We start from the raw sequence: 57,671 nt of genomic DNA, 5'->3' as shown, positions 1-57,671 counted from the left end.
AGGCGAAGCGCCCGGCCGGCCGCACCATCGCATCCCATATCGACGGCGCCCATCTGGGCACTATCGCCGAACCGGTCGGCGTAGCCGCGCTGATCACGCCGTGGAATTTCCCGATGGCGATGATCACGCGCAAGGCGGCGGCCGCGATCGCGATCGGTTGCACGACGGTCGTGAAGCCTGCTCACGAAACGCCGTTTTCCGCGCTCGCGCTGGCGCATTTCGCCGAGCAGGCCGGCTTTCCGCCCGGCGTGTTCAACGTGGTGATCGGCGAGCCGCAGATGGCGATGGAAACGCTGGTGTCGGATACCCGCGTGCGCGCGGTCAGCTTCACCGGATCGACGCGCGTGGGCGGGCTGGTGATGCAGGTCGCCGCCGCCGCCGGCATCAAGAAGGTGGCGCTCGAACTGGGCGGCAACGCGCCGTTCATCGTCACCGCCTGCGCCGAACTCGAACAGGCGGTGGCCGTGGCGGTGGCGGCCAAGTTCCAGACCTCCGGGCAGGATTGCTGCGCGGCGAATCGCATCTATGTCGCGCGGCCGCTCTATGAAGCCTTTCTCAACCGTTATGCCGCAGCCGTGCGGGGCCTGAAAGCGGGGCCGGCGTTCGAACCGGGCGCGCAGATCGGGCCGCTGATGCACCAGGCCGCGTTCGATGCCACCGTCGCGCGCGTGGCCGACGCGCGCGAGAAAGGCGCGCGCATCCTGGCGGGCGGCGGCCCGCATGCGCTGGGCGGCTGGTTCTTCGCGCCCACCGTGATCGCCGATGCGCGGCCCGGCATGCGCGTGGTCGACGAGGAAAACTTCGCGCCGATCTCGGCCGTCAGCGCCTTCGACACGCTCGACGAGGTGATCGCGGCAGCCAACGACACCGAATACGGCCTGGCCGCCTATGTGTGCGCGACCCGCGCCGACCTGATCTTCCAACTGGTGCGCCGGCTCGATTTCGCGATGATCTCGGTCAACGGCTCGAGCTTCACCGGCGCGCCGGTGCCGTTCGGCGGCATGAAGGCGTCGGGGCTCGGCCGCGAAGGCGGCAGCGAGGGCTTCGAACCGTTCACCGAAACCAAATATTTCTGCCTCGGCGATCTCGGCCTGCCCGTGACGCCGATGGCTTGACGCAAGCACGCCAGGAGACGCCATGACTCAACCGCTCGATACGCTGTTCGATCAGGACCGCGAACATTTCATGCACCCGTCCACCCACGCCTACGATCATGCGTCCGGCGCCCTGCCGGGCAAGATCATTCGCGGCGGCAAGGGCATCCGCATCCAGGACCACCAGGGCCGCGAATACATCGACGCGTTCGCGGGGCTCTACTGCGTGAACATCGGCTACGGACGCACCGAGGTGGCCGACGCGATGCATGCCCAGGCCAGGGAGCTGGCCTATTACCACACCTACGTCGGCCATTCCTCGGACGCGATTATCGCGCTGTCGGCGCGCATCATCGATTGGTCGCCGCCGGGCATGAAGAAGGTTTATTACGGCATGTCCGGCTCCGATGCGAACGAAACCCAGGTCAAGCTCGTCTGGTACTACAACAACGTGCTGGGACGGCCGAACAAGAAGAAAATCATCTCGCGCGAACGCGGGTATCACGGCTCGGGCATCGTGACGGGCAGCCTCACGGGCCTGCCGAGTTTTCACCAGCATTTCGATCTGCCGATCGATCGCGTCAAACACACCGTCTGCCCGCACTGGTATCGCAAGGCGCCGGCCGGCATGGACGAGGCCCGGTTCGTCGCATATTGCGTCGAGGAACTGGAGCAACTGATCGCCCGCGAGGGCGCGGACACCATCGCCGCGTTCATCGCCGAGCCGGTGATGGGCACCGGCGGCATCATCGCGCCGCCGGCGGGCTACTGGGCCGCGATTCAGCAGGTGCTGCGCCGCCACGACATCCTGCTGATCTCCGACGAGGTCGTGTGCGGCTTTGGCCGCCTCGGCTCGAAGATGGGCGCCCAGCATTACGGCATCGAGCCCGACCTGATCACCGTCGCGAAGGGCCTGACGAGCGCCTATGCGCCGCTGTCCGGCGTGATCGTGGGCGAACGCGTGTGGGACGTGATCGCGCGCGGCTCGCGCGAGCATGGCCCGATGGGGCACGGCTGGACCTATTCGGGACATCCCGTCTGCGCCGCCGCCGCGCTGGCCAACCTCGACATCCTCGAACGCGAGAATCTCGCCGGCAACGCGGCGCAGGTCGGCCGCTATTTCGGCGAGCGCCTGCGCGAAAGCTTCGACACGCATCCGATGGTCGGCGAGGTGCGCAGCGTGGGCATGCTGGCGGCGCTCGAATTCATGGCGGACAAGGAGGCGCGCCTGCCCTTCGATCCGGCGTTGAAGATCGGCGCGCAAGTCTCGGCGGCGGCGCTCGAACGCGGCGTGATCGCGCGCGCCATGCCGCACGGCGACATCCTGGGCTTCGCACCGCCGCTGGTGATGACGCGTGCCGAGGCCGACGAGATCGTCGCGACGGTGAAGCAGGCGGTGGACCAGGTTGCCGATCGTGTCGCGGCCGGCGCCAGGTAAACCCGCACGACGCGCAGGACTGCTCGCGAATGACGGAGCGCCGCGCCCGGTTTTCCTCGTTTCGGAGGAAGCACGCTTTTTTGGCATCCCCTAACGTGGTTCATCCAATCGACGACGGGGGACAGCATGAAGAGCGAGCAGGCAAGACCGGGCGGCGCGCGCATCAAACTCGATCGCTACGACATCGCGATCCTGCGCATCCTCTCGACCGAAGGGCGCATCACGAAATCGCGGCTCGCGCAGGAGGTGAACCTGTCGATTTCGCCGGCCTGGGAGCGCGTCAGGCGGCTGGAGGCGCAGGGCCTGATCCGCGGCTATCGGGCGGAAGTGGATTGGGCCGGCGCGTTCACCGGCAGCCGCGTGGTGGTCGAGGTGACGCTTGCGCGGCATACCGCCCAGGACATGCGCCGCTTCGAGGAGCGGGTCGCGGCGGCGCCCGAGGTGGTCGAATGCCTGGCCACCGGCGGCGGCGTCGATTATGTGATGCAGGTGCTGTCGCGCGACATCGCGCATTACCAGCAGTTCATCGATGACCTGCTCGGTGCGCAACTCGGCATCGAGCGTTACTTCACTTACGTGGTGACCAAGGTGATCAAGACCAAGGCGGACGGATTGCCGTCGTGGGCGTCCGACGCGAGCGTGCCGGCCCGATGAGGGCGCGGCGCATTCCGGCATCAGGCACGACAACGAACCGGCGCCCACACGGCGAGCCGGCGAGCCCTACACCCTAACCAGAAAGACAAGGAGATCGATCATGAAGATGCTGAAGCCGGCACTGGCCGCCCTGGCGTGCGTCGCGCTGTGGACCAACGCATGCACCGTGTCGGCCGCCGGCCTGCCGGGCGCCGGCAAGACCGTCCATTACGCGCAAACCGACGGCCTGGGGGCCAACTATGTCTCGGTGCAGATCGCCATCCGGGCGCTCAAGGCGATGGGCTACGAGGTCGGACTGAAGACGATGGGCACGGTGCTGTTCTTCCAGGCGGTGGCGCAGGGCGATGTCGACCTGGAAACGGACGTCAACTTTCCGCAAAGCGACCCGAGCTTTCGCGCGGTCCAGGATCGCGCCGCGCGGGTCGGCAACGGACAGATCGACGGCGGCGGCATCAACGGCTACCTGATCGACCGCAAGACGGCGCTCGCGCACGACATCACCAGCCTGGAGCAGATGAAGGACCCGAAGATCGCCGCGCTGTTCGGCAACGGCGGCAAGGCGCAACTGGTCAGTTGCGACCCCGGCTGGAGCTGCGGCGACGTGGTGAACTACCAGTTGGACAAATTCGGCCTGCGGCAGACCGTCAAGCCGGTGACCGGCAAGTACGAGGCGCTGATGGCCGACGTGGTGTCGAGGATCAAGGCCGGCGAACCCGCGTTCTTCTATGCCTGGAGCCCGTCGTGGACCACCAGCGAGCTGGTGCCCGGCAAGGACGTGGTCTGGCTGCCGACGCCGGCCGACGCGCTGCCGCCGAACGTTCCGAACGCGGGATCGGCGCTCGTGAAGGACGTGCCGGGCTGCGCAGGCGGGGCGAATCCGTGCCGGATGGCGATGGCGTCCTGGAACTACGCCGCAGTGGCCAACAAGGCGTTCATCGCCGCGAATCCCCCGGTGCGCGCGCTCGTCGAGCAGATCCACTTCCCCTCGTCGACCTGGTCGAACTGGGAGCTCGCGATCAGCCAGTCGCATGGCGCGTCGTCGATCGTCGACACGCTGGCCGACCAATGGATCGCCGCGAACAAGGCGACGTTCGACCGCTGGGTGGCGACGGCCAGCGAGGCGCGTTGAGGGGCGCCTGCGTCCGTTCGTTCGTTAGTCACACTATCGAAGCGCGCGCCCGCGACCGGCGCGCGCGCCACGCCCTCCGGCATCCCCCCGATGCCGACCCCGGCGGCCATCGTCGCCGCCATGCTGTCGACACGGCCGACGCGGATTCACATGCGCGGCGTCTGATTCCTCGTGTTCGACAGACGCCCGGACGCCCGGGCGAGGCTTCGCAGCCCCCCCACCTCCACCACGCCGCGCGCGAGCATCTGCATCGCGCCATGGATGTCGAGTTCCCGTCATTTCGCCCGCCTGTTCGTTCATCGCACGCGATGTTCGTACGAACCAAGTTTTCGCTTGACCTTGCTCGTTTGCGAACATACGATGCCATCCATACGCGAAGTCAGTCATCCGACAACGAATGTCGACAGGCTCTGAATCACGGTTTCATCGCACGAATCCGCCGAATTCCAGCCGCTTGTTCTGGCGCTAAGTTGTCCGATCACAGATACCGCGACCTGCCGTTTCAGAAACGGCACCGATATGGACGGAGACAAGGTAGTGAAAACGATCAAGGGTCTGCGCTGGTGGATCATCGTGCTGGTCAGTCTCGGCACGATCATGAATTACCTGGCGCGCAATTCGCTCTCGGTGCTCGCGCCGCAGCTCAAGCACATCTTCGAGCTGACCACGCAGCAGTACTCGTATATCGTCGCGGCGTTCCAGATCGGTTACACGATCATGCAGCCGATCTGCGGGCTGGTGGTCGACATCCTCGGCTTGCGGCTCGGCTTCGCGCTGTTCGCCGGGCTGTGGTCGCTGGTCGGCATGGCGCACGGCTTCGCCTCGGGCTGGCTGTCGCTCGGCCTGCTGCGCGGCCTGCTCGGCCTGACCGAAGCAGCGGCGATTCCCGCCGGCATGAAAGCCGTGGCCGAGTGGTTCCCCGACCGCGAGAAATCGGTGGCGGTGGGCTACTTCAATGCCGGCACCTCGCTCGGCGCCGCGCTCGCGCCGCCCGTGGTGATCTTCCTGTCGATGCGCTTCGGCTGGCAATCGGCGTTCGTCGCCACCGGCGCGCTCGGGCTGGTGTGGGCCACGCTCTGGTATGCGTTCTACCGCTCGCCGTCGCAGCACGCGCTGATCGGCGCCGCCGAACTCGACCTGATCCGCGGCGGCCAGACACGCTTCCCGCCACGCGAGCGCCGCCGCATCGGCGACGTGATCGCCTCGCGCCGCTTCTGGGCGATCGCGCTGCCGCGCTTCTTCGCGGAGCCGGCCTGGCAAACCTTTTCGTTCTGGATTCCTCTGTATCTCGCCACCGAGCGCAAGATGGATCTCGCGCAGATCGCCGTGTTCGCGTGGATGCCGTTTCTCGCCGCCGACCTGGGCGGCATCGCCGGCGGCTACCTCTCGCCGTTCCTGATGCGCCGCTTCCGCCTGCCGCTGATCTGGTCGCGCGTGGCCGGCGTCGCGCTCGGCGCGCTGATGATGATCGGCCCGGCCGCGATCGGCCTGGTGGCGTCGCCGTATCAGGCCATCGCGCTGTTCTGCCTCGGCGGCTTCGCGCACCAGATGATTTCCGGGCTGGTCAACACGCTGGCGGCCGACGTGTTCGACCCCGAGGAAGTGGGCACCGCGAGCGGCTTCGCCGGCATGGCGGCCTGGATCGGCGGGCTCGGCTTCTCGCTGGTGGTCGGCGCGCTGGCCGACCGCGTGGGCTACGGGCCGCTGTTCGCGTGCCTCGGCGTGTTCGACATCGTCGGCGCGACGCTGCTCGCCGTGCTGATCCGCGGCCAGTCGCGCGAGCAACGCGCGACAGCCTCGCCCTGAAGCGCCCGGCACCCTATTCGATTACTGCACCCGTTCGAGGACAGGACCCATGGTTTCGATGCTTCACCCTCCCCGCTTCTCGGTGGCCGCGCACGGCGGCAACCGGCTCACGCTCGCCGGCGACGGCGGCGCGACGATCGACGTGTTCGTGCTGGAAGACGATATCGTCCGCGTGCGCGTGCTGCCCGACGGCGCCGCGCAGGACGCCGCCACCTGGTCGATCGCGCCCGGCGCGGATGACGTGCCGCTGGCCGGCCGCGACCGCCTCGACCTGTCCGGCTACACGCTGCCGGCCTACGCGTTCTCGTCCGACGACGCGCAGGTGCGGATCGAAACCGCCCAGGTGCGCGTGGAGATCGCGCTGGCCGGCGGCCGTTTCGTCTGGCATCTGCGCGACGCGGAAGGCGCGTGGCGGCAGGTGCTGGCCGACCGCGCCACGCAGGCCGTCAACTTTGGCTGGTGGGACGCGCGCACCTATCACTACACGGCGCGCGAGCGCGGCGAGATGGTGCTCGGCCTCGGCGAGCGCGCCGGCGAGCTGGACCGCTCGGGCCAGCGCTTCGAGATGGTCAACATCGACGCGATGGGCTACAGCGCGCGCCATACGGACCCGCTCTACAAGCACATCCCGTTCGCGATCACCTGGAAGCCCGAGGCCGCGCTCGGCTACGGCCTGTTCTACGACACGCTGGCCGATTGCGCGTTCGACGTGGGCCGCGAGCTCGACAACTACCACGGCCACTACCGCTATTTCGTGGCCGCGCGCGGCGATCTGGACTACTACTTCATCGCCTCGCCGGGCACGCCGCTGGCCGCCACGCGCCGCTTCACCTGGCTGACCGGCCGCCCGGCGCTGATGCCCAAATGGGGCCTCGGCTACTCCGGCTCGACGATGACCTACACCGATGCGCCCGACGCCCAGCAGCGCATGAACGAATTCATCGATGGTTGCGCGCGCCACGATATTCTCTGCGACTCGTTCCATCTGTCGTCGGGCTATACGTCGATCGACGGCAAGCGCTACGTGTTCAACTGGAACCGCGAGAAATTCCCCGACGTCGAGGGCTTCGTGCGGCACTACCTCGATCACGGCATCCGCCTGTGCCCGAACATCAAGCCGTGCCTGCTGCGCGATCACCCCGAATTCGCGGACGCGCAGCAACGCGGCCTGCTGATCGTCGACGCGAACGGCGAGCCGGCCTGGGTGCAGTTCTGGGACGAAGTGGGCGCGTATCTCGACTTCACGAACCCGGCGACGATCGACTGGTGGCGCGAGCACGTGACCGACGCGCTGCTGCGCTACGGCATCCCGGCCACCTGGAACGACAACAACGAGTTCGAGATCTGGACCGCCGACGCCTACGCGCACGGCTTCGGCCAGCGCTTCCCGGCGCGCGACGCCAAGGTGCTGCAGACCATGCTGATGATGCGCGCCTCGCGCGACGCGCAGCGCGCCTACGCGCCGGACCAGCGGCCGTTCCTGGTGTCGCGCTCGGGCGGCGCGGGCATGCAGCGCTACGTGCAAACCTGGTCGGGCGACAACTACACGTCGTGGGACACCCTGCGCTACAACCTGCGCATGGGCCTCGGCCTCGCGCTGTCGGGCGTGTCGAACACCGGCCACGACATCGGCGGCTTCTCCGGCCCCGCGCCCGAGCCCGAATTGCTGACGCGCTGGGTGCAGTTCGGCGTGTTCATGCCGCGCTTCAGCATCCATTCGTGGAACGACGACGGCAGCGTCAACGAACCGTGGATGTACCCCGAAGCAACGCCCGCGATCGCCGATGCGCTGAAGCTGCGCTACCGGCTGATTCCGTACCTGTATCACCTGCTGTGGCTGTCGACCACCCAATACGAACCGGTGCTCGCGCCAACGCTGGCGCGCTTCCCGCACGACCGCCGCTGCCACGAGGCGAACGACGAGATGATGATCGGCGAGGCGCTGCTGGCCGCGCCGGTGGTGGACGCCGGGCAAACCGAACGGCGCGTATACCTGCCGGCCGGCGAGCGCTGGGTGTGCGTCGAGAGCGGCCGTGCGTTCGACGGCGGCCAGGCCGTCACGCTGCCCGCGCCGCTCGACGGGCCGCCGCCGATGTTGCTGCGCGAAGGCCACGTGCTGCCGCTGAACACCGCCGAACAGCACTTCGCCGCGCGCGCCGACGCACGCGGCTTCGTGCTCGCGCCGCGCGCGGCCGACGGCACCGCGTTCGGCGAATGCGTGGAAGACGACGGCGAGAGCGAAGCCTGGCGACGCGGCGAAACCGGCACCTGGCGCATCGCCAGCCGCGCGCACGGCAGCGCGCTGCATCTCGAGGCGAGCTGGAGCGGCGCCTACCGCCGCCCGTTCGACGTCGTCACGCTGCGCCTGCCGGCCGGCGAAACGCGCGCGGTCGTCACGCCCGGCGCGCAGGTCACGGCCGATGCGAACGATGGCCGCTGGCGCACGCTGACGCTGGCGCTGCCCGCGTAAGCCGCGCCGCCGCGCCTGGCACCTGCCCGCGCGCGTACCGATTCGCGTCACGCGCCGCCTGCCGCCCGACAGGCGGCGTCGCACGATCCACGGCCTGCCGACAGACCCGACAGGCCCGACGGGCGCTTCATCACAACAGCGGATAGCCATCTTCCGCGATCCTTTTCAGGAGACACCCATGTCCACCCGCCTCGCGCTCGGCCGCTCGCTGTTCGCTACCGCCGCCGCGCTGGCCGCCGGCCCCGTGCTCGCGCAGAGCAGCGTCACGTTGTACGGCGTCGCCGACAACGCGCTCACCTACGTCAACAACCAGAACGGCCATTCGAACGTGTACCTGCGCGACGGCAACCTGTACGCGTCGAAGTTCGGGCTGCGCGGCAACGAGGATCTCGGCGGCGGCACCCATGCGATCTTCGATCTGCAGGCGGGCTTCAACCTGAACACCGGCGCGCAGGCCTCGGCCGGCACGCTGTTCAACCGGCAGGCATTCGTCGGACTCCAGAACGATCGCTACGGCACGCTGACGGCGGGCCGCCAGTACACGCCGTACTACCTGTTCGTGGGGGCCTACGATTCGAGCAACTGGCTGACCGGCGCAACCGGCGCGCACCCGGGCGACATCGACGGCCTCGATACGACGATCCGCATCAACAACGCGGTGACCTACACGTCGCCGACCCTCGGCGGCTTCAGCGCGAGCGCGATGGTGGGCGTGAGCGGCATTCCCGGCAGCGCCGGCAAGGGCAACACGCTCAGCGCGGCGCTGCGCTATGCGAACGGGCCGCTCGGCATGGCGGTGGGCTACCTGCGCATGAACAGCTCCGGGCAGCCGGCCGGCTTTTCGAACCCGAGCATCGCGCCGAGCGCGAGCTTCGCCACCTCGGTGCTGAACCAGGGCTATCTGACGGCGCGCGCGGTGCAGCACATCGCGGCGTCGGGCAACTACAAGTTCGGCAACCTGCTGCTCGGCCTGAACTACTCGAACGTCGAGTACCTGCCCGGCGCGCAGTCGGCGTTCTCCGATACGGCGATCTTCAATACCTACGGCGCGATCGCGATTTACCGCTTCACGCCGGTGTTCTCGGTGGGCGGCGGCTATTCGTACACGACGGCGGCCAAGGCCAACGGCATCTCGAACGCCGCGCGCTATCACCAGGTGTCGCTCAAGGAGTCGTACAACCTGTCGCCGCGCACCATCCTCTACGCCGTGCAGGCCTACCAGCACGCCGGCGGCAACACGCTCGGCGCGAAGGGCGCGGGCGATATCGTCGCGGCCGCGCCGGCCGTGGGCGATTCGCAGCAGTTCACCGCCTCGTCGACGAAATCGCAGTTCGTCGGCATGGTCGGCATCGCCGTGATGTTCTGAACGGGCCACCCGGCCCAAGCGCCGAAACGACGAAGGGCGAGCCCGCGCCCGCCCTTCGTCGCTTGCGTCGCCGCGGAAGCCTCAACCCGCGATGCGCCCGTCGCGCTCGCGCAGCGAGGCCGGCAGCGCGAACCACACCAGCCCCGCGCAAATCAGACTGAGCAAGCCGATCACGTAGAGCGCCGGCGTGGTCGAGCCGGTCAGGTCGCGCACGCGGCCCACCATCACCGGGCTGACGATCCCGCCCAACTGCCCGAGCGTATTGATCAGCGCGATGCCGCCCGCCGCGCCCGCGCCCGTCACGAGCTTCGGCGGCAGCGCCCAGAACGCCGGAATCGACGCCACCACGCCCGCGCCCATCACCGCCAGCGCGATCACCAGCAAGGTGGTCTGCCGGTCGAAGAAGCCGGCCGCGAAGAAGCCGAGCGCGGCCATCATCAGCAGTGCGAACACATACTTGCGGCGCTCGCCGCTCGCATCGGACAGCCGCCCCACCACCACCATCGCGATCGCGCCGGTGATGTACGGCACCGAGGTCAGCAGCCCGATCAGCGTCGGGTTGTGCGTGCCGGCCGTGCGGATCAGGTGCGGCGCCCAGAAATTCAGGCCGTACGACGCGATCTGGATCAGGAAGTAGACCAAACCGAGCATCAGGAAACCCGGCGTCTTCAGCGCGCCGGCCAGCGAGTGGCCGCCCTGCGGGTGCCGACTCTGCTGCGCGATCTGCCCCGACAGCCAGGCCTTCTCGTCGCCCGACAGCCAGTGCGCGTCGTCGATGCGGTCCTTCAGTTGCGTGAGCACCAGCAGCCCCAGCCCGATGCACGGCACCCCGCCGAGCAGGAACAGCCAGTGCCAGCCCGGCATGCCGAGCGCGCCGTTCAGGTGGCCGAGCACGAGGCCCGCGGCCGGTGCGCCCACCAGCCCCGAGAACGCCGAGGCGAGGAACAGCATCGACGTGATGCGGCCGCGATGGCTCGGCGGAAACCACAGCGTCAGGTAATAGAGCACGCCCGGCGCGAAGCCGGCCTCCATCGCGCCGATCACGAAGCGCAGCCCGTAGAACTGCCATTCGGTGTGGACGAACACCATCGCGGTGGTGGCGATGCCCCACGAAATCATGATCCGCGCGATCCAGCGCCGCGCGCCGACCCGATAGAGGAACAGGTTGCTCGGCACCTCGAACAGCACGTAGCCGATCACGAACAGGCTCGCGCCGAGCCCGTAGGCGGTATCGGACAAGCCGAGGTCGCCCTGCAACTGGAACTTGGCGAAGCTGATGTTGATCCGGTCGAAGAACGCGAACAGATAGCAGATCATGATCAGCGGCATGATCCGCCACGCGACCTTGCGGATCACCTGGATGCCGGATTCGCCGCTGGCGGCGCGGCCCTCCGTTGCGATTGCGCTGCTGGTTGTCATGCTTGTCTCCAGGCCGGGCTGGCGTGTGCCGCCCGGTCGATTTGGTGAATGAGGACTGCGATGTTTTCGTTGCGTAGCGGTGAAGCCGTGATGCGATGCGTGCTCAGGCAATCCCGGCCACGTAATCGGGCGCGGGATGCAGGTCGGCGTTGCGGCCGGCCTTCGCGACCTGCCCCGGCACCGCGTGGCCGACCAGCGCCGGCAGCGTGCGCGACAGCGCGATCAGCGCCGGCAGGTGGATGCCGGTGGGCACGCCGATCTCGTCGCACAGGTTGACGAGATCCTCGGTGCAGATGTTGCCGGACGCGCCCGGCGCGAACGGGCAGCCGCCGAGGCCGCCGAGCGCGGCGTCGAAGCGGCGCGCGCCGGCTTCATAGGCGGCCAGCACGTTGGCCAGGCCCAGCCCGCGCGTGTTGTGGAAATGCAGCGTCAGCGCCGAGGCCGGCACGCGTTCGAGCACGCGCGCGACGATCCGCGCGACCTGGCGCGGGTTCGCCATGCCGGTGGTGTCGGCCAGCGTGATGCCCGCGATGCCCAGCTCGCGATAGGTGTCGACGATATGCAGCACGCGATCCTCGTCGATGCGGCCTTCGAACGGGCAGCCGAACGCGGTGGCCACCGTCGCATTGAGCGAGACGGCCGCGCCGCGCACCTGCGCGACGATGTCGCCGAAACCGGCCAGCGAGGCCTCGCAGCTCATGCGCATGTTGGCGCGGTTGTGGGTCTGGCTGGCCGACATCACGAGGTTCAATTCGTCGGCCTGGGCGGCCAGCGCGCGTTCGGCGCCCTTCGCGTTCGGCACCAGCGCCACGTAGGTCACGCCCGGCGCGCGGCGCATGCCGCGAAACACGGCGTCGCCGTCGCGCAGCGCGGGAATCGCCTTCGGCGAGACGAACGAGCCGGCCTCGATGCGCGTGAAGCCGAGCGACGACAAGCCGTCGATCAACGCGATCTTGTCGGCCGTCTCGACCCATTGCGGTTCGATCTGCAAGCCGTCGCGCGGCGCGACTTCCTGGACGATCAGCATCTCGGTCGTGCTCATTGCACCGCTCCCTGTGCACGCAACCGTGCGATCTCGTCCTCGTCGTAACCGAGCCCCGCCAGCACGCTCGAGGTGTGCGCGCCGAGCGCCGGGCCGGGCCAGTTCATGCCGCCCGGCGTGTCCGACAGCTTCGGCACGATGCCCGGCATGGCGACCGACGCGCCGCCCGGCAGCGTGGCCGGCAGCAGCATGTCGCGCGCCTGATAATGAGGATCGCTGACGATATCGGCCACCGAATAGATGCGGCCCGACGGCACCTCGGCGCGCTCCAGCGCGGCCAGCACGTCGTCGATCGAATGATGGGACGTCCAGGTGGCGATCGCGGCGTCGAGCATCACCGTCTGCTTGACGCGGCCGTCGTTGTGCGCGAGCGCGGGATCGTCGGCCAGATCGGGGCGGCCGATCGTGTGCATCAGGCGGCGGAAGATCGGATCGCTGTTGCCGGCGATCACCACGAACGCGCCGTCTTCCGTGCGGTAGGTGTTCGACGGCGCGATGCCCGGCAGCGCGCCGCCGCTGCGCTCGCGCACATGGCCGAGCAGGTCGTACTCGGGCACCAGGCTTTCCATCAGGTTGAATACGCTCTCGACCAGCGACACGTCCACCACCTGCCCTTCGCCCTGCCCGGTCTTCACGCGCAGCAGCGACATCAGCGCACCGATCACGCCGTGCAGTGAGGCCAGCGAATCGCCGAGGCTCACGCCGACACGCGCCGGCGCGCCGTCGATCTCGCCGGTGGTGTAGCGAATCCCGCCCATCGCCTCGCCGATCGCGCCGAAGCCGGGGCGGTCGCGGTACGGGCCGGTCTGGCCGTAACCCGAGATGCGCACCATGGTCAGCTTCGGGTTCAGCGCATGCAGCGTGTCCCAACCGAGGCCGAGCTTTTCGAGCGCGCCGGGGCGCAGGTTCTCGATCAGCACGTCGGCTTCGGCCACCAGTTGCTTGACGATCTCGACGCCCTCGGGCGATTTCAGGTTGACGCAGACCGATTGCTTGTTGCGCGACTGCAGATACCACCAGAGCGAGGTGCCCTCGTGCAGCTTGCGCCATTTGCGCAGCGGGTCGCCGGTCTCGGGCGCTTCGATCTTGATGACCTCGGCACCGAATTCCGCCATCAGGCGGGCGGCGAACGGGGCGGCGATCAGCGTGCCGATTTCGATCACGCGAATCCCTTGGAGGGGGCCACTCATGTTGCTGTCTCCGGTTCGAATCTTGATGGAGCACAGCGTAGGGTTGCCGGGCGGCGAACGTCCAACCGCATTTCGCCAAGCAGCGTTCGCGAACCGCGAACGCTGCCCGATGCGTCAGTCGTGGCGCGGCGCCTCGGTTTCGCGGGCCTCGATGGTGCGCAGGTGCTCGAACAGCAGCCGGCTGACGGGCGACAGCGCCGCCACCTCGCGCACCACCAGCACCAGCCGCCGACACGACCAGTCGTCGTCCAGGCCGATCGCGGCGAGCCCGAGCGGCCGCCCCATCAGTTCGTACACCTTGCGAGGCAGCACGCCCACCCCCATCCCGGCCTGCACCATCCGGCACACGGCGTCGAAGCCCGGCACGTGGATTCGCAGCCGCAGCGGGCGGCCGGCCTGGCGCGCCGCGAGATGGGTGCGCATGTTGATCGAACTGGAGACGTGCAGGCCCACGTGGTCGCTGTCGAGCGTGGCCGCGAACGGCAGGCTGTCGTGCGCGGCGAGCGGATCGTCGGGGCGCGCCACGATCACCAGCGTGTCGTGGCGGTAGTGCTCGACGTGCAGCGCGCGCGTGTCGGCATCCTCCGAGCAGATGCCGATGTCGACCAGGCTGTCGTCCACCGCCTCCACCACGCCGCCGCTCGGCCGCTCCTCCAGGTCGAGCTTGACGCGTTCGTGCTCGGCCTGGAACGCGCGCAGATCCTCCGGCAGGAATTCGACGATGCCCGACAGGTTCGACGACATCCGCACGTAGCCGCGCACGCCGCTCGCATAGCCGGCCAGCTCGGCGCCGATGTTCTCGATGTCGCGCATCACGCGCCGCGCATGGTGCAGCAGCGTCTCGCCGGCCGGCGTCAGCGTCATGCCGCGCGCGTTGCGCTGGAACAGTGCGGCGCCCACCACCTGCTCCAGTTCGAGCAGGCGCTTGCTGGCGGCCGAGACGGCGATCGCCTCGCGCTCGGCCGCGCGCGTGAGCGTGCCTTCCTCGTGCACGGCGAGGAACAGTTGCAGCGTGGTGAGGTCGAGGCGTCGCAGCAGGGTTTTGAGCAGCATGGCCGGATCGGGCGGTGGCGGGTGCCTCATTGTGCCCAATGTGCGGCGCGTCGCGCGAGTCGTGCCTGCCCGCACATGCCCGCAGATCGGCCTGCCCGGCGCGCCGCCTCGCCTGCTAGAATCGCGCCGATCCGTTCTCCAAAGGAATCTCCGTGGACAGTTGCCGCGAACCCGCCGCGCAACGCCGCGCCACCTGAACGCCCCCAGCCTGCCTGGCTGACGCCGCGTCCGGTCGCGCGGCGAGCGTCATCCTTGTTTCATATTCGGCCGCCTGCCGCGCGGTATCGTTACGGGTTGCGCCACGCGCGGCCGATTCGATGCCGGCCCGCTCGCGGCGCCCCCAGCCAGGCCTTGCACACCATGACCGTCGAATTCATCCTCCGCCTGCTCACCGCGTTCGCCTGCGGCGTCGCGATCGGCATCGAACGCCAGATGCGCCAGCGCACCGCCGGCCTGCGCACCATCACGCTCGTCACGTGCGGCGCGTGTCTGTTCGTCACGCTCGGCGTGATGACCGGCAACGGCGTGGCCGGCGTCACGCAGATCGCCGCCTACGTCGTGTCGGGCGTGGGCTTCCTCGGCGGCGGCGTGATCATGCGCGAGAAAGGCGCGATCCAGGGCATCAATACCGCCGCCACGCTGTGGTGCTCGGCCGCGGTCGGCGTGCTTGCGGGCAGCGGCCTGTACGTGCCGGCGCTGGCCGGCACCGTGGTCGTGCTGGCCGTCAACACGGTGCTGCGCTCGGTCAGCCACGCGATCAACGCCACGCCGGTGTCGAACGCCGACCTGATCCGCGAATACCAGATCACCGTGATCTGCCTGGCCGCCGACGAGATCCACGTGCGCACCCAGCTGTCGAATTCGATGTACGCGAAGCCGCTGTCGTTCCAGAGTCTGACGAGCGAGGACGTGCTCGACGAAGGCGCGCCCGATCGGATCAAGGTGACGGCCACGCTGAAGCTGCATCCGAAGGATCAGCCGAAGCTCGAACAGATCGCGAGCCGCATGAGCATGGAGAAGAGCATTTCCAGCGTCAGCTGGACGGCCAAGGAAGCCGAACCGCTGATGGAATGAACGACGCGCCGGCCGGAGCGGGTCCGGGCGGCGCGTCGTGGGATCTGCGCTGGCAATGCGGCGCGCTGGCCGCTCTGGCTCAGGGCGTTTCGATCAAGCCCAGGCCGATTGCCTTGACCACCGCCTGCACCTTGTTGGCGGCGCCGAGCTTGGCCAGGATGTTGTTGATGTGAAACGTGACGGTGCGCTCGGAAATGTTGAGCTGATCGCCGATCTCGCTCGCGGTGCGGCCCTCGCTGGTCCACGCCAGCACTTCGCGCTCCCGCCGCGTCAGCGTCACGGACGACGACGGCGACAGCTTCGGCACCAGGAACTTGCCCATCAGCGAATGCGAAAGGTTGGCGAGCCAGTTGGCCTGCAGCGTCAGGCTGTTGATCTCGGCCGGCGTGAGGCGGTCGGAGCGGCGCGCGATGGTCAGCAGTCCGAACACCCCACGCGCGGCCCAGGCCGATTGCGCCGCGCCCACCGACATGCCGAAATCGCGCGCGTCACGCCACAACGCCGGCGCTTCCCCGGTATCCACGTCGGGCCAGATGATCAAATTGGGGCTTTGCGCGCCGTCGCGCACGGTCGGATCGATCTCGATGTAGTTGCGCGCCTGATAGTGGGCCATCCAGCCCGCCGGATAGGTATCGAAGATCTCGACGACCGGCTGCGCGCCGGCCTGCGGCACGCGAATCCCGTAGCAGCAGTATTCGAAGCCGATCCGGCGCGAATACGCAGAGATCTGCTGAAACAGCTGCTGCTCGTTTTCGGCCGCATTGAACTGGTGGTAGGCATCCTGCCAGCGTAGTTCCATCATCTCTCCCACAGCTTCCACGCTGTCATTCTTGCTAGGTTACATCGGCGTCTCAGGCTTGATACATTGCCGCGCATGACACCCCCGCTGCTTCATCCGTACTGCGCACCTTCGGCGGATGGCTACGTCCGCCTGCCCTTGCATGCCTTCGCGACGCTCGCGTTCGAACACGTCGCATCGGGGCTCGACCCCGAACTGTCCGGCGAACTGCGCGCCGAAGGCCTGCCGGCCGACCACGCCGGCTTCACCGAATGGCGCCGCGCCGCGTCGCCAGGCTTTGCGCACCTGACGATCGGCTGGGACTGGTATCGCGATCCCGCCACCGGCCGCTGCCTGATTGCCTGGGACGACGTGCGCAGCAACCTGATGGGCGTCGACCGCTTCGGCACCGACATCGGCATGCACGCCACCGCCGCCGCCCTCGTGGCTTGCCTGAGCACATTCGACTGGGCCGCGACCGTCAACGGCGCACTCGCCGCCGGGTCTGCGCCCCCCACTTCGGGCATCCACCTTTCAATCTGACGACATATGCATCCGGTGGGATCTTATCGCCTGATCTGTTGCAAAACACGCAACGTTTGCATTTTCGGTTCAAGTCGGCCCGCAACGCAATCTCGTTATTGAAACACATCCGGCGCGCAAACCTTTGCGTGCCGATTCGGCCTGTCAGGAATAGCAGTTACCGGTCCTCGGAGCGCGCGCTGTAATGCGCCAATTCCAATCGGAATACACCACGAGGACACCATGCAGACATACGTACACGAGGCAGGCCGACTTTCCCCCAACTCGCGGCCGAATTGGGGTCGTACCGTTATCGCGTCTTTGTCGAACAGCTCGGCTGGCAACTGCCGACCGAAGACGCGCAATTCGAACGCGATCAATACGATCGCGACGATACGGTCTATGTGTTCGCGCGCGACGCACGCGAGGAAATTTGCGGATGTGCGCGCTTGCTGCCGACCACCCGGCCCTATCTGCTGCAGGAAATTTTCCCGCACCTGTTGGCCGAGGACATGCCGGCGCCGCGCTCATCGGACATCTGGGAGCTGTCGCGTTTCGCGGCCAGCGCCGAGGACGGCGCCGAGGGCAACAGCCTGGCCTGGTCGGTGCGGCCGATGCTGGCGGCGGCCGTGGAATGCGCGGCGCGGCGCGGCGCGCGGCAATTGATTGGCGTGACGTTCTGCAGCATCGAGCGGCTGTTCCGGCGCATCGGCGTGCATGCCCACCGGGCCGGGGCGCCCGAATCGATCGATGGCCGCATGGTGGTGGCCTGCTGGATCGACATCGATGCGCAGACGCTCGCCGCGCTCGATCTCGATCCGGCGCTCTGCGCGACGCAGCCCGAAGCGGCCTGACGCCGCGGTGCATGGCGTAGACGAAGGCGCGAGCGGGGGGCCGCTCGCGCCTTCGTGCTTTCAGCGCCTTCCCGGCCTTCAGCCGAGCGCGGCCAGCATCAGGTCGAGGTTCTGCACGGCCGCGCCCGATGCGCCCTTGCCGAGGTTGTCGAACACGGCCGTCAGCAGCACGTGGCCGTGTTCGTCGTTCGAGAACACGCCGAACTCGATGTCGTTGGTGCCGTTCAGCGCCTGCGGATCGAGCTGGGCGACGTCTCGGCTCGCCGTGGCCGGGAGCACGCGTACGTGGCGCGCACCCGCGTAGTGACGGGCGAGGCCGGCATGCAGGCGTGCGCCGTCCACGCCCGCCGGCAACAGCCGTGTTTCGAGCGGGATCGTCAGCACGATGCCCTGCCGGTACCCGCCGTACGACGGCACGAACAGCGGCCGGTGCGCGAGGCCCGCATGGCGCACGATTTCCGGCGGATGCTTGTGCGCGAGGCCGAGCCCGTACACGCGCAGCGCCGGTGCGCCGCCCTCGCCGCTTTCATGCGCATCCACCGCCGCGCGGCCGCCCCCCGAATAGCCCGACACCGCGTGAATCGACACGGGGTAATCGGCCGGCACGAGGCCCTGCGCGATCAGCGGGCGCAGCAGCCCGACCGCGCCGGTCGGGTAGCAGCCGGGGTTGGTCACGCGCCGCGCCGCGGCGATCCGTTCGGGCTGCCCGTCGGCCATCTCCGGGAAGCCGTAAACCCACGCCGGATCGGTGCGATGCGCCGAGCTGGCGTCGATCACGCGCACCGACGGGTTGCGCACGAAGCTCGCCGATTCGCGCGCGGCCGCGTCGGGCAGGCACAGGATCGCGATGTCGCATTCGTTGATGGCCGCCGCGCGCCGCGCCGGGTCCTTGCGGTCGGCGGCCGGCAGCGTGGCCAGCCGCAGATCGGTGCGCCCGCGCAGCCGTTCGTGGATCTGCAGGCCGGTGGTGCCCTGGTCGCCGTCGATGAAAACGATGGGTCCGCTCATGTCGTGATGCTCCTGGTTACGCGTAGGACCGCGAACGAATCGCGGGTCGAATCGTGGTTCAAAAACGCCGTCGCCGATCGACGACATGACCGATCATCGCGCTCGCGCTACACTTGGAAAAGTTGAATTTCGCGACGACGAGATTCATATTTTCTGAACGTGAGTATTTCCGTCATGCGCGAAATCAGTCTTGATCGCCTCCGCACGCTAATCGCCATCGCCGACCTCGGATCGTTCGCGGCCGCCGCACAATCGCTGCACCTCGCGCCGCCCACCGTCAGCCTCCATATTTCCGAGCTGGAAGCGCGGGTCGGCGCACCGTTGCTGTCGCGCACGCGCGGCAACGTGCGGCCGTCGGCGATCGGCGAATTGCTGATCGAGCGCGCGCGGCGCCTGCTGGCCGACGTCGAGGCCACGCTCGACGACGTCGAACGGCAGGTGCAGGGGCTGGCCGGCCGCGTGCGGCTCGGCGCCTCCACCGGCGCATTCGCGCATCTGCTGCCGCAGGTGCTGGCTCGGCTGCGGCGCGACCATCCCGACATCGACGTGCAGATCGCCGTGCTGACCTCGCACGACACGCTCGCGCAGTTGTCCCAGGGCTCGCTCGATGTCGGGCTGGTGGCGCTGCCGCAGGCCGCCGTCGCCGGCCTGACGATCTCGCCGTGGCGGCGCGACCCGGTGCTCGCGTTCGTGCCGGCCGACTGGCAGGCACCGGCGCGCGTCACGCCGGCCTGGCTGGCCAAGCGCCCGCTGATCCTCAACGACGCGAACACGCGGCTGTCGCGGCAGACCGTCGATTGGTTCGCCGCCGACGGGCATCGCCCCGCCCCGCGCATCGAGCTGAACTTCAACGACGCGATCAAGAGCCTGGTGGCGGCCGGCTACGGCGCCACGCTGCTGCCGCACGAAGCCGGCGCGCCGGCGCCCGACGCGCGCATCGCGATGCGGCCGCTGCGCCCGGCGCTGTCGCGCGAGCTCGGCATCGCGCATCGCAGCGGGCCGGTCGAAAGCGCCACGCAGCATGTGCTTGATGCGCTGTGGGCGCTGCAAGCGGATTGAAGGTTGCTGGGGTCGGGGTGGGCGGCGCGGTCGGCGGTTGGCGGTTGGCGGTTGGCGGTCGGCGGTCGGCGGTCGGCGGTCGGCGGTCGGCGGTCGGCGGTCGGCGGTTGGCCCGATCAACCCGAATCCGATTTATCCCGCCGCATCCGCCGCGAATCTTGTCTTTCCCCCACCCGGACGGTAAGGTGAGCGGCCGGCGCGGACCGGCCGTCGAACGCGCCGCCTACGAACTCGAATAAACGCTCTCAGGGAAGCGCGCGGCAGCGCCGCGTGGCCCGACCGACCGGGATATAACAAGATGGATGTATTGCGCCTTTTGCTGGTGTGGCCGCTGCATGCGATCCGCTGGACCTTCCGCCTGCTCGGGCGGTTGCTGCGGCCGGTGTTCGGCAACCTGTCGTGGACCGCACCGGCCTGGGCCGGCGTCACCGGGCGCGCAGTGCGCCGCCGCCCCTGGCATGCGCTCGGCATCGCGGCCGGCGTGCTTGCGCTGGCCGGCGGCGGCTACTGGTATCAGCACCGCCCCAAGACCCTCGCGCCCGACGAGGTCACGTTCAAGGTCACCGCGCCCGCCGTCACGAGCTACGACACCGACGAATCGGGCAAGCCGCTGACCACCGTGCATCCGCTCGACGTCGCGTTCTCGCGCTCGGCCGCGCCGATCGAGCAGGTCGGCAAAAGCGTGCCGGACGGCATCGAGATGTCCCCCGCGCTGAAGGGCGAATGGCACTGGAACGACGATCACACGCTGCGCTTCACGCCGGCCGCCGATTGGCCGGTGGGCGCGCACGTCGCGGTGCGCTTCGCCGTGCGCCGCGTGTTCGCGCCGCAAGTGAAGATGGCCGACGACCATTTCGCGTTCGACATCGCCGCCTTCAAGGCCAGCATCGGCAGCACCGAGTTCTATCAGGACCCGAAGAACCCGGCCGCGAAGAAAACCATCATGCAGGTCGGCTTCAACTACCCGGTCGATCCGGCCGCGTTCGAGAAGCGCATCGCGCTGTCGCTGGTCGCGCGCGACGGCAAGACGGTGTCGCCGCTGCGCTATACGGTCAACTACGACGCGCGCCGCATCAACGCGTGGGTCCATTCCCAGCCGCTCGATATCCCTCGCGATCCGCTCACGGCGCGCGTCGACATCGACAAGGGCGTGCGCAGCGCGCGCGGCGGCGACGGCACCCAGGACGTGCTGCACGCCCAGGTGGACGTGCCGGGCCTGTACAGCCTGAAGATCGGCGACGTCACCCCTACCCTGGTCGACAACGATCGCTACGAACCCGAACAAGTGCTCGTCTCGCAACTGAGCGACGGCGTGCGCGCCGACGATCTGGCCTCGCGCGCCCACGCTTGGGTGCTGCCCAAGCGCAAGCCCGGCGTGCAGCAGGACGCCGACGACGGCCCCTACGACTGGCAGCCGTCCGAGATCGACGACGCGCTGCTCAAGCGCGCCACGCCGCTGCCGCTGGCCACGGTGCCGACCGAGGACGACACCGCGCCGATGCAGAGCTTCAAGTTCCATGCAACGCCGGGCCAGAAGCTCTACGTGCGCTTCGACGCGGGCCTCAAATCGGCCGGCGGCTACCTGCTAGGCGAGCCGGTGCAGCGTGTGCTGACCGTGCCCGACTATCCGAAGCTGCTGCGCTTCATGGCCGACGGCTCGCTGCTGTCGCTGTCGGGCAGCAAGCGGCTGTCGATCGTCGCGCGCAACCTGCCCGGCATGAAGCTCGAAATCGGCCGCGTGCTGCCCGATCAGTTGCAGCATCTGGTCAGCTTCAATCAGGGCAGTTATTCGCAGCCCGAACTGTCGTACAGCTTCAGCGAGGATCACATCGTCGAGCGCTTCATCGACAAGCGCGCGTTCCCGGCCGGCGACCCCGGCAAGGCGCACTACGAAGGCCTCGATCTCGGCCAGTACCTGAAGGACGGCAAGCGCGGCGTGTTCCTGCTGCACCTCGCCGGCTACGATCCGGCCAAGGACAAGAAGGCGAACAAGGACGACGGCAGCGGCGCGACCGACAGCGACGGCGGTCAGGACAACGACGATTCGGCCGACAACAACAATGGCGACGGCAGCGGCGACGACGCCATGCCGAGCGACACGCGCCTGATCGTGGTGACCGACCTCGGCATGCTCGTCAAGCAGGCGCTCGACGGCAGCCAGGACGTGTTCGTGCAATCGATCCGCACCGGCAAACCGGTTGCAGGCGCAACGGTCTCGCTGCTTGCCGTCAACGGCCAGCCGCTCGCGACGCAAACCACCGACGCCGACGGCCAGGTGCATATCCCCACGCTCAAGGGCCTCGAACGCGAGAAGCGCCCCGAGCTGTACGTCGTCAGGAAGGACAACGACCTCTCGTTCCTGCCGTTCGCGGGCCGCGACCGCCAGCTCGATTTCTCGCGCTTCGACGTGGGCGGCGAGCGCAACGCCGCGAACCAGGGGCAACTGTCGGCCTATCTGTTCTCCGACCGCGGACTGTACCGGCCGGGCGACCTGTTCCATATCGGCCTCATCGTGCGCGCCGCGAGCTGGGCGCGCAGCCCGGCCGGCGTGCCCCTGCAGGCCGAGATCGTCGATCCGCGCGGCATCACGGTGGCGCGCCCGCCCGTTTCGATCGACGCCGGCGGCTTCACCTCGCTCGACTACACGCCGGCCGAGACGGCGCCCACCGGCGCGTGGACGATCAACCTCTACATCGTCAAGGACGGCAAGCCCGGCGACGAGCCGATCGGCAGCACCACCGTGCAGGTCAAGGAGTTCGAGCCGGACCGCATGAAGGTGGACGCGCGGCTGTCCGCGCAAACCGCCGACGGCTGGGTCAAGCCGGATGCGCTGAAGGGCGTCGTCGATGCGCGCAACCTGTTCGGCACGCCGGCCGCAAGCCGCCGCGTCGCCGCCACGCTGACGCTGCGGCCCGTGTGGCCCGCGTTCCGCGCCTGGAAGGATTACCACTTCTTCGACGCGCGGCGCGCCAAGGAGGGCTACACCACCACGCTGGAAGACGGCAAGACCGACGACAACGGCCACGCCGAATTCGATCTCGACCTCAAGAAATACGCCGACGCCACCTATCAGCTCTACTTCCAGGCCAAGGCCTACGAGGCAGAGGGCGGCCGCAGCGTCGCCGCCAACGCGCAGGCGCTGGTCTCGAACAACGACTGGCTGGTCGGCTATCGCGCGGTGGACGATCTCGGCTACGTGAAGCGCGGCAGCCCGCGCTCGGTCAAGCTGATCGCGATCGATCCGCATGCGCAGGCGATCGCGCTGAAGGACCTGCGCGCGCAACTGGTCGAGCTGCGCTACGTGTCGGTGCTGACACGCCAGGATTCCGGCGCCTACAAGTACGATTCGCGCCTCAAGGAAGTGCCCGTGCAGGAAGCCCCGCTGACGATTCCGGCCGCCGGCCTCGACCTCGCGCTGCGCACCGATCAGCCCGGCAGCTATGCGCTGCGCATCAAGCGCGCCGACGGCACCGAGGTCAATCGCATCGACTACTCGGTGGCCGGCGACGCCAACGTGTCGCGCTCGCTCGATCGCAACGCCGAGTTGCAGATCAACCTCGGCAAGCCGGATTACCAGCCCGGCGAGACGATCGACGTGGCGATCCGCGCGCCCTACGCGGGCAGCGGCCTGATCACGATCGAACGCGACAAGGTCTACGCGCACGCGTGGTTCCATGCCGACACCACCAGCTCGGTGCAGCACATCACGGTGCCGGCCGGCTTCGAAGGCAACGGCTACATCAACGTGCAGTTCGTCCGCGATCCGTCGTCGGACGAAATCTTCATGAGCCCGCTCAGTTATGGCGTGGTGCCGTTCTCGGTGAACCTCGACGCGCGCCGCAACAAGCTGGCCGTCGACGCGCCCACGCTCGTCAAGCCGGGCGACACGGCCACCTTCACGGTGCATACGCCGGTGCCGTCGAAGGTGGTGGTGTTCGCCGTCGATGAAGGCATCCTGCAGGTCGCGCGCTACAAGCTCGGCGATCCGCTCAAGATGTTCTTCCGCAAACGGATGCTCGAAGTGGGCACCTCGCAGATCCTCGACCTGATCCTGCCGGATTTCGACAAGCTGATGGCGATGGCCGCGCCGGGCGGGGACGCCGACGAGGCGATCGGCCGCCAGCTCAACCCGTTCCGTCGCAAGCACGACAAGCCGGTGGTGTTCTGGTCCGGCATCGTCGACGTGAACGGCGACGCGAAATTCAGCTACCGCGTGCCCGACTACTTCAACGGGCGGCTGCGCGTGATGGCCGTCTCGGTCGCGCCGGACAAGATCGGCACGGCGGAGAGCGCCACCACCGTGCGCGGCGATTTCGTGCTGAGCCCGAACGTGCCGACCACACTCGCACCCGGCGACGAAGCCGAGATCAGCGTGGGCGTGGCGAACAACCTCGATGGCGGCGGCAATAAACCGGTGCCGGTCGACGTTGCGCTGAAGCCCGGCGCGCAGTTCCAGGTGGTCGGCGCGGCCACCCAGGCGCTGCCGCTCGCACCGATGCACGAGGGCGTGGCGCGCTTCCGGATTCGCGCCACCAGCACGCTCGGCAGCGGCCCGCTGGCGTTCACCGCGAGCTACGGCGGCAAGAGCGCGCGGCAAAGCGTGGAGGTGTCGGTGCGCCCCGCCGCGCCGTTCCGCTCGCAGGTGGAATTCTCGCGCGTCGCCCCGGGCAAGCGCGCCAGCGTGCCGAACCTGCGCGCCATGTACGACGCCTATGCATCGCGCGACGCGGCCGTTTCCACCGCGCCGCTGGTGCTCGGCGAAGGGCTGGCCGCGTACCTGAGCAACTACGACAACTACTGCAGCGAGCAGCTCGTGAGCGCCACGGTGCCGCGCCTGTTCGCCGCGAAATGGCTGTCGGTGCAGGCGCTGACCAATGTGCAGCACGCGCCGTCGGCCGGCGCGGATGCCGCCAACGCCGACGCGCTGAAGACGTTTTTCCAGACCTTGCGCACGCGCCAGAACGCGCAGGGCGGCTTCGGCGTCTGGACCGCCACGCCCGACGCCGATCCGTTCGTGTCGGCCTACGCGATGCATGTGCTGATCGATGCGCGCGAGCGCGGCGCCGCCGTGCCGGGCGACATGTTCGACGCCGGCAACGCCTATCTGCAGCAGTTGTCGACCAACGACGCGCTCGGCTCGCTCGACCAGTTGCGGCAGCGCGCGTACGCCGTCTATCTGCTGACGCGCGAGGGCAACGTCACCACCAACGCGCTCGCGGCGGTGCAGAAACGTCTTCAGGATGCCTATCCGAACGACTGGAAGCAGGATCTCGCCGCGGCCTGGCTGGCCGCGTCGTACCAGTTGCTGAAGCAGGACAAGGCCGCCGCCGCGCTGATCGCCGGGCCGCAGGCACTGCTCGAACGCAAACCGTCGCAGAACGAAGCGTTCCCGAGCGGCTACTACATCGACCCGCTGACGCGCGATGCGTCGGTGCTGTATCTGCTGTCGAAGCACTTCCCCGAGCGGGCCCGCGCACTGTCGCCGCGCGTGCTCGACAACCTGGTGCTGCCGTTGCAGCAGGACCGCTTCAACACGCTGTCGTCGGCCATGACGATCCTCGCGCTCGACGCCTACGCCGGCGCCAATGCGGGCGGCATCGACAAGCTGGCGATCGAGGAGCAACGCGCCGGCGTCGCGCCGAAGGACATCTCCACCGTGCGCGCGAACCTGTTGCGCACGGCGTCCTGGAACGCGGCGGCCACGCGTGTGGACATCGTCAACGGCGGCACGCAGCCGGCGTGGTGGATCGCGAGCCAGTCCGGCTACGATCGCGCCGCGTCGACCCAGGCGATCAAGGACGGCCTCGAAATCGTGCGCGAGTACACCGACAAGGACGGCAAGCCGCTCGGCAAGATCGCGCTCGGCGACGAGATCGACGTGCACCTGAAGATCCGCGCGACCGGCTCGGCCAGCGTCGGCAACATCGCGATCGTCGATCTGCTGCCGGGCGGCTTCGACCCGGTGCTGACGCCGCCCCCGGCGCCCGCCGCCGATACGCAGGACGGCAGCGGCGACAGCAACGGCAATGGCGACGGCGATGGCAGCGCGCCCGCTGCCGACGCCGCCTGGCGCTCGCCGATCGGCGTCGCGGGTTCGACCTGGCAGCCGCAGTACGCCGATATCCGCGACGATCGCGTGGTGATCTACGGCAGCGCGAACACCGACGTGCAGGAGTTCGTCTACCGCATCAAGGCCACCAACGCCGGCAGCTTCGGCGTGCCGCCGGCCTACGGCGAATCGATGTACGACCGCCGCATCCAGGCGCAATCGCCGGGCGGTGCAACGCTGACGGTGCAGCGCGCGCCGTGATGCGGCGTGCGATGCAACGCGTGGCGCGTGCCGCGCGCGAGGTGCTGGCATGAGCGGCCGCCCTGCCTGGCGCGAGCGCGGCCGCGCGGCGCTCGGGGCGGTTGCCCGCGGCCTGCGCCGCCGGCACAACGCCGTGGCCGTGGTGCTGCTCGTGGCCGTCGTGCTGGTTGGCTTTCGTCTGTGGCCGCACCCGCTGCTGCGCGACTGGAAGCCTACCTCCACGGCCGTCGTCGATGCGAACGGCAAGCTGCTGCGCCTGACGCTCGCCAAGGACGATCGCTATCGGCTCTGGGTGCCGCTCGACCGGATGTCGCCGCAACTCGTCGCGGCCGTGCTGATGCACGAGGATCGCTGGTTCCGCTGGCACCCCGGCTTCAATCCGTACGGACTCCTGCGCGGCGCGTGGATCACCTACGTGCGCGGCGGCAACCCGCAGGGCGGCTCGACGCTGACCATGCAACTGGCGCGCTCGATGTGGCAACTGAACACGCGCTCGCCGCTCGGCAAGCTCGTGCAGGTCGGTCGCGCGCTGCAACTCGAACTGAGCTATTCGAAGCGGCAGATCCTGGAGGCCTACCTCAATCTCGCGCCGTACGGCCGCAACGTCGAGGGCGTGGGCACCGCGAGCCTCGCCTATTTCGACAAACCGGCCGCCGCGCTGACGTTGCCCGAAGCGCTCGCGCTCGCCGTGATTCCTCAGGACCCCGCACGACGCGTGCGCGGCGGCGCCGATCAGACCGAGATCAACCGCGCGCTCGCCGCCTCGCGCAACCGGCTCTTCACCGCCTGGTTGCACACGCATCCCTCCGATGCCGGCCTGAAGCCGCTGTTCGCGTTGCCGTTCGCGCTGCGGCCGCTCGATGCGATGCCATTCCTCGCGCCGCATGCGGTCAATCAGGCGCTGGCCGCGCGCGATGCCGCGCTGCCGGCCGATACCGCTGAAGCCGCCGCAAGCGGCGAGCACCTCGTCACCACGCTCGATCTCGGCCTGCAACAACTGCTCGAACGGCAGATCCACCGTTACGTCGCGCGCAATGCCGTGCAAGGCGTGCGCAACGCGTCCGCCCTGCTGGTCGACACGCGCGACATGAGCATCAAGGCGATGGTCGGCTCGGCCGACTTCTTCGACCGGTCGATCCACGGCCAGGTCAACGGCACCCAGGCCAAGCGCTCGCCCGGCTCCACGCTGAAGCCGTTCATCTACGGGCTCGGCTTCGACCAGGGCGTGCTGCATCCGCAAACCGTGCTGCGCGACGTGCCGACCTCGTTCGGCCCCTACGCACCCGAGAATTTCGACGGCCATTTCCTCGGCCCGATCACCGCCACCGACGCGCTGAACCGCAGCCGCAACGTGCCGGCCGTGTGGGTGGCATCGCAATTGAAGAAGCCCGACCTCTACGCATTCCTGCAGAGCGCCGACGTGCGGCTCGCGCGCAGCCCGCAGCATTACGGCCTCGCGCTCGTGCTCGGCGGCGGCGAAGTGACCATGCAGGAACTGGCCGCGCTGTACGCCACGCTCGCCAACGGCGGCGTGTACCGCCCGCTGCGGCTGCGTGCCGACGAGCCGCGCGCGGCGGGCCGCCGGCTGTTCAGCGCCGACGCCAGCTACATGGTGATGGACATGCTGCGCCAGCACCTGCGGCCCGACGAAACCAGCGGCGCGCAGCCGTCGGCGCTGCCCGTCTACTGGAAGACCGGCACCTCGTGGTCGTTCCGCGATGCGTGGACGGCCGGCATCGTCGGGCCTTACGTGCTGATCGTGTGGGTCGGCAATTTCGACAATTCGAGCAACACCGCATTTATCGGCGTGGACGCGGCCGCCCCGCTGTTCTTCCAGACCATCGATGCATTGCGCGCCGAACGGCCGATCACCGAGCCGCCGCGGCCGGTGCCGGCCGGGCTCAAGCGCGTGCGCATCTGCCTGGCGAGCGGCGATCTGCCGAACGAATGGTGTCCGCAGCAGGGCTGGACCTGGTTCATCCCGGGCGTGTCGCCGATTCGCGTCAGCACCGTGCACCGGCCCGTCGTGATCGACGACGCCACCGGCCAGGCCGCCTGCCCGCCCTACGACGACAAGCGCACGCACGTGGAAATCTACGAGTACTGGCCGTCCGATCTGCAACAGGTGTTCGCCCAGGCCGGCGTTCCGCGCCGCCGGCCGCCGCAGAATCCGGCCTGCCGCGATGCCGGCCAGATGTCGGGCGGGCCGCCGCGCATCACGTCGCCGCTGCGCGGCAGCACCTATGCGATGCGGATGAGCACGCCCGACGGCACGCGCATCGCCTTCAACGCCACCGCCGACGCGAGCGCGCATGCGCTGTACTGGTTCGTCGACGACGCCTACGTCGGCCGCAGCCGGCCCGGCGAGCCGCTGTTCTGGCAGCCGGCCACGGTGGGCAGCTACACGGTGCGGGTGGTGGACGACCACGGACGCGGCGATCAGCGGGCGCTCGGGGTGGGAATGGTGCGCTGACGGGCTGGGCCGATGCGTTCGGCGGCGCCGTTTGCGCAATGCAGCAGACATGAAAAACGGGCCTCGACGAGGCCCGTTTTCGGGGGGATGCGAGGTTCGGCGAGGCGCTTATTCGTTCTCGTCGAAGTAGTGAGGAGTCGCAGCAAATGGAGGGCCGAGCGTAAATAGTGGGGCGATAGGTCGAGGCCGTTGAGCGATGACATCATGAATGCAAAAGGGCCCCACTTGGAGGGCCCTTCGTCCTGCTCACGTCTTTGGCTCAACGTTCTGTCGGTTGGTATTTAGAACGGAATCGAAATCGGCTCGGCCGTGCAAGCGAAACAATAGCCCCCGCCGCTGTGGTCCAGGTAATCCGGATGATCGAAGTGCGCCAGACGATCCCAGCTGACAGTCGGCGTGTAAATCACCAGATTTCCGTCGGGCTGGAACGCAAAATAAGCATTCGCATTACCGCCTGTATTCGACTGCCAGAGTGCGGCTCCTGCGTCATTCGTCATAGTGAGATTGCCGTCGTTCTGCATCCAGGCCGCCGTCACACCTTTTCCCGCAGTAGCGGTGTACCAAATCGGCACACCATTTTTATACAGAGCGAAATTCCCGTCTGCTTGCAAAATCAGGAAATACTGACCAACCGTGTAGCTTGCGCCAACGGGAATCCTGGAATCGGTATGCAAAATACGGCCCTGATTCGTTTGAACCGAATTCGGATCACTCGTATTGCTTTGCCAAATTGCACGATCCCAATACAGCGCCAAGTTACCGTCGTTCTGCACATTCAGGTACGCACCGGCATGCTCCGTGTTCAATACGAGCAAGGCTACATTCGCTGACGTGTACACAACGAAATTGCCATCCGGCTGCATGACGGCCCGCGTTGCACCCTTGTTTGCCGTGCCCGATGCCCACAATGCGCCGGTGGGACCATAAAGTACGAGATTACCATCGGACGCCTGCATATCGAGGCAGTATTGCCCATTCTCCGAGCAAACCTGGGCTCCGAGATAGAGCGTCGTGCCCGTAGGAATAACGGTGGCAAATGCCGATGACAGGTGCACCAAAAGCAAACCTAAAAATAAAAAAATCCCCTTTTTCACTGCTTTCCTCTCATAAATTTATGATTCGTTTTATCTGCATCGAGCCGGACGCGGAGCGAGGTTACCATATTTTTCAAATTATTACCTCGTGAAATCACTTTGCATTTATCAAAAAATCAAATTTCTTACAAAAAGAAAGAAATTACTTAAAATATCGCCATTCTTATTATTTTATTGTAATTTTTGTATTTATTTCGTTGGATATCAAAAAGCGGAAAGACGTAAATTACATACCAACATACAAGCATCGTCGTAAAGTCGCTGCCGCGGCGCGGTCATCATATTCAGATCGAACAAACCTGCGTGGACGGTGGGCACGTCGATAATCATGGTGCCCCGCACCGGTCAGCTACCACTCGAGCCGATTAATACGAGGCGCAGGCGTATGCAGGCCGTAGCGGCTTGGTGACAGATCCGTCGATCGACCGAGGGAACACCAGACAGATCGATTCCCTCGCACGCGATCTGCACATCGGACAGGCATTCGCGTGAAAACTGGAATTCAACTCGACGCCGAGTGACGCGAACGTGTGGCAGCCGGATGTGCCCACGGTCTCGATCACAAAATTTGGCGTCCGCGATCGCCCGTAGCGCGCCGACAGGCGTGGCGAGGTAACAATTGGGCGGCGTAGGTTTTAGCGTGGGGGCCACCCGATGAGCGTAGTTTTTCGGCGCCGCACTGAAAAATCCAACGCCAGGTTGCCAAGCTTCCTTAGCTTTCCTGCAAAACGCAACTTTCTGTTCCGAGCCTTATGGACAAGGGACTGTAGGCTCATCACCCAGATGCAACAAGGGCCTCCGAAGAGGCCCTGCATCAATCACTCGTTCTCGTCGAAGTAATGCCCGAATTTCGACTGCTTGGTGCGGATATACCGTTCGTTTTCGTCTCGAATCGGCACGGCCAGCGCCACACGCTCGCTCACGGGAATCCCGTGCGCGACCAACGTGTCGAACTTCTTCGGGTTGTTGCTCATCAGCCGCACCGAGCTCACCTTCAAAATCCGCAGGATCGCGGCGGCAGAATCGTATTCGCGGGAATCGTCGGGCAGGCCCAGGTCGCGGTTCGCCTCGACCGTGTCGCGCCCCTGTTCCTGCAGGGCATACGCGCGAATCTTGTTGCTGAGGCCGATGCCGCGCCCTTCATGGCCGCGCAGGTACAGCAGCACGCCGCGACCTTCTGCGGCGATATAACGCAGCGCCAGATCGAGCTGCTCGCCGCAGTCGCAGCGGTAAGATCCGAACACGTCACCCGTCAGACATTCCGAGTGCAGGCGCGTCAGCACCGATTGCTGCTCCGCAACGTCGCCAGCCACGAGCGCCAGATGTTCGGCCTCGCTGCCGGTGACGCGAAACGCATAAGACATGAACGTGCCGTAGCGGGTCGGAAGCGTTGCCGAGGCCACGAGCGTGACGCATTCGTCGGCATGGCGCTCGTCCGCGGACGGCAAGGAAGATTGCGAAGGCATGGAAAGCATCGAAAAATCGGAGTTAAGGAATGTTCTGGGTGGCGCGCTGCCGGAGTTTACCGCTAATCTACGTTAAGCGTTCTACCCCACGTCCGCCCCGCGCGGGCGCTTTTCAATGGGTTCCCCCGGGCATGTCTCCCACCCGGTTTCCGGAGATCGTATGAGCACTACCGTCGCGAATATTCTCAAATCAAAGCCCGATGCCGGCCAAACGGTGCACACGATCGGCAAGGACGAGTCGGTTTACGATGCGTTGAAGTTGATGGCGATCAAGAGCGTCGGTGCGCTCGTCGTGAAGGAAGGCAACGATATCGTCGGCATCGTGACCGAGCGCGATTACGCGCGCAAGGTCGTGCTGCTCGAACGCTCGTCGAAGGCCACGCGCATCGAGGAAATCATGACCGTGAAGGTGCGCTATGTCGAACCGTCTGCCACCAGCGACGAATGCATGGCGCTGATGACCGAACACCGCATGCGCCACCTGCCGGTGCTCGACAACGGCAAGCTGGCCGGCGTGATTTCGATCGGTGACTTGGTCAAGAGCGTGATTGCCGACCAGCAATTCATGATCAGCCAGCTCGAGCATTACATCCACGGCACGCCGATCGGCTCCGACGCCGAATAAGCCCCAGGCCGAACAGGTTGCAAAAAATGCCCAAACGCCTTTCACGTCTGGGCAAAGCCGCCGTGTTGCGGCGACGGAGGTCCTGTCCGGTACACACCCGCCGGCGGTTCACGCGCGGGCATCAGACCTGATCTGTGGAATCGGTGACGAGGCGCGGTCTCGTCATGTCATTGCGCAAGGCCGCGACTTCGCGGCCTGCCGTCACGCCCTGCCTTAATGACCGAAGTAGACGCTGTCCACCGGGTTCGGTGCGTCCACCGCACGGCGGCTGCCCGATTGGGTGCTGGCGACCGGCTGCACCCCATAGCCGCTGGTGTCGGCATGGGTCAGCGTTTGTTGCGATTGCTGGACGCGCGCCTCGGCGGTCTGGATGTCACGCGGATATTGCGCGTCGCTGGCGACCGGGTTGTAGCCGGCTTGTTCGAGTTGAATCAGTTGCGCACGAACTTCGGCGCGCGTCACCGGCTGGTTCGACTGAGCGAACGAAGCGACAGGAGCGATGAGAGCCGAAGCGACAACAGCGGTAAGGACGAGCGATTTCATGGTGTTACCTCCGAGATATTGTGTTTTATGTCGCTTCCGGCAGTGCTGTTTGTCTGAAGCGAACAACTGCAGTGTAGACCTCGTTCAACCAAGGGAAAACACTTAGTCTGGACATACACCGTTGCACAAATAGCAAAAATTCCCCAATATTCTCGCCTGACATTGCCGTCAGTTTGTACATTTGGACAACAATTGCTGACAACTGGATGGCGACTTTCTGACCGCGCCGCCATTTGGCAACGCTATAATGGCTGGGATTTCATCAAAATTCCCCGCCCTTCGTGATGCGCTCGTTCCCCGCCCACCGCCCTGCCTTACGCCGCCGCATTGCCGGCGCGGGCGGGTGTGCGGCCGGTTCGCAACGCGCTCACGCCAAGGTTCCGCAGGCTGCCGCCCGGCGCCCCAGCTGATCCGCCCTGACCCGGGCGCCAGCCAGGCGCCGGGCTCACGTCATTGCCATTTCTGCCGCCGGCCGCGGCATATCACGCTCAAAAAAGGACAAGCTCCATGAAACCCCGTCGCCTGTTGCAACTGACCGAACTCGACGTGGCGCGCCTCGAAAAGCACGCCGAACGCGATTCGCGCCTGCAAGCCACCCTCGATACCCTGCTCGAACGCGCCGAAATCGTCGGCCCCGAGGCCATGAAATCGGACGTGATCACGATGAACTCACAGTTCTCGTTGACCGACGACACCACCCAAGAAGCCATCACCTGGACGCTCGTGTACCCCGACCAGGCCAACCTCGCCAGCGGCAAGCTGAATGTTTTTTCGCCGGTCGGGCTGGCGCTGCTCGGCGCGCGCAAGGGCGAGCGCGTTGCCGTGACCTTGCCGAATACGGCGGCCGGCACCGTGACCGTGTCCGCCATCGTCTATCAGCCCGAGGCGAGCGGCGATTACACGCGTTGAAGCCGTGTCGCTGCGATCGAGCCATGCACGATCGCAGGCCGCATCCGGCTGACGATGCGGCAGCCCGTTAACGAAAAAAGCGCCCGAAGGCGCTTTTTTCATTTGCCAGCCCGGCGGAACTGCCCGGGCAAACGTCATGCTTAGAAGCGGTGACGCAGGCCAACCGTCGCTGCCGTCTGGTTGATGCCCGACGACTGGTTCGACGTGCTCGAGATGAACGAGCCGTTGTAGATCGACGCTTGCGCGCCGCTTGCACGTTGGTACACAGCTTGTGCGTACACGTCGGTGCGCTTCGACAGTGCGTAATCGGCTTGCAGGCCCACTTGGTTGAAGTGGAAGTTGTGCTGGCCGGTTTCGCCGTTCGAGTACGTGTAAGCCACGCCCAGACCCAGAGCCGGCGTCAGGTTGTACTTGCCGTTGACTTCGTAGTTGTCGATGCGCAGGTTGCCGCCCGAAACCGTGTCGTCCAGACGCGCTTGCGTCCATGCTGCGCCGACTTGCGCCGGGCCGAATGCGTAGCCGGCAGCTGCGCCGTACGTACGGACGCGACCTTGCGTGCCGAACGGGTTGTTGGCGTCAACTGCACCGCCTGCCACCGAGTTCGGGTTGTTCAGTTGCGAGTAGGCACCCGCCAGCTTCAGGCCTTGGAACTGGTACGACACGCCGCCGCTGTATGCACGGTTGTTGCCGAAGTTCGTGTTGTTCGAGAATGCGTACGTGCCGCCGAATTGCAGGCCGGCGTAGTTCGCGCTCGTGAACTTGATCGAGTTGTTCGTTGCGTAGCCGCCGTCGGTGCTCAGGTTGTCGAGGTTGCCGACGTGAGCGAAGTACGTGCCGCCCCACGAGCCGGTTGCCGTCAGCGGTGCCAGGTAGTCCTGGACTGCGTCGTATTGGCGACCCAGCGTGACCGTGCCGTATTGGCTCGACAGACCGACGAACGCTTGACGGTTGAACATGCCGTTGTTGTTGTCGAAGCGGCCGTTACCCAGGTTGAAGCCGCTTTCCAACGTGAAGATTGCCTTCAGGCCGCCGCCGAGGTCTTCCGAACCACGCAGACCGAACAGGCTTTGGTTGACGCCCGTGCCTTCCGAAACGCGCGACTTGCCGGCGACGTTGCTTTGGTACGTGATGCCTGCGTCGAGCACGCCGTACAGCGTGACGCTGCTTTGTGCGTGGGCAACGGTTGCGAACGATGCTGCAGCGGCTGCAACGATCAGAGTCTTCTTCATTCGTGGAGCTCCCTTCATCTAAAAAGAGGCAGGTCTTGCGACCTTGTTTCATGAACGGTCTGCAACCGCCCGGAAGCGCCACGAGGACTTCTACGTGGCGGCGCCCGGATGGTTGGCCGCTCTGGGAAACGTGAGTTTAGGGGTGGACCCTAGGGCCGCCGCACGCGAATAAAGAAATAACTTTTTCTCTAACCAGAAATAATAGAAATGGTAGTCTGCCCTAACCCTTTGTTTTGGCTTGTTTTTTTGATCTCTTGACGCCACCTTTTTGGCGTATCCGCAACACGCATTCGTTTGTGTCAGCATCTTGACGGTTGCAAAGAAACAACAAGGCAATGGCGGGAAAACCTTCCGAATCAGTAAAAAATGCTCAATTTGCACTTATTTGGTGCAATTGACGCCCCGAATTCTTGCCGGAAACGTTTTCGTCTCGCTTCGTCAACCCGCTCTCCCGCCCGACACGCCGCGCGTAACAGTCGTTACGACGTCTGTAATGTAACCAGGCTAGTCGTAAGCTAATTTGGCGCTGCGTGCACCGCCCGCCGGGCGGCACCCTTCCTCGAGACGGGAGACTTTCGATGCAACGTCGCAATTTCCTCCGAGCGGCAGCCCTGATCGGCGCCGCACTGGCCGGCGGCACGGCCGTCACCGCGAATGCGCAACCTGCGCCGCCGCTCGGGCGTCCTCCGTCGCCCGGTGGCCGTCCGCCTCCACCACCGGTCGGCGGGCGTCCGAACCGGCCGCCGCCCCCGCTGCGACGCGACCGCCGCCCACCACCGCCGCGCCCGCGCGGCTATATCTGGGCCGACGGCTACTGGGATTGGCGCAGGGGGAATTACGTGTGGGTGCCGGGGCACTGGGTCGTGGCGCGCCGCGGGCGCCGCTGGGCCGGCGGGCACTGGCAACAGCAGGGGCCGGCGTGGGTGTTCGTGCCCGGCGGCTGGCGCTGAGATCGGACGCGGCGCCTCGGCGAAACCGGTGCGCCGCGCGCAACACACTATATATATAGTCAGTGCGGAACCGGCGTCACTTTGGCTTGTCGAAGCGGCGCCTCGCCGCCGCCCCTTTCAGCTCGCATGCGGCCACCCCGCTTCGATCGATTTCCGCTAACGATATGCGCGCACGCCGGCACGGCCGACGTTGCAGCCCGCACCATCCACGCCGGAACCGCCTTCACCGGCGTCATCGCATCCACTTCGCCGCTGCCGCGCGCGCCGTCGCCGCCATGCCTGCCGGCGTCATTTGCTAATCGGGATTCGTCCGTTCATCGCCACGCGGCCTTTGCCTAGCATCGGCCTTTGCGACCGTGCCCGCGCCTCACGCGCCGCAGCGATCGCCAACCGTGGAGAATTCCTTGAGCACCCTCGACTTCGATCCGTCGCTCTCGACGCCGATCCGTTCCGCGAGCGACGTTTCGCGCCTGATCAACACCAGCGCCAGCCGCGCGAGCCATGCGCGCGTGATCGTGCTGCTCGCGCTCGGCGGCGTGTTCCTCGACGCCTACGACCTGACCACGCTGTCCTACGGCATTCAGGACGTGGTGCGTGAATTCGGCCTCACGCCCGCGCTGACGGGCCTCGTCACCTCGTCGATCATGATCGGCACGATCCTCGGCAGCCTCGTCGGCGGCTGGTTCACCGACCGGATCGGCCGCTACCGCGTGTTCATGGCCGACATGCTGTTCTTCGTGGTGGCCGCGATCGCGGCCGGCCTCGCGCCGAACGTGTGGGTGCTGATCGCGGCGCGCTTCGTGATGGGCCTCGGCGTGGGCATCGACCTGCCGGTGGCGATGGCCTTCCTGTCCGAGTTCTCGAAGTTCCAGGGGCGTGGCAACAAGGCGTCGCGGCTCGCGGCCTGGTGCCCGATGTGGTACGCGGCGTCATCCGTGTGCTTCCTGATCGTGTTCGGGCTGTATTTCGCGCTGCCGGCCGAGCATATCGGCTGGCTCTGGCGCGCCTCGCTGATTTTCGGCGCGGTGCCGGCGCTCGTGATCATCGCGGTGCGGCACCGCTTCATGAACGAATCGCCGCTGTGGGCCGCGAACCAGGGCAAGCTCGACGATGCGGCGCGCATCCTGCGCAAGTCCTACGGCATCCATGCGCACAAGGCCGCCGACGCCACCGCGCCGCCCGAACCGCCGCGCGTCAGTTTCCTCGTGCTGTTCCGGCGCCCGTACCTGGCCCGCACGCTGGTGGCCAGCGCGATGAATCTCTGCATTCCGTTCGAATACACGGCGATCGCGTTCTTCCTGCCGTCGATCCTGTCGCAATTCCTCGGCGCGGGCGTGTTCGAGACGATTTCGGCCTCGCTCGCGCTGAACCTGCTGTTCGCGCTGACGGGCGGCTTGCTCGGCATGCGCCTCGCCTACCGCCGGCCATCGCGGCAGGTGGCGATCGCCGGCTTCGCGATCCAGTTCGTGTCGCTGGTCGCGCTTGCGCTGCTCGGCCATCCGCAGACGGCGCTCGGCATCGGCTTCGCGCTGGCGATGCTCGGCGCCTGGCTGTTCGCGGAAGGCTTCGGGCCGGGCGCGCAGATGATGATCTATCCGGCGCTGTCGTATCCCACCGCGATCCGCGGCACCGGCATCGGTTTCGGCCGTGCGCTGGCCGGCGCGGGCAGCGCGCTCGCGCTGTTCGTGCTGCCGATCCTGAAGGCGCACTACGACACCGGGATGTTCTGGATCGTGTCGCTGTCGGCGCTGATTCCGATCGGATTCCTGATCATCGTGCGCTTCGAGCCGACCCGGCACGACATCGACGACGACACCGCGCACGCGCAGCCGCTGCGTTGAGGTGATGACGCGCTTTTTGGTGCTCTGATTGCGGAAGTGCCGGCGTGGCTTGCGGCGCACGCGAAGAGGCCTGTGGTACGGGCGCCGCCAGCCGCGAACCCGGTTTCACCAACACGTCGGCATGGCACGAGCGCACGCGTCGGGCGTCGGGACATCAGCGATGGCGGGAACCGTGAGCGCGGAAACGAAGACAGCGCATCGAGCCAGCGCGCCGACATCACTGCGCTTTCATGCTCGCCGAAGCGTCGCCTCGTTTTTCTCCCCGGGCCTTCTCGACGCCACCGCCCGGAGGATCCGACGGAACGTCGAGCACGCCATGTGATCGGGCGCGGGGCACGCCGCGGCATGCCTGAGCCCGTCGCGCATGACGCTCAGCTTGCGAATCGTCGCGTCCAGTTCGTCGGCCTTGGCCGACAGCAGGTCGCGATCGATACGCGCTTGCCCGCCTGGTGCGAACATCGATGCGATCTCGTCCAGAGAAAAACCGGCGGCGCGCCCCAACGCGATCAAGGTCAATTGATCGATGACGGCGGGATCGAACAACCGCCGCAAGCCACGGCGCCCCGTCGAGGCAATCAGCCCCTTCTCCTCGTAGAACCGCAACGTCGATGCCGGCACGCCCGACTGCCGCACAACCTCGCCGATATTCAGATTGATCATCGCTTGACCTCAAGCCGACTTGAACTTGCATAGTGTAGCTCCCGCCCCTGCCGGGGCATGCCACCGAGAATGATCATGGACGACACCCCCGCAGCCGACAACACGCAGGCGGCGCTCTGGAACGGCAGCGCCGCACGCGCGTGGATCGCCGGACAAACGATGCTCGACGGCATGTTCGAGCCGTTCGAAGCGCTGCTCGTGGACGCGATCGACGCCGGAGCAAAGCGCCGCGTGCTGGACATCGGCTGCGGCACGGGCGCGACGACGCTGGCCGCCGCGAGGCGGCTCGGGGCGGATGGCGAAGCCGTCGGCGTGGACATTTCCGCACCGATGATCGAGGTGGCCCGCAGGCGTACCGGGCAGCTTGACGCGGCAGCCCGCTTCATCGCCGCCGACGTCCAGACTCACCGCTTCGAGCCGGCCAGCTTCGATCTGATCATGTCGCGGTTTGGCGTCATGTTCTTCGACGACCCGCTGTTCGCCTTCACGAACGTGAGGCGCGCCGCGAAAGACGGCGCCGAATTGCGCTGCATCGCTTGGCGCAGCGCGGCGGACAATCCGTTCATGACCGTCGCCGAACGCGCCGCCGCCCCATTCTTGCCGAACTTGCCCGCACGCCGCCCCGACGGGCCGGGGCAATTCTCGTTCGCGGATTCGCATCGGGTTGCTTCGATGCTGGAACGAAGCGGCTGGACGCAGATCGATATCCGCGCCATTGATGTGGACTGCGTACTGCCCGAGACCGAACTGGTCGACTATTTCAGCCGCGTCGGCCCGGTCGGCATGCTGCTGCAACAGACCAGCGAACCGATACGGTCGCAAGTCGTCAAATCAGTCCGGGCAGCGTTCGATCCGTATGTACAGGAATCCGAAGTCCGTTACACCGCGGCCTGCTGGATGCTCGGTGCGCGAGCGCTGGACAACCCGTGATTCACGGCGCACGCCATCGTGACATGATGCCAAACCGAAACGCGTAACCTCGCGTCGCCGCTCCCATCCTTTTTCGAGGCTCTCCCCTTCATGAATTCAGCCGCCAACGCCGCCCCTTCGTGGACCGCCGCCCCGCTCGTCTGGGGCACCGGCCCACGCGTCTTCGAAGTTTTCCTGGAACCGACCTGCCCGTTCTCGGTGAGAGCATTCGGCAAGCTCGACGCGCTGCTGCAGGCGGCCGGCGAAGATCGCATCACGATCAGGATTCGTCTGCAATCGCAGCCGTGGCATCTGTATTCCGGCGTGATCGTGCGCTGCATCCTCGCCGCATCGACCCTGCCGGACGGGCGCGAAGCCGCGAAGGCGGTGCTCGCCGCGGTGGCGGCGCATCGTGAGGCGTTCGAATTCACGCATCACGCCGGCGGCCCGAACCTCGACGCCACGCCGAACGACATCATTGCGCGAATCGAGCGCTACAGCGGCATCGCCCTGCGCGACGCGTTTGCGATTCCGGATCTCGATCGCGAAATCAAATGGCATGCGAAATACGCGCGCCAGAACGGCATTCACGTCTCGCCGACGTTCATGATCGACGGCTTGATCGAGCCGAAGCTCGGCAGCGGGGATGACGTGTCGGTGTGGGTCGAACGCCTGCGTTGATCGCGTCGCGACGGCGCTGGCGTTTCATCACGCCGAGCGGCACGCGCGGATGTTTTTCGCCGAGACACCGTCACCATCGTTCGTTTCCCTGAACCGCCGAAACCCTTCGCATTACCGATTGTTTCTTGCGAACGGAAAGCTTTGTCGGCACATTGCATCGTTCATGCAAGCCGCCGCCGCAGCTCGCCGTCGTCGCATTGAAAGGCGCGGCCTCGCACGGTTTTCGTGCGCAGGCGCGCCACCCCGCACCAGCCTTGGTTCGCCGGCTGCGATCAGGCAGCGCCCACGGCGCACCGATTATTCCGTTGCATACGGGCAATCCCGCCGTGCGCCGTACACGTCACGCTACCCGCCGCTCACCTGAAAGACGCGGTAACCAGCACCCGGAATCGGCTTGCTATCGTCACTGGATTTCCTCCCTTCGCGCCCGGCGCGAGGCAACTGCTCATCCAGCACTGGCCAACGATGGAACACGCGGAAATGCTTGCGCTCGCAACGGCCCACCATATGGCGGGCCGCTTCGGCGATGCGCGCGACCTGTACGAGCACGCGCTCGCGGCCGAACCCGGCGACGCGGACCTGATGTTTCGTCTCGGCGTGCTCGACATGCAATGCGGCGCGCACGACCATGCGCTCGACTGGCTCGACCGTGCGCTGTCTTGCGCGCCGCACCGCGCCCGCTATCACCTCGCACGCGGCCATGTGTTCACGGCTGCACAGCGCCACGCCGACGCGATCGACGCCTACCGGCAAGCGCTGGCGATCGAGATCGATTCGCCCGACGCGCTGTTCGCGCTCGCCTCCGCCCTGCAGGCAACCGCCGACTATCCGGCCGCCATCGATGCCTACACCGCCGTGCTGGCGCTCGACCCGAACCGGGCCGACGCGCTCGGCCGGCTCGGCAACTGCCACGCGCGGCAAGGCGATCCGGATGCGGCGCAAACGGCGTATCGGCGCGCGCTGGCCCTGAACCCGGCGGACCCCGACACGCTGACCAACCTCGGCGCGCTGGTGCTGGCGGCGGGCCATGCCGGCGACGCGCTGGGCTGGCTGACGGCGGCCGTGCAGGCCGCGCCGCAATCGGTCAGCGCGCTGACGAACCTCGGCGTGGCGCAGCACCGGCACGGCGATTTCGCGGCGAGCGCCGCGTCGCTGGCCCGCGCGCTCGAACTCGATCCGGCCGCGCCCGAAGCGTCGTACAACCTCGGCAACGCGCTGCACGCGCTCGGCCAACGGCAGGATGCGCTGGCGCATTACCTGCGCGCAATCGAACTGACGCCCGCGCACGCCGACGCCTACAACAACCTCGGCATCGTCTGCCGCGAGCTGGGGCACACGCACGAAGCGGCGCAGGCGTTCGACGCGGCGATCGCCGTGCGCCCCGGCTTCACGGCCGCGCTCAACAACCTGGCCGCCGTGTTGCGCACGCTCGGCGCAATGGACGAGGCCGAAGCGCGCCTGCGCGACGTGCTCGCGGTCGAGCCACGGCACGCGGTGACGCTCAACAACCTCGGCAACGTGCTGAAGGATCAGGGCCGCCTCGACGAAGGCATCGCGTGCTACCGCCGCGCGCTCGACGCCGACCCCGGCAACGTGGTGGCGCACAGCAACCTGGCCTACGCGCTGTGTTTTCAGTCGATGCATCCCGACGCGCCGCTCGCCGAAGCGCGCCGCTGGTCGGCACGGCACGAAGCACCGTTGCGCGCCGAACTGCAGCCGCATCCGAACGACGCCACGCCTTCACGCCGCCTGCGGATCGGTTATGTGTCGTCCGATTTTCGTCATCATTGCCAGGCGCTGTTCATGCAGCCGTTGCTGTCGAATCACGATCACGCGCGCTTCGAGATCGTCTGTTATTCGAGCGTGGTACGCCCCGATGCGCTGACGCAGCAGCTTGCGGCGCATGCCGATGTCTGGCGCGACGTGAGCCTGCTCGATGATGCCGCGCTCGCGCGGCAGATTCGCAACGACCGGATCGACATCCTGATCGACCTCGGCATGCACATGGCCGACGGCCGGCCGCTGCTGTTCGCGCGCAAGCCCGCGCCGGTGCAGATCGCGTGGCTGGCCTATCCGGGCACGACCGGCATCGAGGCGATCGACTACCGGCTGACCGATCCGTGGCTCGACCCGGTCGGCTCGGATGCTGCGTACACCGAACGATCGCTGCGCCTGCCCGACACGTTCTGGTGCTACGACCCGCTGGACGGCACGCCGGGCGTCAACGCCCTGCCCGCGCTGGCCAATGGCCATCCGACCTTCGGCTGCCTGAACAACCCGTGCAAGCTCGGCGACGCCACGCTGCGGCTATGGGGCGACGTGATGCGCGAACTGGACACGGCGCGGCTGGTCCTGCTCGCGCCGGAAGGATCGGCGCGCACGCACCTGCTGGCGCGCCTCGAACGTCACGGCATCGCGGCCGAGCGCATCACGTTCACGCCGTTCCAGCCGCGCAACCGCTATCTGGAGACGTATCACCACATCGACATCGGCCTCGATACGATCCCGTACAACGGTCACACGACGAGCCTCGATGCGTACTGGATGGGCGTGCCGGTCGTCACGCGCGTGGCCGATACGGTGGTGGGCCGCGCCGGGTTGAGTCAATCGGAAAACCTGGGGCTGCGCGAGATCGCCGCCGACAGCGATGCGCGCTTCGTCGAGATCGCGGTGGCGCTGGCGCGCGACCTGCCGCGCCTGGCCGAATTGCGCGCCGGCTTGCGCACGCGCCTCGCGGCCTCGCCGTTGATGGATGGCGCACGCTTCGCGGCGCAAGTGGAAGCCGCGTATCGCGAAGCGTGGCAACGCTGGTGCGATCAGGTCACCGGCGTCAGCAAGGCCTCGCCGCTCGCATAAGCCGCCAGGTTGGCGAGGAACAGCGCGGCCATCGCCTCGCGCGTCTCGTGCGTGCCGCTCGCCGTGTGCGGTGCCAGCACCACGTTGTCGAGGCCGAGCAGTTCGGCCGGCACGGCCGGCTCATCGTCGAACACGTCGAGCGCGGCGCCCGCGATGCGCCGGTTGAGCAGCGCATCGACGAGCGCCGCCTGATCGACCACGCTGCCGCGCGCCACGTTCACGAGCTGCCCGTTCGGGCCGAGCGCGTCGAGCACGCCGGCATCGACCACATGGCGCGTTTGCGCGCCGCCCGGCAGCGCCAGGATCAGCACATCGGCCGCCTCGGCCAGTTCGCGCAGCGACGGGTAGTAGTCGTACGCGAGATCCGTCTTGCGGTTCGGGCCGTGATAGGCCACGCGCATGCCGCAGGCGGCCACGCGCTTGGCGATCTCGCGGCCGATGCCGCCCATCCCGACGATCCCGCACAGCTTGCCGCCGAGCTTGGTGCCGAGCGGCAGGCGCGCGTTCGCCCACTTGCCGTCGCGCACGAAGCGGTCCCCTTCCACCACGCGCCGCGACAGCCCGAGCAACAAGCCCAGCGCGAAATCGGCCACGCATTCGTTGAGCACGCCGGGCGTGTTGGTGACGGCCACGCCGCGTGCGCGCGCCGCGTCGAGATCGATCGGATCGGTGCCCACGCCGAAGCTGACAATCAGCTTCAGGTTCGGCAACGCGCCGATCAGTTCGGCGTTCGCGCCATACGCGCCGCTGGTGGCGATGACCTCGAATTCGCCGGCCCGCTCCGCGAGGAAGGCAGCGCGATCGGGGGCGGTCCACAGGCGGGCGACGTCATGATGCTCGGCCAGCGCATGCATCACGCGATCCGACAACGCGCCCACGGCAAGCACCTTCAGGCGGCGCCCATGACGATCTTGTTCCATTTCGGTTTTCCCTTTGCTTAGGTTGCCGGGCAACGCACGGCAGTGACGGTGGTGGCGACATTTTCCAACGTCGCGGGCGATCGTGCACGCAAAACCCGGCAGCGCCGCCCATCGCATCGCTCATATCGATCACACAATTCCTTGGTTGTCCGAAGCCCGCCGCGTATCTAGTGTGTGGGGCTCCTGACCTTCGAGCGCGTTCGCGACGGCGCTGCGCATCCGCCTGCGGATCGCCGGCCCGGCCGGCCGGAACGGCCCCGAATGTCATCGCATGCCATCGCACTCATCGACGACCAGGGCCAACATGACACGATCCTCCCGGCAGTTCTCGCTCGGCGCCTTCCTGATGCAGACCGGCCACCATATCGCCGGCTGGCGCCATCCCGACGCGCAGGCCGACGCCGGCAGCAATTTCCGCCACTACGTCGAGCTGGCGCGGCTCGCCGAAGCCGCCAAATTCGACGCCGTGTTCCTGGCCGATTCGTCGGGCGTGCGAAGCACGCACCTGCCGTCGCTGGCGCGCACGGCGCGCACCGATTTCTTCGAGCCGGTCACGCTGCTGTCGGCGCTGGCCGCCGTGACCGAGCGCATCGGCCTGATCGCCACGGTGTCCACCTCGTTTCACGAGCCGTACAACGTGGCGCGCCGCTTCGCCACGCTCGACCAGATCTCGGGCGGCCGCGCGGGCTGGAACCTCGTGACCTCGAGCGGCACCGCCGAGGCGCAGAACTTCAACCGCGATGCGTTGCCCGATCACGCCGAACGCTACGAGCGCGCCGCGGAGTTCCATGACGTGGTGCTCGGCCTGTGGGATTCGTGGGAAGAGACCAGCTTCGTGCGCGACAAGGACAGCGGCATCTATCTCGACACCGACCGGCTCCACGTGCTGAACCATCGCGGCAAGCACTTCCAGGTGCGCGGCCCGCTCAACGTGAACCGCTCGCCGCAGGGCCGGCCGGTGATCGTGCAGGCCGGTGCGTCGGAGGACGGCCGCGCGCTGGCCGCCCGCACCGCCGAGGTGATCTTCGTCGCGCATCAGACGTTCGACGAGGCCAAGGCGTTCTACGCCGACATCAAGGGCCGCCTGCCCGCCTACGGGCGCGAGCCCGACGACGTCAGGATCATGCCGGGCATCTTCCCGGTGGTGGGCCGCACCCAGGCCGAGGCCGAAGAGAAGTTCGAGGCGCTGCAATCGCGCGTGGACCCGGTGGTGGGCCTCGCGCTGCTGTCCACCGTGATCGGCGGCGTGGATCTGTCGGGCCACGACATCGACGGCCCGATTCCCGAACTGCCGGAGACCAATGGCCCGAAGAGCCGTCAGCATCTGCTGCTCGAGCTGGCGCGGCGCGACCAACTCACGATCCGCCAGCTCTACCTGCGCATCGCGGGCGCGCGCGGCCACCAGCAAGTGGTGGGCACGCCGGCCAGCATCGCCGATCAGCTTCAGCAATGGTTCGAGGAAGGCGGCGCGGATGGCTTCAACATCATGGCGCCGTGGTTCCCGGGCGGCCTTGCCGAGTTCATCGAACTCGTGCTGCCGGAACTGCGCCGGCGCGGCCTGTTCCGCAGCGAATACACCGGGCACACGCTGCGCGAGCACCTCGGGCTCAAGCGGCCCGTGCATCGCGCGGCTTCGCAAACGGCCGAAGTGGCGTGAAGTCACGATCCGGGTAGTGCGTTGTCGCATGCCGTCCGACAGGCAGCCGTTCACGTTGAACGGAAAGCAAGGACGACGTAGCAAATAAAAAAGCGCCAGCCCGCATTCACGGGCCGGCGCTGCGTCATGCCGGAAAGCGGCGAACCGCGCGTCAGAACTTGTGGCGAATACCCACGCGCGCGGCGATCTGGTTGGTCGTGCCGTTGCCCGACGGGCCGAAGAACGCCGTGCTCGAACCAATTTGCGCCTGCACGTCCTGCGTGCCGTTGCGGCCCGACGCCTTCTGATACACGCCCACCACGTACACGTCGGTACGCTTGCTCAGTGCGTAATCGAGGCTGGCGTCGATCTGGTTCCAGTGGCCGCCGTTCGCGTTGTGCATGCGCGTGTACGTGTAGGCCAGGCCGCCGGACAGCGCCGTCGTGAAGTTGTAGCGGCCGCCCACGTCCACCGCGTCGAGCGAGGTGGCCGCGCCGTTCAGCGCTTCGATGCGCGTGTTCGTGTACAGCGCGAACAGCGCGGCGTTGGCGAACAGGTAACGCGTGCCGATGCCGAACGTGCGCAGATCCTTGCCGCCACCCGTGCCGCCTGCGTTGACGTTCGCGATCGAGGTCGGGAACGCCGGGACTTCGGCCGTCGGGTACGAGATGTCGGTATAGGCCGCGCCCACCGAGAAGCTGCCCATCGCGTAGTTCAGGCCGAAGCTGTAGGCACGCGACGAACCGGTCGCGCCGCCAACCGGGGCCGAGCCGCTGAAGGCGCCGGCCTGGTTCGAAAAGCCGTACAACGCGCCGAACGTCACGCCCGAGAAGTTCGCCGACGAGAACTTGACCGCGTTGTTGATGCGGCTGTTCACGAGTTGGTCGAAATCGTTGATGTGGTAGGCGTAGTTGCCGGCCACGGTGTTGGTGCCGGCCGAATACTGGCCACCCAGCACGTCGGTCGAGAACGTGTACTGGCGGCCGAACGTCAGCGAGCCGATACCGTCCTTCGTCAGGCCCACGTATGCCTGGCGGCCGAACATCGCGCCACCCTGGTTGATCGCGCCGGTGCCGGTATTGAAGCCGTTTTCCAACAGGAAGATGGCCTTCAGGCCGCCGCCGAGGTCTTCCGAACCGCGCAGGCCCCAACGGGTGCCCTGCGCGACGCCGTCGTCGTATTTGAAGCGCTTCGCCGAGCCGGTGGCGGTGGCGCTGTGATTCACGTAGCTGAGGCCGGTGTCGATCAGGCCATACAGCGTCACGCTGCTCTGCGCATGGGCGAGCGTCGTGCCGAAGGCGGCCATGGCCGCAACGGTGGTCATTTTCTTGAGCAAGGTCGTCTCCTGCGTGCGACGCATCGCGGCCGTCTCGAAACGGCAGGCGCAATGGCGTCGAATGTGGTGCGATTGATTGGAGTGCTATCGAACGCCGGTTGTGCCGACGGTATCCGGTTTTGTTTATCTGGCTGTGCTGCCTTGTTTACCGGGCGCGGTGCATCGGGTGTCGTCTGACCGCGCGGCGCGAGTTTACTGCGAGCTGTCGCCCAACCCAAGCAATGCATGCATCGGCGTGCGAATCAGTTGCAAATTTGCATCGGTTTTCCGCAAGCGAGGTGGCGGAAAGCGAGGCAGCGGCGGGAACGATCGGGAATGAGCGGCAATCGGCCGTTTCCGGGCGCAACGTCGGGGAACGCGTTGCGCCCGGAAGCCGAGTCAAGCCGATTCAAACCGAGTGAGGCCGGGTCAGGCCAGCGGCCGGAACACGCCGCGCTCGTCGGCGTCGAGCTGCGGCAGCAGCTCGACCTCCCATTGCAGGTACTGGCGCGCGGCCGCCTTGTTGCCGGTGTGCCGGTCGTGCGTGAAGGACAGGAAATCGATGCGCTGCGCGGGGGCGAGCGCGGCCGGATCGGACTCCACGCGCCCGCCGACGGCTTCCCATGCCGCGAGCCCGCCAGCCAGCACGCTGAATTCGCAGTCCGCACGATCGGGCAGATCGAGATCGGCAATGGCCCACGCGGCCAGGCGCGGATCATCCGCCACGAACGTGACCGGCGTGGCCGCCTGCGCCAGCAGCCCGGCCAGGCGCGGACGGATCGACCAGACGCTGCCGGGAATGTGCGCCTCGCCCCACGCCGCACTTGCGCGCAAGTCGACCACGCGCCCCGCATCGCGCGCCAGCCGCTCGGCAAGCGCGGCTGCGTCGATCGTGGGCAGCGGTTCGGGGTCGGCGATGGCGCTGCCGTCGAGCGCGAGGCCGCTGCGCAGCCCGCCTTCGAGCACGAACGCCTCGTGTCCGAGCTGCCGCAGCCAGCTCGCCGCAACCGGCGCGCGAATGCCGTCGTCGTCGAACACCACGACGCGCGCGTGCCGCACGCCCACGTACTGGTCCGTCGCCTGCTGCAACTGGCCGCCGGGCGCATGCTGCGCGCCCGGCAGCGTCGACGCCGCGAATTCCTCGGGCGTGCGCACGTCGCACAGATACACCGTGCGTTCTCCCGCGTCGGCCCACGCGCGCACCGAGTGCGCGTCCACCCACTCGACCCCGGCGCGCGTGGCGAACGCCCGGGCCGCGTCGCGTCGCGCAGCGGAGGGCTCGACGTGGGCCGGGTAGCCGCGCGTGCTGCCGTGCTCCAGCGTCAGATCGGCCAGAAACCAGCCTTGCGTGCCGTTTTCCAGCGCATACACCGGATTGGCGACGCCGAGATGCCGCAATGTCTGCGCGCCGATGATGCTGCGCGTGCGCCCCGCGCAGTTGACGACGATCGGCCGTGCGGCGTCCGCCATGATCGTGTCGATGCGATAGGCCAGTTCGCCGTTCGGGCAGCACGCCGCGCCCGGAATGTTCATCGCGCGAAATTCGGCCAGCGGGCGGCCGTCGAGCACGACCGGTGAGTCCGCGCTGCGCTGCCATTCGGCGAGCCGCTGCGCCGACACGTGCGGCGTGTGCGCGATCTGCTCCACCAGTTCGCCGAACGCCTTCGACGGCACGTTGACGCCCTTGAACAGCACGAAGCCCGCCTCGCGCCAACCCAATGCGCCGCCTTCGAGAAGATGCACGTTCGTGTAGCCGAGCGCTTCGAGCCGCTTTGCCGCGCGCGCGGCCGGCTGCTCGTCCTCGCCGCCTTCGTCGTAGACGACGAGCCGCGCGCGGCGGTTCGGCGCAAGCCGGCCGACCTCGCGCTCCAGCACGCTGTAGGGCAGCGGCACCGCGAAAAACAGATGGCCTTCGCCGTACTGGCCGTGCTCGCGCACGTCGAACAGGCCGAGTTCCTCGCCGTCGCGCAACCAGCGCTTGAGGGTATCGGCGGTAATGATGGTTGGCATGCCTCAGTATCCGTAGTCGATGGGCGGAGGGTGCCCGTTTACGTGGTAATCGCCGATCGCGCGGGTTTTGTACGCGGCCGGATCGTGCACGGTGTGCGTGCGGGCGTTGCGCCAGTGGCGGTCGAAGCGATGGCGGCGCAGCGTGGTCGAGGCACCGCCCACGTCGAACAGTGCCCGCGCCGCATCGAGCGCCGCCTCGGTGGCGATCACCTTGGCCTCGGCCGTCGCGATCGACGCCTCGGCCGCCGCCTGCGCGACGCGTGCCGCCGGTGCGCCGCCATGACGGGCCTCGCTGGCTGCCTCGATGCGCGCGGCGGCGCGCAACACCAGCACCTCGGCGGTTCTCACCCGCGCCGCGATGCGCCCGACCGTATACAGGATGTACGGATCGTCGGCCGCGCGCACCACCCCGCTCTCGCGCACCGGCCGCACGCCGTCGCGTACCCAGCGGGCCATGTCGTCGAGCGCGGCCCGCGCGATGCCGGCCTCGATCGCGCAATGGATGATCTGCGAGGCCGCGCCCGTGTGATGGCGCTCGGTCTTCCAGCGGCCGGTGTGCACGACCTCGTGCGCCTCGACGCGCACCTCGATCAGCTCGGTGGTGCCGCTCAGCGTGCCGCGCTGGCCCATGCCGGTCCAGTCGTCGTGGCGCACGATGCCCTCGCGCTCCGGCGGCAGCACCACCAGCACGCTGTCGCCGTCCGGGCCGACGGCCGTGATCTTCAGCAGGTCGCCGATCAGCGCGCCGGTGGAGTAATGCTTGACGCCATTGAGGCGAAACCCGTCGCCGTCGCGCCGCAGCGCCGTGCGAACCTGGCCGCGAACCGGCGCACCGCGCTCGGCCGATGCCCCGCCCACCAGCGCGCCGCGCGCCACCGGCACGAGCCAGCGCGCCTGCTGCTCGGCGCCGGCCATCAGCAGCGTGCGTTCGACGAACACGAAATGCGGCAGCAGCGCCTGCGCGACGCTCGAATCGCCGTGCGCGAGCGCGATCACGGCCTGCGCCACGTCCACGATCGAGCCGCCCGCGCCGCCATACGACACCGGCACGCGGATCGCGCCGATACGGTGCTCGCGAATTCGGTCGAACGCGGCGAGATTGGCCGCGCCGCGCGCGTCCCAGTGCGCCGCTTCGTCGGCCAGCGTGGCCGACAGCGTCCGGGCGCGCGCGATCAATTCATCGGGCGAGAGCGATGCTTCGGCATCCTGCGGATCGGGAAGGCCGGCCTGGCCGGCGAGGTTCGTCACGGTCATGCCGGCTTCAGCCGCGCATCGGCCAGCGACGAGTAGAACAGCATCGGCCCCTTGCGCAGCCCCTGCAACTGCGCCGAATAGAAGCCGAAGAACTTCAGTTCGAGCAGGTTGATGGACGGCACCTCGGCCTGCACGAAATCCTGCAGGCGCTCGATCCAGACCTGGCGGCGCGCCACGTCGCCCTCGTCCTGGATGCCTTCGATGATGCGGTCCATCTCCGGGTTCGAATAGCTCGACGCATTGCTCGACGGCACGCCCTGCTTGATGTTCTTGCTCCAGAAGCGCCGCGTCACGCCGATCTGCGGATCGGGGTAGGCCGAATACCACATCGACGCCGTATCGAAATCGCGCTCCGTATACAGCTTGCGAATCACGCTCGGCAGATCGAGATTGACGAGCTTCATCTCCACGCCGACATTCTTCAGTTGCTGGCGCATGAATTCGGCAGCGCGCAGGTACACGTCGCCATACGACACCTCGGTGATGTGGTCGATGCGCAGGCGTATGCCGTCCGCGCCGCGCTTCAGGCCCGCTTCGTCGAGCAACTGCTCGGCCCGCTTCGGATCGAAGCCGTATTGCGGCAGGCCCGGTTTGAAGAACTGCTTCTGGTAGCTCGGCACGCAGCTCTGCGCGACGTCGGCCAGCCCGTACCAGACGATGCGCGCCATCGCCGCGCGGTCGATCGCATGCGCGAACGCCTGACGCACGCGGATGTCGTCGAACGTCTTGCGGCGGTAGTTGAAATCGAAGAAGAACATCGGCGCGGGGGCTTGCCAGCCCACGGTGTCGAGCACCAGCTTCGGGTCCTTGCGCAGGCGCGCGACGTCGCTCTCGGGCACCGGGTTGTTGGCCGCGAACTGGATCTCGCCGTTCTCCAGCGCCGCCGCGCGCGAGGCCGCGTCCGGCACCATCTTGAAGATCACGCGGTCGAGATACGGCTTGTCCTCCTTGCCGCTCGGCCCCTTGTCCCAATAGTGAGGATTGCGTTCCAACAGCACGTGGCTGCCGCGCACCCATTCCTTGAAGACGAACGCGCCGTTGCCGATCGGCTTGGTGTTCCAGGGGTTCGTCAGCGGGTTCGTGCCTTCGTACAGGTGCTTCGGCACGATCTGGGTTTCCGTGCCGAACAGCACGGCCCACAGCACCGGCGACGGCCCGCTCAGGCGAAACACCACGGTGTGCGGGTCGGGCGTATCGATGCCGATCACCTTCGACAGATTCGACGCGCCGCGCGGATGCGTCTTCTTCACGACGTTCTCGATCGAATACTTGACGTCGTCCGACGTGAACGGCGCGCCGTCGTGCCATGTCACGTTCTTGCGTAGGCGGAACGTGATCGACTTGCCGTCGCGCGCGGTGACCCACGATTCGGCCAGTTGCGGCTGCGGGCGGTATGCGTTGTCGTAGGACAGCAGGCCGTCGAACAGGCTCGCCGAGATCACCACGGCCGGGCTCGAGATATTGATGCCGGCCACCAGCCCGGCCGGCTCGGGCGTGACGTTGGCGATCAGCGTGCCGCCGCGCAGTTGCGAGCCCGGCAGCGCCGCGGCCAGCGCCTGCGCGGCGTTGGCGGACGACAGCAGGCCGGAGCCGGTGCCGGCCAGCATCAATTGCAGCAGTTGGCGGCGATTCAGGTGTCGCAGGTCGAAGCTCATGAAGATCCCGGGGAGAAGCGTCAGTAGGAAAACGTAAGCGGCGGCGCGGCGCCATTGACGACATGGTTGCCCACCGCGCGGCACTTGTAGGCGAGCGGATCGTGCGTCGTGTGGGTGCGCGCGTTGCGCCAGTGGCGGTCGAAGTTGTCGGCGCGCAGCGTCATCGCCGCGCCGCCCGCGTCGTACATGCGCTCGGTCACGTCGAGCGCGGCCTCGGTCGAGACGATCTTCGCCTGCGCGACGGCGATCGAGGCCGCGATCGCGGTGTCGTGAACGTCGGCCTCGGCCGCCGCGCCGAAGCGCGCCTCGGCCGCGATATCGAGCACGCGCGCGGCCTCGTCGACCATGGCTTCGGCGGCATGGACCGATGCCGCCATGCGGCCCACCGTTTGCAGTACGTACGGGTCCTGCGACGCGCTGGCCACCCCGCTCTCGCGCACCGGCCGCGCGCGATGCCGCGCCCACGCGGCGGCGTCGTCGAGCGCGGCCAGGCCGATGCCGATCTCGATCGCCGCGTGCAGAAGCTGCGCGGCCGCGCCGGTGTGATGCGGGCGAGCGGTCCACGGCGCCATCCGCATCACCTCGCCCGCCTGCACCGTCACGCGGTGCAGGCGCGTGGTGCCGCTCGCGCTGCCGCGCTGGCCCATGCCGTCCCAGTCGTCGATCCGTTCGATGCCGGCGCGATCGGCCGGCACCAGCGCCGCGACCATCTCGCCGGCTTCGTCGAGCGCGCGGATCTTCAGCACGTCGGCATAGAGCGCGCCGGTCGAGTAATGCTTCACGCCGTCGAGCACGAAATGGCTTCCATCGCGCACGAGCCGCGTCTGCATCTCGCCGCGAAACTGCCCGCCGCGCTCGGCCGCCGCGCCGCCGAACAGCACGCCCGCCGCCGCGAGCGGCAACAGGCGCCGGTGCTGCGCGGCGCTGCCCATCAGGCGCAGGCGTTCGACGAACACGAAATGCGCGAGAAACGCCTGCGCCACGTTCGGATCGCCCTTCGCAAGCGTCACGAACACCGCCGCGACCTCGCGCCAGCCGGCCCCCGCGCCGCCGAATTCGCTCGGCACGCGCAGCGCCGTCAGACGCGTGTCGCGCAATGCACGCATCGCGTCGAACGGCAGGATTCGCTCGCGATCCGCCTGCGCCGACGCTTCGGCGAGGCTTGCGCCCAGCGCGCGGACCGCATCGTGCAGCGCGGCAAGCTCGACAGGCACCGGGATCGGCGGCTCGGCATCGAGCCGCCTCGCCTGCTCGGGTCTGATTTCGTTCATACGGAAGGAATCCTTATTAACTAAGCTAGATGGGCATCCGCGCGCCACCGGTCGGATCAGTGACGCAACCCCGCCTGCCGCAGCAACGGCAGCACGGCTTCACCGAAGTAGGCCAGGTCCGGCTCGAAGTCGTAGAACGTCAATTGCAGGCCGTCGATGCCCGCCTCGCGCAGTCGCCGGATCTGCTCGACGATCTGCTCCGGGCTGCCGATCAACTGGATGTTGCCGCCCACGGCCTTCTGGTCGCGCTGGTGTCCGAGAAACGCCTGGCTGTCGCGTTGCTGCGCCGAGGCGAAGAAGTTGTCGACGGCCACCCGGTCCTGCGCGCCGACGATCGCATCGTGATAGGCCCGGGCCTCGCGCTCGGTCGGCCGGCAGATCACCATCGGATTGATCAGCGTGCGCAGCGCGCGGCCGTGCTGCGCCGCGCGCGCCTTGATGTTCGCGCAGTGAGCCGGCAGCACCGCGAGCGACGCCTCCAGCTCCGCGCCGGCCGGGCTCGTGACGAACACGATGTCGGAATGGCGCGCGGCGAACTCGATGCCGGCGGGCGAACCGGTGGCGTTGACGAGCAACGGGCGGCCGAACGCCGGCTTCGGCGAAACGTAAGCGTTCTCGCTCGCCCAATATTCGCCGCGCAGGTCCACATTGCCGGTGCTCTGCCAGTAGGTTTTCAGGAAGCGCACGAACTCGTCGGCCATGCGATAACGCGCGTCGTGCTCGATTTGCGGCTTGCCGAACATGCGCGCGTGGCTGTCGAGGTTGCCGGTCACCACGTTGATGCCCCAGCGGCCCTGCGTGATGCTGTCGAGCGTCGCGCCGAACTTGGCCAGATGCAGCGGATGCCACGGCCCGTACAGCACATGGATCGTCGAGATCAGCAGGATGCGCTGCGTCACGCTCGCGAGCGCGGCGGTGGTCACGAACGGATCGAGGCTGTCCTCGCGGTAGCGGATCTCGCCGCCATGGCCGCCCTTCGGGTTCCACTGCGCGAGGCCGAACACCAGATCGAGGCCCAGCGCTTCGGCCTGCAGCGTGAGCCGCCGGTTGTAGTCGAAGCGCCAATCGGTGCCGCGCGGCAACGTGGACGGGCTCCAGCCGCCGCTCTGGATCGGCAGGAACAGGCCCAGCAGGAACGGCTGCGCCCAGACGCGGGCCAGCGGGCTGCCCGGCAGGTCGGCGGGCGAAACATCGGGCAGCGGCGGGAAATCGGTAGCGTGGCTCATGGCGATCCGTGGGTCGGAATGCCGCGATGTTAGGAGCGCAACGGCCCGGGTCGAACCATGAATCGGGAATAACCTTATGCCTCGACGCGCGATTTCGATGGGCGAGTGCCTGCCTCACGCCAAGCCATCGCCATTATCTTGCTGAAATCACGGTGTTTTTTATTTCCAACCCGAAACCGGCAGCCTGCCGATAGATCGGTTTTGCTTATGAATTTTGTTCGGAGGCTTAAGGATTGCCGCGCACCACGCGGCGCTGCACCGGCATCACGCGCGACAGCAGATCGAACGCCTGGCGCGCCAGCGAATTGGCGTTGTGCGGGCGAATCCACAGGTAGTAATGCACGTCCGGCAGGCGCGGCAGGCCATCGCTGTCACCCAGCACGCGCAGCTCGGGCCCGAGCAGTTCGATGCTGCGCGCCGTCACGCCCAGTTGCGCGCGCAGCGCCGCCTTCACGCCGAGCAGGTTCGACGCCACGTAGGCCTCGCGCCAGCGCATGCGCGCGGCGTCGAGCGCCTCGATCGCGAGGCGGCCGAAGATGCTCGGCTCGTCGGCCAGCACGAGCGGAATCGGTGCGTGCCGCACATGTTCGTATTGCGACGCGCAAATCCACACCGTGGGCGAGGTGCGCAGCAGGACACCGTCGAGCGAGGCATCCTCGCGCGTGGAGAGCGTCATGTCGATCTCGCCACGATGCAGCGCTTCCATCAAGAAGGGGCTACGCCCCACGTCGAGCTCGATGCGCAGGCCCGGCGCCCAGCGCGCGATATGGGCGAGAATCGGCGGCAGCAGCGTGTCGGACACATCGTGCGGCGAGCCGATGCGCAGCACGCCGGCCTGCGCGCCGCTGATCGCCGACTGAATCGCGTCGTCGTTGATGCGCAGCAGCTCGCGCGCGTGGCCGAGCAACTGCAATGCGCCCGGCGTCAGCAGCTTGTTGCGCCCTTCCTTGCGGAACAGCGGCACGCCCACCTGCGCTTCGAGCCGCTGCATCTGCTGGCTCACGGCGGCCTGGCTGCGGCCGATGCGCAGGCCCGCGCCGGCAAAGCTGCGCGCGTCGGCGACCGCCACGAAGGTGCGCAGGAGTTCGAGATCCAGATTCTTCATGGCGGCACTGTAGCGTCAAACCATGCGGCCGGTGCGGCACACGGCCGTTTTCAGCGGCCCTCGCACGGTTCGATATCCTGAATTTCCGTCATGACGACGCAACCGGCATCGCAACGCCAGCCGCATCGCTCATCCACCGCGCCCGTCGAACGCCCCTTCGCAATCGGCAAGCAGTTCGCACAACGCATCGAACACGAGCCGAACCCGCGCCGGCACCGGCGTGCGCTGCGCGCGATAGACGTACAGCGTGGAAGGCGGCGGGCGCAGGTGCTCGAGCAAGGACACCAATCGCCCCTCGCGCAGCATCGGCAACGCGAGATGCCCCGGCAGTTGGCCGATGCCGACGCCGGCCAGCACCGCCTCGAATTCCGCCTCGGGATCGTCGGCCACCCACACCGGCCGCGCGGGCACGCTCTGCTCGCCGTCGGCGAACAGCCACGGCCATGGCCGGCCCGTGTTGCGGTCGATCAGCACCGTCAGCGGCGCCTGCAGCAATGCGTCCTTGTCGGCCGGCGCAGCGGCGCGCGCGAGGAACGCCGGCGCGGCAACGATATGCAGCGCGGCCTTCGACACCGCCTTCGCGACGAAACGGCTGTCGCGCATCGGCCCGATCCGCACGCCGACGTCGATCTGCTCGTCCACCACGTCCGCCAGCACCTCCGACAAACGCAGGTCGACCACCAGCCCGCGATGCGCGGCCAGCAGCGGCGCGAGGCCGGGCGCGATGAAGCGGCGCCCCACCGCGCCCGGCGCGGCGATCCGCACGAGGCCGGCCGGCTCGTCGTGCGCGAGCTGCGGCTCGGTCGCGAACAGGCCGTCGACCTGCGCGATCGCCTCGGCGCTGCGCCGCGCCAGTTGTTCGCCGAAATGCGTCAGGCGCACGCCGCGCGTGCTGCGATGAAACAGCAATTCGCCCAGGTTCTCCTCCAGTTGCTGAATGCAACGGGTGATGACCTGCGGCGAGACGCCGAGCCTGACGGCCGCGTCGCGAAAATTGGGGCTTTCCGCCGCCACGCAGAACATGCGCAGCGCTTCGAATCGATTCATGCGTGATCCCGTTGGCACGAATTCCGTCTGGAGGAATTCCAAATTCGCCGGAAGTTCATTTATTTGCCCGCGCGACGCCGTCACACTCGGCGCTGTCGATCCGACAAGCCGCTCGCGGGGCGCGGCAGGCGCCGGAAAGTATCGCAGAAAGGCCTGCGACCCGCGCACCGCCCGCCCGAAAGCACTTCGTATTCGTATGCAGTACCAAACGTCTCATTCAAGGAAAACACCATGCCTTCCGTTCTGATGATCCTGACCAGCGCCACCGCGTGGACCCAACGCGACGGCTCGCAACGCCCGACCGGCTTCTGGGGCGAGGAATTCGTCGTGCCGCACCAGGTCCTGCTGGCGGCCGGCGTTGACGTCACGCTGGCCACGCCGGGCGGCGCGCCGGCCACGGTGGACGAACTGAGCCTGTCCGCGCAGGCCAATCATGGCGACACCGCCAAGGTCGATGCGATCCGCGCGCATCTCGCGCAGCATGCCGCCGCGCTGGCCTCGCCGCAACGCATCGAGGCTCTCGACGCCGCCGCGTTCGACGTCGTGTTCGTGCCGGGCGGACACGGCCCGATGCAGGACCTGGCCGTCAACGAAAGCGTGGGCCGCGCACTGTCCACCGCGCTCGCCGATCCGCGCAAGGTGGTGGCGGCCGTGTGCCACGGGCAGGCCAGCTTCCTGGCCGCCGGCGACGCAGCGGGCTGGGCCTTCAAGGGCCGCCGCCTGACCGCGTTCACCAACGACGAGGAAACCCAGGTCGGCCTCGCCGCCAACGCACCGTGGCTGCTGGAGGACCGCCTGCGCGCGGCCGGCGCGGCGTTCGAGGCGGGCGCGCCGTGGGGGCCGCACGTGGTGGTGGACGGCAATCTCGTCACCGGCCAGAACCCGGCGTCGGCCGACGCGGCCGCCCGCGCCGTGCTGGCGTTGTTGAGCCGGGAAGCGGCAGCGCACTGAGCCTTGTACGGCGGGCTCGCGCCCGTCAGGGCCGGATGCGGGGGGGCGCGGCCGATACGCGCCCCGCACCACCGAGGTGCCGATACCCGCCCATCGATCAGGGGTATTTCTATATATCGCGATATTCCGATATAGTCGATCCCCGACGACGATACAATCGGGTCCCGCCGTTCACCCGCACGACTCATGACGCTCGATTTCGACGCGATCCACAAGGCGCTTGCCAACCCGGTCCGCCGCGAGATTCTCGCGTGGCTCAAGGACCCGCCCCGGCATTTCCCGGAACAGGCCGAACACGCCTCGTTCCGCGACGGTGTGTGCGCCGGCCAGATCGACGCGCGCTGCGGCTTGTCGCAATCGACCGTGTCGGCCCATCTCTCGACGCTGCAACGCGCCGGGCTGGTGGAATCCTCGCGGGTCGGGCAATGGGTGTTCTTCCGCCGCAACGAGGCGGCGATCCAGGCCTTCGTCGATCAGTTGCAGACCAGCCTGTGACGGCAATGCCGCCGCACCGGCCCACCTTCATTCGATAAGGAGTCCTCCATGCCCACCCTGTTCGATCCGCTCGTCGCGGGCGACCTGACGCTGCCGAACCGCATCGTGATGGCGCCGCTCACGCGCGCCCGCGCCGGCAGCGCTCGCGTGCCGAACGCGCTGATGGCGCGCTACTACGCGGAGCGCGCCTCCGCGGGCCTGATCCTGACCGAGGCCACCTCGGTCACGCCGCAGGGCGTCGGCTATGCCGACACGCCCGGCATCTGGTCCGACGAACAGGTCGA

At 67.5% G+C, this 57,671-nt stretch carries 43 protein-coding genes and 1 pseudogene (2 of these 44 cut by a window edge); 24 read left to right on the top strand and 20 right to left on the bottom strand.

Annotated features, from left to right (window positions below):
- The 7 genes from AB4851_RS11445 to AB4851_RS11415 all read left to right on the top strand — a co-directional run.
- A protein-coding gene (locus tag AB4851_RS11445) for an NAD-dependent succinate-semialdehyde dehydrogenase (RefSeq protein ID WP_414447293.1) crosses the window boundary here: on the top strand, positions 1-1,115 show its 3' portion. Its footprint begins 364 nt before the window's first position; only the last 1,115 of its 1,479 coding nucleotides appear in the window; the start codon falls outside the window, past its left edge; the stop codon is at positions 1,113-1,115.
- A gap of 22 nt (positions 1,116-1,137) precedes the next feature.
- On the top strand, positions 1,138-2,532 hold the full coding sequence (locus tag AB4851_RS11440) for an aspartate aminotransferase family protein (RefSeq protein ID WP_414447292.1): 1,395 nt from the start codon (positions 1,138-1,140) through the stop codon (positions 2,530-2,532).
- 126 nt (positions 2,533-2,658) lie between these two features.
- Positions 2,659-3,186, top strand: coding sequence for an Lrp/AsnC family transcriptional regulator (locus AB4851_RS11435; RefSeq protein WP_414447291.1), 528 nt, complete (start codon positions 2,659-2,661; stop codon positions 3,184-3,186).
- Positions 3,187-3,286: 100 nt separating this feature from the next.
- A complete protein-coding gene (gene proX, locus AB4851_RS11430) occupies positions 3,287-4,315 on the top strand; it encodes a glycine betaine/L-proline ABC transporter substrate-binding protein ProX (protein WP_414447290.1) in 1,029 nt (342 codons plus the stop codon).
- 537 nt (positions 4,316-4,852) lie between these two features.
- The gene (locus AB4851_RS11425) at positions 4,853-6,121 is read left to right on the top strand and encodes an MFS transporter (protein WP_414447289.1); all 1,269 of its coding nucleotides are present in this window, start codon (positions 4,853-4,855) and stop codon (positions 6,119-6,121) included.
- Positions 6,122-6,170: 49 nt separating this feature from the next.
- Positions 6,171-8,591: a TIM-barrel domain-containing protein gene (locus tag AB4851_RS11420; RefSeq protein WP_414447288.1), complete on the top strand. Its 2,421-nt coding sequence runs from the start codon at positions 6,171-6,173 to the stop codon at positions 8,589-8,591.
- 178 nt (positions 8,592-8,769) lie between these two features.
- A complete protein-coding gene (locus AB4851_RS11415) occupies positions 8,770-9,957 on the top strand; it encodes a porin (protein WP_414447287.1) in 1,188 nt (395 codons plus the stop codon).
- 81 nt (positions 9,958-10,038) lie between these two features.
- Here the strand turns inward: AB4851_RS11415 and AB4851_RS11410 are convergent, their stop codons facing one another.
- The 4 genes from AB4851_RS11410 to AB4851_RS11395 form a co-directional block, all read right to left on the bottom strand.
- Positions 10,039-11,376, bottom strand: coding sequence for an MFS transporter (locus tag AB4851_RS11410; protein ID WP_414439544.1), 1,338 nt, complete (start codon positions 11,374-11,376; stop codon positions 10,039-10,041).
- A 103-nt stretch (positions 11,377-11,479) separates the two neighbouring features.
- On the bottom strand, positions 11,480-12,418 hold the full coding sequence (locus AB4851_RS11405) for a hydroxymethylglutaryl-CoA lyase (RefSeq protein WP_414447286.1): 939 nt from the start codon (positions 12,416-12,418) through the stop codon (positions 11,480-11,482).
- Positions 12,415-13,608: a CaiB/BaiF CoA transferase family protein gene (locus AB4851_RS11400; RefSeq protein ID WP_414439546.1), complete on the bottom strand. Its 1,194-nt coding sequence runs from the start codon at positions 13,606-13,608 to the stop codon at positions 12,415-12,417. Before AB4851_RS11400 ends, AB4851_RS11405 begins: the two co-directional genes overlap by 4 nt.
- A gap of 114 nt (positions 13,609-13,722) precedes the next feature.
- Entirely contained in the window at positions 13,723-14,661 is a 939-nt protein-coding gene (locus tag AB4851_RS11395) for a LysR family transcriptional regulator (RefSeq protein ID WP_414447285.1), read from the bottom strand.
- 360 nt (positions 14,662-15,021) lie between these two features.
- On the opposite strand from AB4851_RS11395, the gene AB4851_RS11390 reads away from it, so the two are divergent.
- Positions 15,022-15,735, top strand: coding sequence for an MgtC/SapB family protein (locus tag AB4851_RS11390; RefSeq protein ID WP_414447284.1), 714 nt, complete (start codon positions 15,022-15,024; stop codon positions 15,733-15,735).
- 79 nt (positions 15,736-15,814) lie between these two features.
- Here the strand turns inward: AB4851_RS11390 and AB4851_RS11385 are convergent, their stop codons facing one another.
- Complete coding sequence (locus tag AB4851_RS11385; protein WP_414449171.1) at positions 15,815-16,534, bottom strand: autoinducer binding domain-containing protein; 720 nt, start codon at positions 16,532-16,534, stop codon at positions 15,815-15,817.
- A 75-nt stretch (positions 16,535-16,609) separates the two neighbouring features.
- On the opposite strand from AB4851_RS11385, the gene AB4851_RS11380 reads away from it, so the two are divergent.
- Together AB4851_RS11380 and AB4851_RS11375 are read left to right on the top strand one after the other, a co-directional pair.
- The gene (locus tag AB4851_RS11380) at positions 16,610-17,056 is read left to right on the top strand and encodes a DUF4902 domain-containing protein (RefSeq protein WP_414447283.1); all 447 of its coding nucleotides are present in this window, start codon (positions 16,610-16,612) and stop codon (positions 17,054-17,056) included.
- Positions 17,057-17,278: 222 nt separating this feature from the next.
- A pseudogene (locus tag AB4851_RS11375) lies at positions 17,279-17,889 on the top strand (acyl-homoserine-lactone synthase).
- A 78-nt stretch (positions 17,890-17,967) separates the two neighbouring features.
- Here AB4851_RS11375 and argC read toward each other — a convergent pair.
- Positions 17,968-18,897 carry an N-acetyl-gamma-glutamyl-phosphate reductase gene (argC, locus tag AB4851_RS11370; RefSeq protein ID WP_414447282.1) on the bottom strand — a complete coding sequence of 310 codons (930 nt, stop codon included), beginning with the start codon at positions 18,895-18,897 and terminating at the stop codon, positions 17,968-17,970.
- Positions 18,898-19,071: 174 nt separating this feature from the next.
- Here argC and AB4851_RS11365 point away from each other — a divergent pair, with 174 nt between their 5' ends.
- From AB4851_RS11365 to pbpC, 3 genes are all read left to right on the top strand, one after another.
- The gene (locus AB4851_RS11365) at positions 19,072-19,956 is read left to right on the top strand and encodes a LysR family transcriptional regulator (protein WP_414447281.1); all 885 of its coding nucleotides are present in this window, start codon (positions 19,072-19,074) and stop codon (positions 19,954-19,956) included.
- 298 nt (positions 19,957-20,254) lie between these two features.
- A complete protein-coding gene (locus AB4851_RS11360) occupies positions 20,255-26,266 on the top strand; it encodes an MG2 domain-containing protein (protein ID WP_414447280.1) in 6,012 nt (2,003 codons plus the stop codon).
- A gap of 49 nt (positions 26,267-26,315) precedes the next feature.
- Complete coding sequence (pbpC, locus tag AB4851_RS11355; RefSeq protein WP_414447279.1) at positions 26,316-28,739, top strand: penicillin-binding protein 1C; 2,424 nt, start codon at positions 26,316-26,318, stop codon at positions 28,737-28,739.
- A 281-nt stretch (positions 28,740-29,020) separates the two neighbouring features.
- On the opposite strand, the gene AB4851_RS11350 is transcribed toward pbpC, so the two are convergent.
- Both AB4851_RS11350 and ribA read right to left on the bottom strand, forming a co-directional pair.
- Entirely contained in the window at positions 29,021-29,833 is an 813-nt protein-coding gene (locus AB4851_RS11350) for a curculin (mannose-binding) lectin (protein WP_414447278.1), read from the bottom strand.
- Positions 29,834-30,651: 818 nt separating this feature from the next.
- Positions 30,652-31,299: a GTP cyclohydrolase II gene (ribA, locus tag AB4851_RS11345; RefSeq protein WP_414439556.1), complete on the bottom strand. Its 648-nt coding sequence runs from the start codon at positions 31,297-31,299 to the stop codon at positions 30,652-30,654.
- A 160-nt stretch (positions 31,300-31,459) separates the two neighbouring features.
- On the opposite strand from ribA, the gene AB4851_RS11340 reads away from it, so the two are divergent.
- Positions 31,460-31,924, top strand: a complete 465-nt coding sequence (locus tag AB4851_RS11340) for a CBS domain-containing protein (protein WP_414439557.1) — start codon at positions 31,460-31,462, stop codon at positions 31,922-31,924.
- 213 nt (positions 31,925-32,137) lie between these two features.
- Here AB4851_RS11340 and AB4851_RS11335 read toward each other — a convergent pair whose 3' ends face one another.
- Complete coding sequence (locus tag AB4851_RS11335; RefSeq protein ID WP_414447277.1) at positions 32,138-32,467, bottom strand: DUF4148 domain-containing protein; 330 nt, start codon at positions 32,465-32,467, stop codon at positions 32,138-32,140.
- A gap of 507 nt (positions 32,468-32,974) precedes the next feature.
- On the opposite strand from AB4851_RS11335, the gene AB4851_RS11330 reads away from it, so the two are divergent.
- Complete coding sequence (locus AB4851_RS11330) at positions 32,975-33,376, top strand: GreA/GreB family elongation factor (RefSeq protein WP_414439559.1); 402 nt, start codon at positions 32,975-32,977, stop codon at positions 33,374-33,376.
- Between the two features lie 140 nt (positions 33,377-33,516).
- Here AB4851_RS11330 and AB4851_RS11325 read toward each other — a convergent pair whose 3' ends face one another.
- Complete coding sequence (locus AB4851_RS11325) at positions 33,517-34,605, bottom strand: porin (RefSeq protein ID WP_414439560.1); 1,089 nt, start codon at positions 34,603-34,605, stop codon at positions 33,517-33,519.
- A gap of 578 nt (positions 34,606-35,183) precedes the next feature.
- Between AB4851_RS11325 and AB4851_RS11320 the strand changes: the two genes are divergently transcribed.
- On the top strand, positions 35,184-35,555 hold the full coding sequence (locus AB4851_RS11320) for a twin-arginine translocation signal domain-containing protein (protein WP_414447276.1): 372 nt from the start codon (positions 35,184-35,186) through the stop codon (positions 35,553-35,555).
- Positions 35,556-35,959: 404 nt separating this feature from the next.
- Positions 35,960-37,396, top strand: a complete 1,437-nt coding sequence (locus AB4851_RS11315) for an MFS transporter (RefSeq protein ID WP_414447275.1) — start codon at positions 35,960-35,962, stop codon at positions 37,394-37,396.
- A 228-nt stretch (positions 37,397-37,624) separates the two neighbouring features.
- Here AB4851_RS11315 and AB4851_RS11310 read toward each other — a convergent pair whose 3' ends face one another.
- A complete protein-coding gene (locus tag AB4851_RS11310; RefSeq protein WP_414447274.1) occupies positions 37,625-38,056 on the bottom strand; it encodes a helix-turn-helix domain-containing protein in 432 nt (143 codons plus the stop codon).
- Between the two features lie 75 nt (positions 38,057-38,131).
- Here AB4851_RS11310 and AB4851_RS11305 point away from each other — a divergent pair, with 75 nt between their 5' ends.
- From AB4851_RS11305 to AB4851_RS11295, 3 genes are all read left to right on the top strand, one after another.
- A complete protein-coding gene (locus AB4851_RS11305) occupies positions 38,132-38,986 on the top strand; it encodes a class I SAM-dependent methyltransferase (protein WP_414447273.1) in 855 nt (284 codons plus the stop codon).
- Between the two features lie 90 nt (positions 38,987-39,076).
- Positions 39,077-39,646: a DsbA family protein gene (locus tag AB4851_RS11300; protein ID WP_414447272.1), complete on the top strand. Its 570-nt coding sequence runs from the start codon at positions 39,077-39,079 to the stop codon at positions 39,644-39,646.
- Positions 39,647-40,126: 480 nt separating this feature from the next.
- The gene (locus AB4851_RS11295; RefSeq protein WP_414447271.1) at positions 40,127-42,502 is read left to right on the top strand and encodes a tetratricopeptide repeat protein; all 2,376 of its coding nucleotides are present in this window, start codon (positions 40,127-40,129) and stop codon (positions 42,500-42,502) included.
- On the opposite strand, the gene AB4851_RS11290 is transcribed toward AB4851_RS11295, so the two are convergent.
- Positions 42,463-43,422 (bottom strand): 2-hydroxyacid dehydrogenase, encoded by a 960-nt coding sequence (locus AB4851_RS11290; RefSeq protein ID WP_414447270.1) that lies wholly within the window; start codon positions 43,420-43,422, stop codon positions 42,463-42,465. The genes AB4851_RS11295 and AB4851_RS11290 overlap by 40 nt on opposite strands.
- 304 nt (positions 43,423-43,726) lie before the next feature.
- Here AB4851_RS11290 and AB4851_RS11285 point away from each other — a divergent pair, with 304 nt between their 5' ends.
- A complete protein-coding gene (locus AB4851_RS11285) occupies positions 43,727-45,079 on the top strand; it encodes an LLM class flavin-dependent oxidoreductase (protein WP_414447269.1) in 1,353 nt (450 codons plus the stop codon).
- Positions 45,080-45,230: 151 nt separating this feature from the next.
- Here AB4851_RS11285 and AB4851_RS11280 read toward each other — a convergent pair whose 3' ends face one another.
- The 8 genes from AB4851_RS11280 to AB4851_RS11245 all read right to left on the bottom strand — a co-directional run bounded on the left by AB4851_RS11280 (position 45,231) and on the right by AB4851_RS11245 (position 55,941).
- The gene (locus tag AB4851_RS11280; RefSeq protein WP_414447268.1) at positions 45,231-46,394 is read right to left on the bottom strand and encodes a porin; all 1,164 of its coding nucleotides are present in this window, start codon (positions 46,392-46,394) and stop codon (positions 45,231-45,233) included.
- A gap of 408 nt (positions 46,395-46,802) precedes the next feature.
- On the bottom strand, positions 46,803-48,383 hold the full coding sequence (locus tag AB4851_RS11275) for a rhodanese-like domain-containing protein (RefSeq protein WP_414447267.1): 1,581 nt from the start codon (positions 48,381-48,383) through the stop codon (positions 46,803-46,805).
- A gap of 3 nt (positions 48,384-48,386) precedes the next feature.
- Positions 48,387-49,637, bottom strand: a complete 1,251-nt coding sequence (locus AB4851_RS11270; protein ID WP_414447266.1) for an acyl-CoA dehydrogenase family protein — start codon at positions 49,635-49,637, stop codon at positions 48,387-48,389.
- Positions 49,634-51,292: an ABC transporter substrate-binding protein gene (locus tag AB4851_RS11265; RefSeq protein ID WP_414447265.1), complete on the bottom strand. Its 1,659-nt coding sequence runs from the start codon at positions 51,290-51,292 to the stop codon at positions 49,634-49,636. The genes AB4851_RS11270 and AB4851_RS11265 overlap by 4 nt, the downstream gene beginning before the upstream one ends.
- A gap of 20 nt (positions 51,293-51,312) precedes the next feature.
- Entirely contained in the window at positions 51,313-52,563 is a 1,251-nt protein-coding gene (locus AB4851_RS11260; protein WP_414447264.1) for an acyl-CoA dehydrogenase family protein, read from the bottom strand.
- 56 nt (positions 52,564-52,619) lie between these two features.
- Positions 52,620-53,789: an LLM class flavin-dependent oxidoreductase gene (locus AB4851_RS11255; protein WP_414439574.1), complete on the bottom strand. Its 1,170-nt coding sequence runs from the start codon at positions 53,787-53,789 to the stop codon at positions 52,620-52,622.
- A gap of 226 nt (positions 53,790-54,015) precedes the next feature.
- Positions 54,016-54,894: a LysR substrate-binding domain-containing protein gene (locus tag AB4851_RS11250; protein ID WP_414447263.1), complete on the bottom strand. Its 879-nt coding sequence runs from the start codon at positions 54,892-54,894 to the stop codon at positions 54,016-54,018.
- Between the two features lie 129 nt (positions 54,895-55,023).
- Positions 55,024-55,941 (bottom strand): LysR family transcriptional regulator, encoded by a 918-nt coding sequence (locus AB4851_RS11245; RefSeq protein ID WP_414447262.1) that lies wholly within the window; start codon positions 55,939-55,941, stop codon positions 55,024-55,026.
- Positions 55,942-56,172: 231 nt separating this feature from the next.
- On the opposite strand from AB4851_RS11245, the gene AB4851_RS11240 reads away from it, so the two are divergent.
- The 3 genes from AB4851_RS11240 to AB4851_RS11230 form a co-directional block, all read left to right on the top strand.
- On the top strand, positions 56,173-56,892 hold the full coding sequence (locus AB4851_RS11240) for a type 1 glutamine amidotransferase domain-containing protein (RefSeq protein WP_414447261.1): 720 nt from the start codon (positions 56,173-56,175) through the stop codon (positions 56,890-56,892).
- Positions 56,893-57,078: 186 nt separating this feature from the next.
- Complete coding sequence (locus tag AB4851_RS11235; RefSeq protein ID WP_414439578.1) at positions 57,079-57,387, top strand: ArsR/SmtB family transcription factor; 309 nt, start codon at positions 57,079-57,081, stop codon at positions 57,385-57,387.
- A 48-nt stretch (positions 57,388-57,435) separates the two neighbouring features.
- Positions 57,436-57,671 carry the beginning of an alkene reductase gene (locus tag AB4851_RS11230; protein WP_414447260.1) on the top strand. It continues 826 nt past the right edge of the window, so only the first 236 of its 1,062 coding nucleotides appear in the window; the start codon lies at positions 57,436-57,438; the stop codon falls past the right edge of the window.

The sequence above is a fragment of the Burkholderia sp. 22PA0099 genome (assembly GCF_047497165.1).
Taxonomy (GTDB): Bacteria; Pseudomonadota; Gammaproteobacteria; order Burkholderiales; family Burkholderiaceae; genus Burkholderia.
The sequence above is the reverse complement of the archived record's forward strand: the minus strand, read 5'-3'. Positions and strand labels throughout refer to the sequence as shown.

What these genes read in the sequence shown, in the direction of transcription:
- AB4851_RS11325 (WP_414439560.1), bottom strand. Translation starts at nt 34,605, where the DNA reads ATGAAGAAGACTCTGATCGTTGCAGCCGCTGCAGCATCGTTCGCAACC.
- AB4851_RS11360 (WP_414447280.1), top strand. Translation starts at nt 20,255, where the DNA reads ATGGATGTATTGCGCCTTTTGCTGGTGTGGCCGCTGCATGCGATCCGC.
- AB4851_RS11260 (WP_414447264.1), bottom strand. Translation starts at nt 52,563, where the DNA reads ATGAACGAAATCAGACCCGAGCAGGCGAGGCGGCTCGATGCCGAGCCG.
- AB4851_RS11245 (WP_414447262.1), bottom strand. Translation starts at nt 55,941, where the DNA reads ATGAATCGATTCGAAGCGCTGCGCATGTTCTGCGTGGCGGCGGAAAGC.
- AB4851_RS11385 (WP_414449171.1), bottom strand. Translation starts at nt 16,534, where the DNA reads ATGGAACTACGCTGGCAGGATGCCTACCACCAGTTCAATGCGGCCGAA.
- AB4851_RS11440 (WP_414447292.1), top strand. Translation starts at nt 1,138, where the DNA reads ATGACTCAACCGCTCGATACGCTGTTCGATCAGGACCGCGAACATTTC.
- AB4851_RS11435 (WP_414447291.1), top strand. Translation starts at nt 2,659, where the DNA reads ATGAAGAGCGAGCAGGCAAGACCGGGCGGCGCGCGCATCAAACTCGAT.
- AB4851_RS11275 (WP_414447267.1), bottom strand. Translation starts at nt 48,383, where the DNA reads ATGCCAACCATCATTACCGCCGATACCCTCAAGCGCTGGTTGCGCGAC.
- AB4851_RS11250 (WP_414447263.1), bottom strand. Translation starts at nt 54,894, where the DNA reads ATGAAGAATCTGGATCTCGAACTCCTGCGCACCTTCGTGGCGGTCGCC.
- AB4851_RS11330 (WP_414439559.1), top strand. Translation starts at nt 32,975, where the DNA reads ATGAAACCCCGTCGCCTGTTGCAACTGACCGAACTCGACGTGGCGCGC.
- AB4851_RS11405 (WP_414447286.1), bottom strand. Translation starts at nt 12,418, where the DNA reads ATGAGCACGACCGAGATGCTGATCGTCCAGGAAGTCGCGCCGCGCGAC.
- pbpC (WP_414447279.1), top strand. Translation starts at nt 26,316, where the DNA reads ATGAGCGGCCGCCCTGCCTGGCGCGAGCGCGGCCGCGCGGCGCTCGGG.
- AB4851_RS11265 (WP_414447265.1), bottom strand. Translation starts at nt 51,292, where the DNA reads ATGAGCTTCGACCTGCGACACCTGAATCGCCGCCAACTGCTGCAATTG.
- AB4851_RS11400 (WP_414439546.1), bottom strand. Translation starts at nt 13,608, where the DNA reads ATGAGTGGCCCCCTCCAAGGGATTCGCGTGATCGAAATCGGCACGCTG.
- AB4851_RS11395 (WP_414447285.1), bottom strand. Translation starts at nt 14,661, where the DNA reads ATGCTGCTCAAAACCCTGCTGCGACGCCTCGACCTCACCACGCTGCAA.
- AB4851_RS11410 (WP_414439544.1), bottom strand. Translation starts at nt 11,376, where the DNA reads ATGACAACCAGCAGCGCAATCGCAACGGAGGGCCGCGCCGCCAGCGGC.
- AB4851_RS11310 (WP_414447274.1), bottom strand. Translation starts at nt 38,056, where the DNA reads ATGATCAATCTGAATATCGGCGAGGTTGTGCGGCAGTCGGGCGTGCCG.
- AB4851_RS11335 (WP_414447277.1), bottom strand. Translation starts at nt 32,467, where the DNA reads ATGAAATCGCTCGTCCTTACCGCTGTTGTCGCTTCGGCTCTCATCGCT.
- AB4851_RS11285 (WP_414447269.1), top strand. Translation starts at nt 43,727, where the DNA reads ATGACACGATCCTCCCGGCAGTTCTCGCTCGGCGCCTTCCTGATGCAG.
- AB4851_RS11305 (WP_414447273.1), top strand. Translation starts at nt 38,132, where the DNA reads ATGGACGACACCCCCGCAGCCGACAACACGCAGGCGGCGCTCTGGAAC.
- AB4851_RS11300 (WP_414447272.1), top strand. Translation starts at nt 39,077, where the DNA reads ATGAATTCAGCCGCCAACGCCGCCCCTTCGTGGACCGCCGCCCCGCTC.
- argC (WP_414447282.1), bottom strand. Translation starts at nt 18,897, where the DNA reads ATGAGCGGACCCATCGTTTTCATCGACGGCGACCAGGGCACCACCGGC.
- AB4851_RS11295 (WP_414447271.1), top strand. Translation starts at nt 40,127, where the DNA reads ATGCTTGCGCTCGCAACGGCCCACCATATGGCGGGCCGCTTCGGCGAT.
- AB4851_RS11270 (WP_414447266.1), bottom strand. Translation starts at nt 49,637, where the DNA reads ATGACCGTGACGAACCTCGCCGGCCAGGCCGGCCTTCCCGATCCGCAG.
- AB4851_RS11390 (WP_414447284.1), top strand. Translation starts at nt 15,022, where the DNA reads ATGACCGTCGAATTCATCCTCCGCCTGCTCACCGCGTTCGCCTGCGGC.
- AB4851_RS11235 (WP_414439578.1), top strand. Translation starts at nt 57,079, where the DNA reads ATGACGCTCGATTTCGACGCGATCCACAAGGCGCTTGCCAACCCGGTC.
- proX (WP_414447290.1), top strand. Translation starts at nt 3,287, where the DNA reads ATGAAGATGCTGAAGCCGGCACTGGCCGCCCTGGCGTGCGTCGCGCTG.
- AB4851_RS11240 (WP_414447261.1), top strand. Translation starts at nt 56,173, where the DNA reads ATGCCTTCCGTTCTGATGATCCTGACCAGCGCCACCGCGTGGACCCAA.
- AB4851_RS11255 (WP_414439574.1), bottom strand. Translation starts at nt 53,789, where the DNA reads ATGAGCCACGCTACCGATTTCCCGCCGCTGCCCGATGTTTCGCCCGCC.
- AB4851_RS11290 (WP_414447270.1), bottom strand. Translation starts at nt 43,422, where the DNA reads ATGGAACAAGATCGTCATGGGCGCCGCCTGAAGGTGCTTGCCGTGGGC.
- ribA (WP_414439556.1), bottom strand. Translation starts at nt 31,299, where the DNA reads ATGCCTTCGCAATCTTCCTTGCCGTCCGCGGACGAGCGCCATGCCGAC.
- AB4851_RS11320 (WP_414447276.1), top strand. Translation starts at nt 35,184, where the DNA reads ATGCAACGTCGCAATTTCCTCCGAGCGGCAGCCCTGATCGGCGCCGCA.
- AB4851_RS11340 (WP_414439557.1), top strand. Translation starts at nt 31,460, where the DNA reads ATGAGCACTACCGTCGCGAATATTCTCAAATCAAAGCCCGATGCCGGC.
- AB4851_RS11415 (WP_414447287.1), top strand. Translation starts at nt 8,770, where the DNA reads ATGTCCACCCGCCTCGCGCTCGGCCGCTCGCTGTTCGCTACCGCCGCC.
- AB4851_RS11420 (WP_414447288.1), top strand. Translation starts at nt 6,171, where the DNA reads ATGGTTTCGATGCTTCACCCTCCCCGCTTCTCGGTGGCCGCGCACGGC.
- AB4851_RS11365 (WP_414447281.1), top strand. Translation starts at nt 19,072, where the DNA reads ATGCGCGAAATCAGTCTTGATCGCCTCCGCACGCTAATCGCCATCGCC.
- AB4851_RS11380 (WP_414447283.1), top strand. Translation starts at nt 16,610, where the DNA reads ATGACACCCCCGCTGCTTCATCCGTACTGCGCACCTTCGGCGGATGGC.